The sequence below is a fragment of the Streptomyces sp. T39 genome (assembly GCF_008042045.1).
In the GTDB taxonomy this organism is placed as follows: domain Bacteria; phylum Actinomycetota; class Actinomycetes; order Streptomycetales; family Streptomycetaceae; genus Streptomyces.
Genome location: NZ_RDBP01000037.1, coordinates 256,204 through 313,042 on the forward strand (window position 1 = coordinate 256,204; position 56,839 = coordinate 313,042).

At 73.6% G+C, this 56,839-nt stretch carries 53 protein-coding genes (1 of these 53 cut by a window edge); 36 read left to right on the forward strand and 17 right to left on the reverse strand.

Annotation, left to right across the window (positions count from 1 at the left end):
* Positions 1-68: 68 nt before the first annotated feature.
* The 5 genes from pgeF (at position 69) to EAO77_RS23610 (ending at position 3,796) form a co-directional block, all read left to right on the forward strand.
* Positions 69-818: a peptidoglycan editing factor PgeF gene (pgeF, locus tag EAO77_RS23590; RefSeq protein ID WP_147990987.1), complete on the forward strand. Its 750-nt coding sequence runs from the start codon at positions 69-71 to the stop codon at positions 816-818.
* Entirely contained in the window at positions 815-1,534 is a 720-nt protein-coding gene (locus tag EAO77_RS23595; RefSeq protein ID WP_147990295.1) for a YggS family pyridoxal phosphate-dependent enzyme, read from the forward strand. Before pgeF ends, EAO77_RS23595 begins: the two co-directional genes overlap by 4 nt.
* A gap of 124 nt (positions 1,535-1,658) precedes the next feature.
* The gene (locus EAO77_RS23600; RefSeq protein WP_147990296.1) at positions 1,659-2,264 is read left to right on the forward strand and encodes a cell division protein SepF; all 606 of its coding nucleotides are present in this window, start codon (positions 1,659-1,661) and stop codon (positions 2,262-2,264) included.
* Between the two features lie 70 nt (positions 2,265-2,334).
* Entirely contained in the window at positions 2,335-2,631 is a 297-nt protein-coding gene (locus EAO77_RS23605) for a YggT family protein (RefSeq protein WP_018848748.1), read from the forward strand.
* 49 nt (positions 2,632-2,680) lie between these two features.
* Entirely contained in the window at positions 2,681-3,796 is a 1,116-nt protein-coding gene (locus EAO77_RS23610) for a DivIVA domain-containing protein (protein WP_147990297.1), read from the forward strand.
* Positions 3,797-4,928: 1,132 nt separating this feature from the next.
* Here the strand turns inward: EAO77_RS23610 and ileS are convergent.
* Positions 4,929-8,078: an isoleucine--tRNA ligase gene (gene ileS, locus EAO77_RS23615; RefSeq protein ID WP_147990298.1), complete on the reverse strand. Its 3,150-nt coding sequence runs from the start codon at positions 8,076-8,078 to the stop codon at positions 4,929-4,931.
* Positions 8,079-8,654: 576 nt separating this feature from the next.
* On the opposite strand from ileS, the gene EAO77_RS23625 reads away from it, so the two are divergent.
* From EAO77_RS23625 to EAO77_RS23645, 5 genes are all read left to right on the forward strand, one after another.
* Positions 8,655-9,515 carry a TraR/DksA family transcriptional regulator gene (locus tag EAO77_RS23625; protein WP_147990300.1) on the forward strand — a complete coding sequence of 287 codons (861 nt, stop codon included), beginning with the start codon at positions 8,655-8,657 and terminating at the stop codon, positions 9,513-9,515.
* A gap of 244 nt (positions 9,516-9,759) precedes the next feature.
* Positions 9,760-10,320 (forward strand): signal peptidase II, encoded by a 561-nt coding sequence (gene lspA, locus EAO77_RS23630; protein ID WP_147990301.1) that lies wholly within the window; start codon positions 9,760-9,762, stop codon positions 10,318-10,320.
* A 17-nt stretch (positions 10,321-10,337) separates the two neighbouring features.
* Positions 10,338-11,279 carry an RluA family pseudouridine synthase gene (locus tag EAO77_RS23635; RefSeq protein WP_147990302.1) on the forward strand — a complete coding sequence of 314 codons (942 nt, stop codon included), beginning with the start codon at positions 10,338-10,340 and terminating at the stop codon, positions 11,277-11,279.
* The gene (locus EAO77_RS23640; protein ID WP_147990303.1) at positions 11,276-11,755 is read left to right on the forward strand and encodes a GNAT family N-acetyltransferase; all 480 of its coding nucleotides are present in this window, start codon (positions 11,276-11,278) and stop codon (positions 11,753-11,755) included. Before EAO77_RS23635 ends, EAO77_RS23640 begins: the two co-directional genes overlap by 4 nt.
* A gap of 174 nt (positions 11,756-11,929) precedes the next feature.
* Entirely contained in the window at positions 11,930-13,516 is a 1,587-nt protein-coding gene (locus EAO77_RS23645) for a Na+/H+ antiporter (RefSeq protein WP_147990304.1), read from the forward strand.
* 41 nt (positions 13,517-13,557) lie between these two features.
* Here EAO77_RS23645 and EAO77_RS23650 read toward each other — a convergent pair whose 3' ends face one another.
* Positions 13,558-14,727 (reverse strand): mechanosensitive ion channel family protein, encoded by a 1,170-nt coding sequence (locus tag EAO77_RS23650; protein ID WP_147990305.1) that lies wholly within the window; start codon positions 14,725-14,727, stop codon positions 13,558-13,560.
* A 108-nt stretch (positions 14,728-14,835) separates the two neighbouring features.
* On the opposite strand from EAO77_RS23650, the gene EAO77_RS23655 reads away from it, so the two are divergent.
* On the forward strand, positions 14,836-15,414 hold the full coding sequence (locus EAO77_RS23655; protein ID WP_147990306.1) for a dienelactone hydrolase family protein: 579 nt from the start codon (positions 14,836-14,838) through the stop codon (positions 15,412-15,414).
* A 61-nt stretch (positions 15,415-15,475) separates the two neighbouring features.
* On the opposite strand, the gene EAO77_RS23660 is transcribed toward EAO77_RS23655, so the two are convergent.
* From EAO77_RS23660 to EAO77_RS23675, 4 genes are all read right to left on the reverse strand, one after another.
* The gene (locus EAO77_RS23660; protein WP_147990307.1) at positions 15,476-17,122 is read right to left on the reverse strand and encodes an alkaline phosphatase D family protein; all 1,647 of its coding nucleotides are present in this window, start codon (positions 17,120-17,122) and stop codon (positions 15,476-15,478) included.
* Between the two features lie 123 nt (positions 17,123-17,245).
* Positions 17,246-18,061, reverse strand: a complete 816-nt coding sequence (locus tag EAO77_RS23665) for a DsbA family protein (RefSeq protein WP_147990308.1) — start codon at positions 18,059-18,061, stop codon at positions 17,246-17,248.
* Positions 18,062-18,131: 70 nt separating this feature from the next.
* Positions 18,132-18,824, reverse strand: a complete 693-nt coding sequence (locus tag EAO77_RS23670; RefSeq protein WP_147990988.1) for a hypothetical protein — start codon at positions 18,822-18,824, stop codon at positions 18,132-18,134.
* Positions 18,825-18,861: 37 nt separating this feature from the next.
* Positions 18,862-20,208, reverse strand: a complete 1,347-nt coding sequence (locus EAO77_RS23675) for a DUF2252 domain-containing protein (protein ID WP_147990309.1) — start codon at positions 20,206-20,208, stop codon at positions 18,862-18,864.
* Positions 20,209-20,440: 232 nt separating this feature from the next.
* On the opposite strand from EAO77_RS23675, the gene dnaE reads away from it, so the two are divergent.
* Positions 20,441-23,980 (forward strand): DNA polymerase III subunit alpha, encoded by a 3,540-nt coding sequence (gene dnaE / locus EAO77_RS23680; RefSeq protein ID WP_147990310.1) that lies wholly within the window; start codon positions 20,441-20,443, stop codon positions 23,978-23,980.
* A gap of 81 nt (positions 23,981-24,061) precedes the next feature.
* Here the strand turns inward: dnaE and EAO77_RS38810 are convergent, their stop codons facing one another.
* On the reverse strand, positions 24,062-24,235 hold the full coding sequence (locus EAO77_RS38810) for a hypothetical protein (RefSeq protein WP_187283381.1): 174 nt from the start codon (positions 24,233-24,235) through the stop codon (positions 24,062-24,064).
* A 302-nt stretch (positions 24,236-24,537) separates the two neighbouring features.
* On the opposite strand from EAO77_RS38810, the gene EAO77_RS23685 reads away from it, so the two are divergent.
* The 4 genes from EAO77_RS23685 to EAO77_RS23700 are packed head-to-tail and all read left to right on the forward strand — an operon-like array spanning position 24,538 to position 28,325.
* Complete coding sequence (locus EAO77_RS23685) at positions 24,538-25,818, forward strand: NYN domain-containing protein (protein WP_187283382.1); 1,281 nt, start codon at positions 24,538-24,540, stop codon at positions 25,816-25,818.
* Between the two features lie 20 nt (positions 25,819-25,838).
* Positions 25,839-26,813 carry an ABC transporter ATP-binding protein gene (locus tag EAO77_RS23690; RefSeq protein ID WP_187283423.1) on the forward strand — a complete coding sequence of 325 codons (975 nt, stop codon included), beginning with the start codon at positions 25,839-25,841 and terminating at the stop codon, positions 26,811-26,813.
* On the forward strand, positions 26,810-27,634 hold the full coding sequence (locus tag EAO77_RS23695) for an ABC transporter permease (RefSeq protein ID WP_147990312.1): 825 nt from the start codon (positions 26,810-26,812) through the stop codon (positions 27,632-27,634). The genes EAO77_RS23690 and EAO77_RS23695 overlap by 4 nt, the downstream gene beginning before the upstream one ends.
* A 34-nt stretch (positions 27,635-27,668) precedes the next feature.
* The gene (locus EAO77_RS23700; RefSeq protein ID WP_147990313.1) at positions 27,669-28,325 is read left to right on the forward strand and encodes an ABC transporter permease; all 657 of its coding nucleotides are present in this window, start codon (positions 27,669-27,671) and stop codon (positions 28,323-28,325) included.
* A gap of 109 nt (positions 28,326-28,434) precedes the next feature.
* Here EAO77_RS23700 and ybaK read toward each other — a convergent pair whose 3' ends face one another.
* The 4 genes from ybaK to EAO77_RS23720 form a co-directional block, all read right to left on the reverse strand.
* On the reverse strand, positions 28,435-28,932 hold the full coding sequence (gene ybaK, locus EAO77_RS23705; RefSeq protein WP_147990314.1) for a Cys-tRNA(Pro) deacylase: 498 nt from the start codon (positions 28,930-28,932) through the stop codon (positions 28,435-28,437).
* 17 nt (positions 28,933-28,949) lie between these two features.
* Positions 28,950-29,690, reverse strand: a complete 741-nt coding sequence (locus EAO77_RS23710; RefSeq protein ID WP_147990315.1) for an LON peptidase substrate-binding domain-containing protein — start codon at positions 29,688-29,690, stop codon at positions 28,950-28,952.
* 5 nt (positions 29,691-29,695) lie between these two features.
* Positions 29,696-30,721 (reverse strand): hypothetical protein, encoded by a 1,026-nt coding sequence (locus EAO77_RS23715; protein ID WP_147990316.1) that lies wholly within the window; start codon positions 30,719-30,721, stop codon positions 29,696-29,698.
* A gap of 122 nt (positions 30,722-30,843) precedes the next feature.
* On the reverse strand, positions 30,844-32,442 hold the full coding sequence (locus tag EAO77_RS23720; protein WP_147990317.1) for an oxidoreductase: 1,599 nt from the start codon (positions 32,440-32,442) through the stop codon (positions 30,844-30,846).
* A gap of 202 nt (positions 32,443-32,644) precedes the next feature.
* On the opposite strand from EAO77_RS23720, the gene hisD reads away from it, so the two are divergent.
* The 9 genes from hisD (at position 32,645) to EAO77_RS40315 (ending at position 40,673) form a co-directional block, all read left to right on the forward strand.
* Positions 32,645-33,967, forward strand: coding sequence for a histidinol dehydrogenase (gene hisD, locus EAO77_RS23725; protein ID WP_147990318.1), 1,323 nt, complete (start codon positions 32,645-32,647; stop codon positions 33,965-33,967).
* A 26-nt stretch (positions 33,968-33,993) separates the two neighbouring features.
* A complete protein-coding gene (locus EAO77_RS23730; protein WP_147990990.1) occupies positions 33,994-35,091 on the forward strand; it encodes a histidinol-phosphate transaminase in 1,098 nt (365 codons plus the stop codon).
* Complete coding sequence (hisB, locus tag EAO77_RS23735; protein WP_147990319.1) at positions 35,088-35,690, forward strand: imidazoleglycerol-phosphate dehydratase HisB; 603 nt, start codon at positions 35,088-35,090, stop codon at positions 35,688-35,690. Before EAO77_RS23730 ends, hisB begins: the two co-directional genes overlap by 4 nt.
* 4 nt (positions 35,691-35,694) lie before the next feature.
* Positions 35,695-35,862: a hypothetical protein gene (locus EAO77_RS38815; RefSeq protein WP_187283383.1), complete on the forward strand. Its 168-nt coding sequence runs from the start codon at positions 35,695-35,697 to the stop codon at positions 35,860-35,862.
* Between the two features lie 4 nt (positions 35,863-35,866).
* A complete protein-coding gene (gene hisH / locus EAO77_RS23740; RefSeq protein ID WP_147990320.1) occupies positions 35,867-36,511 on the forward strand; it encodes an imidazole glycerol phosphate synthase subunit HisH in 645 nt (214 codons plus the stop codon).
* Positions 36,508-37,236: a bifunctional 1-(5-phosphoribosyl)-5-((5-phosphoribosylamino)methylideneamino)imidazole-4-carboxamide isomerase/phosphoribosylanthranilate isomerase PriA gene (priA, locus tag EAO77_RS23745; RefSeq protein ID WP_147990321.1), complete on the forward strand. Its 729-nt coding sequence runs from the start codon at positions 36,508-36,510 to the stop codon at positions 37,234-37,236. The genes hisH and priA overlap by 4 nt, the downstream gene beginning before the upstream one ends.
* Entirely contained in the window at positions 37,233-37,637 is a 405-nt protein-coding gene (locus EAO77_RS23750; protein ID WP_147990322.1) for a RidA family protein, read from the forward strand. Before priA ends, EAO77_RS23750 begins: the two co-directional genes overlap by 4 nt.
* A complete protein-coding gene (gene hisF / locus EAO77_RS23755; RefSeq protein ID WP_147990323.1) occupies positions 37,634-38,389 on the forward strand; it encodes an imidazole glycerol phosphate synthase subunit HisF in 756 nt (251 codons plus the stop codon). The genes EAO77_RS23750 and hisF overlap by 4 nt, the downstream gene beginning before the upstream one ends.
* Positions 38,390-39,023: 634 nt before the next feature.
* Positions 39,024-40,673 (forward strand): MFS transporter, encoded by a 1,650-nt coding sequence (locus EAO77_RS40315; RefSeq protein WP_261994119.1) that lies wholly within the window; start codon positions 39,024-39,026, stop codon positions 40,671-40,673.
* A gap of 16 nt (positions 40,674-40,689) precedes the next feature.
* Here the strand turns inward: EAO77_RS40315 and EAO77_RS23770 are convergent, their stop codons facing one another.
* On the reverse strand, positions 40,690-41,322 hold the full coding sequence (locus EAO77_RS23770) for a TIGR03085 family metal-binding protein (RefSeq protein WP_147990324.1): 633 nt from the start codon (positions 41,320-41,322) through the stop codon (positions 40,690-40,692).
* 302 nt (positions 41,323-41,624) lie between these two features.
* On the opposite strand from EAO77_RS23770, the gene hisI reads away from it, so the two are divergent.
* From hisI to lgt, 11 genes are all read left to right on the forward strand, one after another.
* Positions 41,625-41,996 carry a phosphoribosyl-AMP cyclohydrolase gene (gene hisI, locus EAO77_RS23775; protein WP_147990325.1) on the forward strand — a complete coding sequence of 124 codons (372 nt, stop codon included), beginning with the start codon at positions 41,625-41,627 and terminating at the stop codon, positions 41,994-41,996.
* 11 nt (positions 41,997-42,007) lie between these two features.
* On the forward strand, positions 42,008-43,492 hold the full coding sequence (locus tag EAO77_RS23780; RefSeq protein WP_147990326.1) for an anthranilate synthase component I: 1,485 nt from the start codon (positions 42,008-42,010) through the stop codon (positions 43,490-43,492).
* A 17-nt stretch (positions 43,493-43,509) separates the two neighbouring features.
* Positions 43,510-44,163: a TIGR02234 family membrane protein gene (locus tag EAO77_RS23785; RefSeq protein ID WP_147990327.1), complete on the forward strand. Its 654-nt coding sequence runs from the start codon at positions 43,510-43,512 to the stop codon at positions 44,161-44,163.
* A gap of 130 nt (positions 44,164-44,293) precedes the next feature.
* Complete coding sequence (locus EAO77_RS23790; protein ID WP_147990328.1) at positions 44,294-44,548, forward strand: HGxxPAAW family protein; 255 nt, start codon at positions 44,294-44,296, stop codon at positions 44,546-44,548.
* Positions 44,549-45,024: 476 nt separating this feature from the next.
* The gene (locus tag EAO77_RS23795; protein WP_147990329.1) at positions 45,025-45,441 is read left to right on the forward strand and encodes a DUF2752 domain-containing protein; all 417 of its coding nucleotides are present in this window, start codon (positions 45,025-45,027) and stop codon (positions 45,439-45,441) included.
* A gap of 113 nt (positions 45,442-45,554) precedes the next feature.
* A complete protein-coding gene (gene trpC / locus EAO77_RS23800; protein ID WP_147990330.1) occupies positions 45,555-46,364 on the forward strand; it encodes an indole-3-glycerol phosphate synthase TrpC in 810 nt (269 codons plus the stop codon).
* A 49-nt stretch (positions 46,365-46,413) separates the two neighbouring features.
* A complete protein-coding gene (gene trpM / locus EAO77_RS41060; protein ID WP_147990991.1) occupies positions 46,414-46,653 on the forward strand; it encodes a tryptophan biosynthesis modulator TrpM in 240 nt (79 codons plus the stop codon).
* A 274-nt stretch (positions 46,654-46,927) separates the two neighbouring features.
* Positions 46,928-48,220, forward strand: a complete 1,293-nt coding sequence (gene trpB / locus EAO77_RS23810) for a tryptophan synthase subunit beta (RefSeq protein ID WP_147990331.1) — start codon at positions 46,928-46,930, stop codon at positions 48,218-48,220.
* A complete protein-coding gene (gene trpA / locus EAO77_RS23815) occupies positions 48,217-49,032 on the forward strand; it encodes a tryptophan synthase subunit alpha (RefSeq protein ID WP_147990332.1) in 816 nt (271 codons plus the stop codon). The genes trpB and trpA overlap by 4 nt, the downstream gene beginning before the upstream one ends.
* A gap of 64 nt (positions 49,033-49,096) precedes the next feature.
* On the forward strand, positions 49,097-49,945 hold the full coding sequence (locus tag EAO77_RS23820) for a thioredoxin domain-containing protein (protein WP_147990333.1): 849 nt from the start codon (positions 49,097-49,099) through the stop codon (positions 49,943-49,945).
* Between the two features lie 106 nt (positions 49,946-50,051).
* Positions 50,052-51,038: a prolipoprotein diacylglyceryl transferase gene (gene lgt / locus EAO77_RS23825; protein ID WP_147990334.1), complete on the forward strand. Its 987-nt coding sequence runs from the start codon at positions 50,052-50,054 to the stop codon at positions 51,036-51,038.
* A 120-nt stretch (positions 51,039-51,158) separates the two neighbouring features.
* Here the strand turns inward: lgt and EAO77_RS23830 are convergent, their stop codons facing one another.
* The 5 genes in view from EAO77_RS23830 to EAO77_RS23850 are tightly spaced (at most 53 nt apart) and all read right to left on the reverse strand, a layout consistent with a single transcriptional unit that may run on beyond the window.
* Positions 51,159-51,959, reverse strand: a complete 801-nt coding sequence (locus tag EAO77_RS23830) for an HpcH/HpaI aldolase/citrate lyase family protein (RefSeq protein ID WP_147990335.1) — start codon at positions 51,957-51,959, stop codon at positions 51,159-51,161.
* Positions 51,956-53,170, reverse strand: coding sequence for a CaiB/BaiF CoA transferase family protein (locus EAO77_RS23835; RefSeq protein ID WP_147990336.1), 1,215 nt, complete (start codon positions 53,168-53,170; stop codon positions 51,956-51,958). The genes EAO77_RS23830 and EAO77_RS23835 overlap by 4 nt, the downstream gene beginning before the upstream one ends.
* Positions 53,167-54,054 carry a ribokinase gene (gene rbsK, locus EAO77_RS23840; RefSeq protein ID WP_147990337.1) on the reverse strand — a complete coding sequence of 296 codons (888 nt, stop codon included), beginning with the start codon at positions 54,052-54,054 and terminating at the stop codon, positions 53,167-53,169. The genes EAO77_RS23835 and rbsK overlap by 4 nt, the downstream gene beginning before the upstream one ends.
* Positions 54,051-55,643, reverse strand: a complete 1,593-nt coding sequence (locus tag EAO77_RS23845) for an ADP-ribosylglycohydrolase family protein (RefSeq protein ID WP_410088722.1) — start codon at positions 55,641-55,643, stop codon at positions 54,051-54,053. The genes rbsK and EAO77_RS23845 overlap by 4 nt, the downstream gene beginning before the upstream one ends.
* Positions 55,644-55,696: 53 nt before the next feature.
* A protein-coding gene (locus EAO77_RS23850) for an ADP-ribosylglycohydrolase family protein (RefSeq protein WP_147990338.1) crosses the window boundary here: on the reverse strand, positions 55,697-56,839 show its 3' portion. The gene runs 51 nt beyond the window's last position; only the last 1,143 of its 1,194 coding nucleotides appear in the window; its start codon lies beyond the right edge, outside the window; its stop codon occupies positions 55,697-55,699.

Genomic DNA, 56,839 nt, shown 5'->3' on the forward strand with positions numbered 1-56,839 from the left:
CCGCAGGTCCCCTCGGCCCGCCCCTACGACACCCAGGCCGAAGAGCTGGATGTCCCCGACTTCCTGAAGTGACCGTGGAGCACGACGCGATACACGCGAGCGGCGCCCACTTCGCCTTCACCGACAGGTGGGGCGGGGTGAGCGCCGTTCCGTACGAGGAGCTCAACCTCGGCGGCGCGGTCGGCGACGACCCCGGCGCCGTACGGGCCAACCGGGCCGTCGCCGCGCGGGCCCTGGGCATCGACCCGGCCCTGGTCGTCTGGATGAACCAGGTGCACGGCAGGGACGTGGCCGTGGTCGACGGCCCGTGGGGGGACTCGCCCGTCCCGGCGGTCGACGGTGTGGTCACCGCCCGGCGGGGACTGGCGCTCGCGGTGCTGACCGCGGACTGCACCCCCGTCCTGCTGGCCGACCCGGTGGCGGGTGTCGCCGGCGCGGCGCACGCGGGCCGGCCCGGCACGGTCGCCGGCATCGTCCCGGCGACGGTCGAGGCGATGACCGCGCTCGGAGCAGAACCGGAACGCATCATCGCCCGCACCGGACCGGCCGTCTGCGGTCGCTGCTACGAAGTTCCCGAGCAGATGCGGGCAGAAGTCGCCGAAGTGGAACCGGCCGCATGGTCCGAGACCAGCTGGGGCACCCCGGCCGTCGACGTGACCGCGGCGGTGCACGCCCAGCTCGCCGCACTCGGCGTCACGGACCGGCGCGCGTCGGGCGTCTGCACCCTGGAGTCGCGCGACCACTACTCGTACCGCCGCGACCGGACCACCGGGCGGCTCGCCGGATACGTCTGGCTCGAAAGCCGGGAAGAGTCATGACGGACCGCACCACCGAACTCGCCGCCAACCTGGCCCGGGTGGAGGACCGGATCGCCGCCGCCTGCGAGGCCGCGGGCCGTGACCGGGGCGAGGTGACCCTGATCGTGGTCACCAAGACCTACCCCGCGTCCGACGTGAGAATCCTGCACGGACTCGGCGTCCGGCACATGGCGGAGAACCGCGACCAGGACGCGGCCCCGAAGGCGGCGGACTGCGCGGATCTGGACGTCCACTGGCATTTCGTGGGTCAGCTGCAGACCAACAAAGTCCGTTCTGTAGCGAGTTATGCCGATGTCGTGCAGTCCGTCGACCGGCCGAAGCTCGTCTCGGCCCTCTCCGCCGCCGCGGTGCGCGCGGGGCGGGAGATCGACTGCCTGGTCCAGGTCGCGCTCGACGCCGAGTCCGGGCAGCAGGGCGAGCGCGGGGGCGTGGCGCCCGACCGCATCGAGGAGTTGGCCGGCGCGGTGGCCGCCGCGCCGGGACTGCGGCTCGGCGGACTGATGACCGTCGCGCCGCTCGCCGGCCCTTACGCGGGGCGGCAACAGGCGGCGTTCGAGCGGCTGATGGAATTCTCATCCGGCCTGCGCGCGGCTCATCCGGCTGCGAACATGGTGTCAGCAGGGATGAGTGCGGACCTCGAGCAGGCCGTGGCGGCCGGAGCGACACATGTGCGCGTCGGTACCGCGGTACTCGGAGTCCGACCGAGGCTCCGGTAACGTCGCGAAGCAAGTCGGACCACAGTAGAAAATATGGTCATTCCCGCCGCAAGCGGGGCGGACCGAGTGGATACGGGCACTTGGTGACGAATGCCGATCCACCACAGAGCGGAGGACTCAGAGAATGGCCGGCGCTATGCGCAAGATGGCGGTCTACCTCGGCCTCGTGGAGGACGATGGGTACGACGGCCGGGGCTTCGACCCCGATGACGACTTCGAACCCGAGCCCGAGCCGGAGCGCGACCACCGGCGGCACGCGCCCCCGCACCAGATCGAGCGGGAGGAGCCGGTCAGGGTGGCCGCCCCGCCCGCACCGCGCGAGCCCATCGCCCTGCCGGTCGAGAGCCCGCGCCCGGCGCGTATCGCCCCCGTGGCATCCATCACACCTGAACGCCCGAGCCTGGAGAAGAACGCACCGGTGATCATGCCCAAGGCCGTGTCCGAGCGGGAGCCCTACCGCATCACCACGCTGCACCCCCGGACCTACAACGAGGCCCGTACCATCGGGGAACACTTCCGTGAGGGCACCCCGGTGATCATGAACCTCACGGAGATGGACGACACCGATGCGAAGCGACTTGTCGACTTTGCCGCGGGACTCGTCTTCGGCCTGCATGGCAGCATTGAGCGAGTGACGCAGAAGGTGTTCCTGTTGTCGCCTGCTAACGTCGATGTCACGGCTGAGGACAAGGCCCGCATCGCAGAGGGCGGATTCTTCAACCAGAGCTGAGGAAAGACACCGGGAACGACCCGGCCGCACGGCCGGCAACACGAGAGACCAGGGGAGAGGGAAGCGCGGGATGGGCGTCGCACTACAAGTGATCTACATCGCGCTGATGTGCTTCCTGGTCGTGTTGATCTTCCGGCTGGTCATGGACTACGTCTTCCAGTTCGCACGTTCATGGCAACCCGGCAAGGCGATGGTGGTCGTTCTGGAGGCCACCTACACTGTCACCGATCCACCGCTCAAGCTTCTGCGGCGATTCATCCCGCCGTTGCGTCTCGGGGGCGTGGCACTCGACCTGTCCTTCTTCGTTCTGATGATCATCGTCTACATCCTGATCTCCGTCGTCCGCGGCGTGGGGAGCTCGATGTGAGCGATACGGTCCTGCCGACTGCCGACGACTACGTAGAGGTGAAGAAGAGATGCCGCTGACCCCCGAGGACGTGCGGAACAAGCAGTTCACGACCGTCCGCCTCCGAGAAGGCTATGACGAGGACGAGGTCGATGCCTTCCTCGACGAGGTCGAAGCAGAGCTGACCCGTCTGCTCCGCGAGAACGAGGACCTGCGCGCCAAGCTGGCCGCAGCGACCCGTGCCGCCGCGCAGAACCAGCAGCAACAGGGCATGCGCAAACCGCCGGAGCCGCAGGACGGCCGCGGTCCCGGCGCACCCGTGCCCGCCGCCATATCCGGACCGCCGGTCCAGCAGCAGCCCCCGCAGATGGGTCCGCCCCAGCTGCCCGGTGGTGCTCCCCAGCTGCCGGCCGGTCCCAGCCACGGCGGCCCGCAGGGCCCCGGCGGCCCCATGGGCCCCGGCCCGATGCAGGGCGGCCCCATGGGCGGTCCGATGGGTGGCCCCATGGGTCACGGCGGCCCGCAGGGTCCCGGTCCGATGGGCCAGGGTCCGATGGGTCAGGGCCCGATGGGTCAGGGTCCCGGCGGCGACAGTGCCGCGCGCGTGCTCTCGCTGGCCCAGCAGACCGCCGACCAGGCGATCGCCGAGGCCCGCTCCGAGGCCAACAAGATCGTCGGCGAGGCGCGTTCGCGCGCCGAGGGCCTGGAGCGCGACGCCCGCGCCAAGGCCGACGCCCTCGAGCGGGACGCCCAGGAGAAGCACCGCGTCGCCATGGGCTCCCTCGAGTCCGCGCGCGCGACGCTGGAGCGCAAGGTCGAGGACCTGCGCGGCTTCGAGCGCGAGTACCGCACCCGCCTGAAGTCCTACCTGGAGTCGCAGCTGCGCCAGCTGGAGACCCAGGCCGACGACTCGCTGGCCCCGCCGCGCGCCCCCGCGGCGGCGTCGCTCCCGCCGTCCCCGGCGCCCTCCATGGCACCGGCCGGCGCGAGCGCCCCGTCCTACGGCGGCAACCAGACGATGGGCGGCCACGGCCCCTCGCCGTCCGGCCCTTCGTACGGCGGCCAGCAGCAGATGTCCCCGGCGATGACCCAGCCGATGGCACCGGTGCGGCCGCAGGCGCCGCAGCCGATGCAGCAGGCGCCGTCGCCGATGCGGGGCTTTCTGATCGACGAGGACGACAACTGACGGCCCGCGCGTGACGGTCGGCAGACCCAGGGCCGGGCCCGGAAGCACACCAGTGCTCCGGGCCCGGCCCTTTTTGCGTGCGGGGGTGCGCGTTCCTGGGCGGGGGCGGGGCCGCTGCGCGGGGCTCTCCCCTCCCCGCCCCTTCCCGAACCGGGCTCGGCCCGGACCCGCACCGCGCTGCGTGCGGACCGAACGGGGCTCCGCGCGGACCTGCACCGGGCTGCGTGCGGACCTGCACCGGGCTGCGTGCGGACCGAACGGGGCTGCGTGCGGACCTGCACCGGGCTGCGTGCGGACCCGCACCGGGCTCCGCCCGGACCTGCACCGCGCTGCGCGCGGACCCGCACCGGGCTCCGCCCGGACCCGCACCGCGCTGCGCGCGGACCCGCACCGGGCTCCGCCCGGACCCGCACCGCGCTGCGCGCGGACCCGCACCGGGCTCCGCCCGGACCTGCACCGCGCTGCGCGCGGTCGCCTCAATCGCCGGCGGGGCTGGGGTGGTGGAGAGTGTCCGGCCGTGAGCACGGTTCCGCCGAAGTGGTCCGTCTCACGCGCCCATGGTCTCCGCCCGGGCCCGTGCAGCGCCGCGCACGCGGTGCCCTCAAGCGCCGGGCGGGCCCGGGTGATGGTGTGGGCCGGGAGCTGTCGGCCGTCGCTGGGGCGGTCGCGCCGGCCTATCGGCTTCTGCGCGCGCCCAGTCCGCGGGCGCTGCGCCCGTACTGCGCCGCGCACGCGGTGCCCTCAAGCGCCGGGCGGGCCGGGGGCTCGGGAGCTGTGGCCGTCGCTGGGGCAGGGCGGTCTCGCGGGCGGATCGCTCTCCGCCCGGGCCCGTTCCGCGCTGCACGCGGGTGCTCAAGCGCCGGGCGGGCCGGGTGGGTCGGTGTTCGCCGGAGACGGAGATGGCGGCCGGTCCGCCGGGAAGCGGGGCGACAGCCGAGCGGGGACCGGTATGGGGGGCGTCACCCCCGCCCCGGCGGCGGCTGGGGCGGCTTGTCGGCCTCGCCGGCGATTGAGGCGCGGGGGTGCGGGGGCAGCGCCCCCGTGAAGCGGAAGGGCCCGGCGGTGCCGGGCCCTTCCGAAGCGTCGTGCCCGTGCAGCGGGAGGGCCCGGCGGTGCCGGGCCCTCCCGGGGGTCACGCCTTGCGGAGGCGGAACGTCAGGGACAGGCCCTCGTCGGTGAAGGCCGGGCCGAAGGACCCGTCCCCGTCCCCGGCGGCGAAGTCCGTCGCCAGCACCTCGTCCGCGATCAGGGTCGCGTGGTCGGCCAGGGCGGAGTCGACCTCGGGGTCGGAGGACGACCAGCGCAGCGCGATCCGGTCCGCGACGTCCAGGCCGCTGTTCTTGCGGGCCTCCTGGATGAGGCGGATCGCGTCACGCGCCAGACCCGCGCGCCGCAGTTCCGGCGTGATCTCCAGGTCGAGGGCGACCGTCGCGCCCGAGTCCGAGGCGACGGACCAGCCCTCGCGCGGGGTCTCGGTGATGATGACCTCCTCCGGCGAGAGGGCGATCGTCTCGCCGCCGACCTCCAGCGTCGCCTCGCCCGAGCGCAGTGCCAGCGAGAGCGCGGCGGCGTCCGCCGCCGCGACCGCCTTGGCCACGTCCTGGACGCCCTTGCCGAAACGCTTGCCCAGCGCCCGGAAGTTGGCCTTCGCCGTGGTGTCGACGAGCGAGCCGCCCACCTCGGAGAGCGACGCGAGCGAGGAGACGTTCAGCTCCTCGGTGATCTGCGCGTGCAGCTCGGGGGAGAGCGTCTCGAAGCCGGAGACGGCCACCAGGGCGCGCGACAGCGGCTGGCGGGTCTTGACGCCGGACTCCGCGCGCGTCGCCCGTCCCAGCTCCACCAGGCGCCGCACCAGCACCATCTGCTGCGACAGCGCCGGGTCGATCGCGTCCAGGTCGGCGACCGGCCACGAGGACAGGTGCACCGACTCGGGGGCGTCCGGGGTGACCGGGACGACGAGGTCCTGCCACACCCGCTCGGTGATGAACGGCGTGAGCGGGGCCATCAGCCGCGTCACGGTCTCCACGACGTCGTGCAGGGTGCGCAGGGCCGCCGCGTCGCCCTGCCAGAAGCGGCGGCGGGAGCGGCGCACGTACCAGTTGGACAGGTCGTCGACGAAGGCCGACAGCAGCTTCCCGGCCCGCTGGGTGTCGTAGGCCTCCAGCGCCTGGGTCACCTGGTCGACCAGGGCGTGCAGTTCGCTCAGCAGCCACCGGTCGAGGACCGTGCGGTCGGCGGGCGCCGGGTCGGCCGCGGAGGGCGCCCAGTTCGACGTGCGGGCGTACAGCGCCTGGAAGGCGACGGTGTTCCAGTACGTCAGCAGGGTCTTGCGCACGACCTCCTGGATCGTGCCGTGACCCACGCGCCGCGCCGCCCACGGCGATCCGCCGGCCGCCATGAACCAGCGCACCGCGTCCGCGCCGTGCTGGTCCATCAGCGGGATGGGCTGGAGGATGTTGCCCAGGTGCTTGGACATCTTGCGGCCGTCCTCGGCCAGGATGTGCCCGAGGCAGACCACGTTCTCGTACGAGGACTTGTCGAAGACCAGCGTGCCGACGGCCATCAGCGTGTAGAACCAGCCGCGGGTCTGGTCGATGGCCTCCGAGATGAACTGCGCCGGGTAGCGCTTCTCGAAGACGTCCTTGTTCTTGTACGGGTAGCCCCACTGCGCGAAGGGCATCGAACCGGAGTCGTACCAGGCGTCGATGACCTCCGGCACGCGCGTCGCCGTGGCGGAGCACTGCGGGCAGTCGAAGGTGACGTCGTCGATGTACGGGCGGTGCGGGTCGAGGCCCGACTGGTCCGTGCCGGTCAGCTCCGAGAGCTCGGCGAGCGAGCCGACGCAGGTGAGGTGGTCGTCCTCGCAGCGCCAGATCGGCAGCGGCGTGCCCCAGTAGCGGTTCCGGGAGAGCGCCCAGTCGATGTTGTTGTTCAGCCAGTCGCCGTACCGGCCCTGCTTGACCGAGTCGGGGAACCAGTTGGTCGCCTCGTTCTCCGCGAGCAGGCGGTCCTTGATCGCCGTGGTGCGGATGTACCAGGACGGCTGCGCGTAGTAGAGCAGCGCCGTGTGGCAGCGCCAGCAGTGCGGGTAGCTGTGCTCGTACGGGATGTGCCGGAACAGCAGCCCGCGCGTCAGGAGGTCCTCGGTCAGCGCCTCGTCGGCCTTCTTGAAGAAGACACCGCCGACGAGCGGCACGTCCTCCTCGAAGGTGCCGTCCGGGCGTACGGGGTTCACCACGGGCAGGCCGTACGCACGGCAGACCTTGAGGTCGTCCTCACCGAACGCGGGTGACTGGTGGACCAGACCCGTACCGTCCTCGGTCGTGACGTACTCGGCGTTGACGACGTAGTGGGCGGGGGCCGGGAACTCCACCAGCTCGAACGGCCGCCGGTACGTCCAGCGCTCCATCTCGGCGCCGGTGAACGTGGTGCCGGTGGCCTCCCAGCCCTCGCCGAGCGCCTTCTCCAGCAGCGGCTCGGCGACGACGAGCTGCTCGGAGTCCTCGTCGCCGGTGCGGCGTGCCACCGTGTAGGTGACCTCGGGGTGGGCGGCGACCGCCGTGTTGGACACCAGCGTCCAGGGGGTGGTCGTCCACACGACCAGGGAGGCCCGGCCCGCCAGCGGGCCGGAGGTCAGCGGGAAGCGCACGTAGACCGACGGGTCCACGACCGTCTCGTAGCCCTGCGCCAGCTCGTGGTCGGACAGGCCGGTGCCGCAGCGCGGACACCAGGGGGCGACCCGGTGGTCCTGGACGAGCAGGTCCTTGTCGAAGATCTGCTTGAGCGACCACCACACGGACTGGATGTAGTCCGGGTCCATCGTGCGGTAGGGGTCGTCCATGTCGGTCCAGTAGCCCATGCGCGTCGTCAGCTCGGCGAACGCGTCCGTGTGCCGGGTCACCGACTCGCGGCAGCGGGCGTTGAACTCGGCGATGCCGTACGCCTCGATGTCCTTCTTGCCGGAGAAGCCGAGCTCCTTCTCGACGGCGAGCTCGACCGGCAGGCCGTGGCAGTCCCAGCCGGCCTTGCGGGCGACGTGGTAGCCGCGCATGGTGCGGAAGCGGGGGAAGACGTCCTTGAAGACGCGGGCCTCGATGTGGTGCGCGCCGGGCATGCCGTTGGCCGTGGGCGGGCCCTCGTAGAAGACCCACTCGGGGCGTCCCTCGGACTGTTCCAGGGACTTGGCGAAGATCTTGCTCTCGCGCCAGAAGTCGAGCACGGCGTGCTCGAGCGCGGGCAGGTCTACCTGGGCGGGCACCTGGCGGTACTGCGGCGGCGTCATCGGTCTCCTCCGGCGGACTGTCGCTCGTTCCGTCGGAGGGACGAGAGCCGACACGCTGCGCTCCCGCGGTACCACCCTCCTTGGCCCCGGGCCCGCAGACCCAGGACCCCCTCATTGGGGTCGCGATGCCGGTTCTACTCGCCTGGGCGGCTTTCTTCCGGCGGCTCCGGGGTGATGCTTCGCCTCGCGCTCGCCCCCGGGCTCTCACCGTCCCCGGGTCGCTCATGGCTGCGTACGACGCTACTGGTCCCCATCCATGCCTTTCGCTGCGCCCAGTGTAAAGGCCCGGCGCCCCCGTCGCGGACCGCATTTCCGGGCACGGGGCGAGGGCGGGCGCGGGCCGCGGCCGGAGCCGGAGGGTTGGGCCGAATGCCGCATGGGAGGCGCGGGGGCGTGCCCCGCGCGCCGGGGGCGGATTACGGGGCGGGGAGCTGGGCACAACCGATGCAGACCCGGCCTCCCGCAGCCGTGACCGGGCCGAAGCGGCGGCGTGCCCCGTTGCCGCCGGGCTGGTGTCGATTTATCGTCCCAGCACGATTCGCGAGCAAGATCACAAAATGTGAAGGGGCCGCGGCCATGGTGGCGAAGAAGACCGCCGACACATCGGCGCACTCCCGTTCCGCCGCCGCGTCCGCGCCGGCGGGGGACCACGCGAAGAAGACCGCGAAGAAGGCACCGGCGAAGGCCGCCGCCAAGAAGACGGCCGCACGGAAGACGGCCGCGAAGAAGAGCACGGAGAAGGCGCCGGCCAAGGCAGCGGCGAAGAAGGCCGCGAAGAAGACGGCGCCGGGCGGGACCGCGGCGGCGGAGGCCGCGGCCGCGACGACCACCGCGGGCACGGTGCCCGCGGACACGGCGTCCGGGGCCGGAGGTCCGGGCCCCCGGACGGCGGGGGGACCGGCCGCCGCTTCGGCGGCCGGCGAGCAGGCCGCGAACGCGGCCGCGACGCAGACAGGAGCCAGGACGGTGGGAACGAAGAAGACCGCGGCCGAGAGCGCCGCAGGTGTGCCCACGGCCCGTACGGCGGCCGCCACGCCGCCCGGTGAGCTGGCGGTGCGCCCGGGGGAGGACCCCTGGACCGCCGCGGAGGTGGACGAGGCGCGCACGGACCTGGAGGGCGAGGCGGCCCGGCTCACCGCCGAGATCACCTCCTCGGAGAGCGCGCTCGCTGGGCTCATGCGGGATTCCGGCGACGGCGCCGGCGACGACGAGGCGGACACCGGCACCAAGAACATCACCCGCGAGCACGAGATGGCCCTCGCCGCGAACGCCCGCGAGATGCTGGAGCAGACCGAGCGGGCGCTGGAACGGCTGGACGCCGGGACCTACGGACTCTGCGAGAGCTGCGGAAACCCGATCGGCAAGGCCCGGATGCAGGCGTTCCCCCGCGCGACGCTGTGCGTCGAGTGCAAGCAGAAGCAGGAACGCCGGGGCTGATGCCGCACGTGTGTGCCGTACCCTCGTGCGCAGGGACCCCGTCCGGCTGGTGTCACGCCGGACCGTGACGCCCGCACGACACGTCGCCGCGCCGCCGGCGGCCCCGCGGCCCTGCCGCCGGGCCACCGGGGCGCGGTGCGGCGCGTCGTCGGCGCCTCGCGGGGCCCGGGCCGTGCGGGACCTCGTCCCGGCGGCCCGGTCCGCCGGACGGCCCGCTGTCAGGCACCTAGGTTGAGGGACTCACGTGGCAGAGGCGGAGCGCATCATCGGTACGCCGGATGGTGACGACGAGGCGGCGGAGCCGGCCGAGCAGCCCAAGGGCAGGCGCAGGATCGTCGCGCTGTTCGTGGTGGCGGTCGTGGCCTATCTGTTCGACCTGATCAGCAAGATCATCGTGGTCGAGAAGCTGGAGCACCACGAGCCGATCGAGATCATCGGCGACCTGCTCAGGTTCGAGGCGGTGCGCAACCCGGGCGCCGCGTTCGGCATGGGCGAGGCCTTCACCGTCATCTTCACCTTCATCGCCGCGTCCGTGATCGTCGTGATCATCCGGCTCGCGCGCAAGCTGTACAGCCTGCCCTGGGCCATCGCCCTCGGTCTGCTGCTCGGCGGGGCGCTCGGCAACCTCACGGACCGCGTCTTCCGGTCGCCCGGCGTCTTCGAGGGCGCGGTCGTGGACTTCATCGCGCCCGCGCACTTCGCGGTCTTCAACCTCGCCGACTCGGCGATCGTCTGCGGCGGCATCCTCATCGTGCTGCTGTCGTTCAGGGGCCTGGACCCCGACGGGACGGTCCACAAGGACTGACAAGGCATACTCGACGGGTGAGTACCCTTCCCGAGATCCGCACCCTGCCCGTACCCGACGGCCTGGAGGGCGAGCGCGTCGACGCCGCCATCTCCCGGATGTTCGGCTTCTCCCGTACCAAGGCGGCCGAGCTGGCCGCGGCCGGGAAGGTGCAGGTCGACGGCTCCGTCGTCGGGAAGTCCGAGCGGGTGCACGGCGGTGCCTGGCTCGAGGTCGAGATGCCGCAGGCGCCCGCGCCCGTGCAGATCGTGGCCGAGCCCGTCGAGGGCATGGAGATCGTGCACGACGACGACGACATCGTGGTGATCGTCAAGCCGGTCGGAGTCGCCGCCCACCCGAGCCCCGGCTGGACCGGGACGACCGTGATCGGCGGCCTGGCCGCCGCCGGGTACCGCATCTCCACCTCCGGCGCCGCCGAGCGCCAGGGCATCGTCCACCGGCTCGACGTCGGCACCTCCGGGCTCATGGTGGTCGCGAAGTCGGAGCGCGCGTACACCCTGCTCAAGCAGCAGTTCCGGGAGCGGACGGTCGACAAGCGCTACCACGCGCTGGTGCAGGGCCACCCGGACCCGCTCAGCGGCACCATCGACGCGCCCATCGGCCGGCACCCCAACCTCGACTACAAGTGGGCGGTCACGGCCGAGGGCAAGCCCTCGGTCACCCACTACGACCTCATCGAGGCGTTCCGCGCGGCCTCGCTCCTCGACATCAAGCTGGAGACCGGCCGCACCCATCAGATCCGGGTGCACATGGCCGCCCACCGGCACCCCTGCGTGGGGGACCTCACCTACGGCGCCGACCCCACGATGGCCAAGCGGCTCGGACTGACCCGGCAGTGGCTGCACGCCGTGCGCCTCGGCTTCGAGCACCCCGCCGACGGGCAGTGGGTCGAATTCGCCAGCGACTACCCGGACGACCTCCAGCAGGCCCTCGACAAGATCGCGGCAGAGAGCGCGTGAGCGGCTGGAGCATCCGGGTCGCCGTCGGCCCGGCCGACCGCGAGGCGTGCTTCGCGGTCCGCAAGGAGGTCTTCGTCGCCGAGCAGCGGGTGCCCGAGGACATCGAGTACGACGCCTTCGACGCCGAGGGCTCCGGCACCGTCCACGTCCTCGCCGTCCGGGACGACGGCGTGCCGCTGGGCACGGGCCGGCTGCTGCACGGACATGCGGCCGCCGGCCGGACCGGCGGCGACCTTTCCGTCGGATCGCTCGGCCGGCTCGCGGTGTCCCGGGCCGTCCGCGGGCTGGGCATCGGCAAGGCGCTGGTCGGCGCGATCGAGGATGCGGCCCGCGAGCGGGGGCTCGCCGCCGTCGACCTGCACGCGCAGTCGCACGCGCTGGGCTTCTACGAGCGTCTCGGCTACGTGGCGTACGGCGAGGAGTACCAGGACGCGGGCATCCCGCACCGCTCGATGCGGCGCTCGCTGAGCGGCTGAGGCAGGGACGGCCGGGTCCGCGGGCGGACGCGGAAGCCTGCGCGGCGGGTGACCGCGGGGCGGGGCGCCGGCGCTTCGGCGGCAGCCGCGGTGGCGTCGCGCCGGGTTCGGCCGGGCCCCGTGGCAGGGTTGGGACCTCGATCGCCGAGGTCTTGATCCGCCGGAGGACGCACCGTGGACCAACTGGCGCTGCTGTTCGCGCTGTTGTTCGGAGCGGTGGTGACCGTGCCGCTGGGCCGGCGGCTGGGGCTGCCGCCGCCGGTGCTGATGACCCTGGCCGGCATCGTGCTGGCCTTCCTCCCGTTCGTGCCGAACATCGAGGTGCCGCCCGATCTGATCCTGCCGCTGCTGCTGCCGCCGTTGCTCTACGCGGCAGTCCAGCGCACCTCCTGGCGCCAGTTCGCCGCCAACGCCCGGCCGATCCTGCTGCTCGCCGTCGCGCTGGTCTTCGTGACCACCGCCGCGGTCGCCGCCGCCGCCCACGCCGTGGTGCCCGGTCTCCCGGTGGCCGCCGCCGTCGCGCTCGGCGCGCTCGTCGCGCCGCCCGATCCGGTCGCCGCCACCGCGGTCGCCGGTTCGCTCGGGCTGCCGCGGCGGCTGGTGTCGATCATGGAAGGGGAGGGGCTCTTCAACGACGTGACCGCCATCGTGCTCTACCACGTGGCGATCGCTGCGGCCGTGAGCGGCGAGTTCTCCGTCGGACGGGCAGCGGGCGAGCTGGTGCTGTCGGCGGTCGTCGCCGTCGCGGTCGGTCTCGCGCTCGGCTGGGTCTCCAACAAGGTCATGGGCCTGCTCGGCGACCCGACCCTGCAGACCGGCCTCACCGTGATGGTGCCGTTCGCCGCCTACGTGCTGGCCGAGGAACTCCTGGGCTCCGGGGTGCTGGCGGTGCTGACCTGCGCCCTGTACCTCGCCGAGCACACGGCCGACGCCGACGACGTGATGGGCCGGCTGGCCGGGAACACCTTCTGGGAGATCCTCGACACCCTGATCACCGGGATCGCCTTCGGGCTCATCGGCCTCGAACTGCACAACGTGTTCGGCACCGCGGAAGGGCACCTGGGCGAACTGCTCGGCTGGAGCGCCGTGGTGGTCGCCGTCGTCGTCGGCGTACGGCTGCTGTGGCTGCTGCCCGCCGCCTGGCTCGCCAAGCGCCTGCACCGCAAGCGCGACTACGACGAGGACGTGCCGACCAGCTGGCGGGAGACCGTCGTGCTGTGGTGGGCGGGGATGCGGGGCGTCGCCTCCGTCGCGCTGGCCCTCGCGATCCCCCTCACGACGGACGCGGGCGACGAGTTCCCCCTGCGGGGCGAGATCGTCTTCATCGCGTTCGCCGTGATCATGGCCACCCTGGTGTGCCAGGGCATCAGCCTGCCGTGGCTGGTGAGACGCCTGGGCGTGCGGGCCGACGCCGGGGCCGAACGGGAACTGGAACGCAGCCTCGCCCTGCGCGCCGCGAAGGCGGCGAAGCGCCGGCTCAAGGAGATCGAGGAGACGGAGGAACTGCCCGAGGAGGCCAGCGAGCGGCTGCTGCGCGGCGCCTTCGACATCGGGGCGCGGATCAGCCCGGACATCGTCGACGACGAGCGCCGGGAGTGGTTCGCCAAGCGCGTCGAGCGGTTCGCGACCGTGCAGCGCATCCAGCGGGAGATGCTGTCGGCCGCCCGCCACGAGGTGCTCGCGGCGCGCAGCGAACCCGGCGTCGACCCGGAGGTCGTCGACCGGGTGCTGCACCACCTCGACGTGCGCAGCCTGCGCTGACGCCGCCGGGCGGCCCGCCGGTGTGCGGGCCGCCCGACGCCTCAGCCGCGGCCCGTGCGGGGAGCTTCGCCGTTCGCGGAGGCGCCGTCGGGCCGCAGGTACTCCTGGGAGTTGTCGCTGTGCACCTCGGAGGCGCGGGGCGCCCCGACGCGGCCCGTCGCGCCGCCCGCGGGCCGTTCCGCGGCCGGGGAGGTGATCACCCGCGGCAGCGCGTACGGGTGCTTCTCGCAGAGCCAGGCGAGCAGTTGCTCGCGCACCGTGCAGCGGGCCGTCCAGATGTCGTCGGCGTCCTTGGCGGTGACGACGGCGCGCACCTGGATGGTGCTCGGGGTGGTGTCGGTGACCGCGAGGCTCCAGTCGCGGCGGTCCCACGCGGTGCAGTCCTCCAGGATCTCGCGCAGCTTCTCCCGTATCAGCGGCACCGGCGCCGAGTGGTCCAGGTGGAAGTAGACGGTGCCCGTCATCTGGGCACCGCCGCGCGACCAGTTCTCGAACGGCTTGCTCGTGAAGTACGACACCGGCATGGTGATCCGGCGCTCGTCCCAGGTGCGGACCGCGAGGAAGGTGAGCGTGACCTCCTCGACCACACCCCACTCGCCGTCGACCACGACCGTGTCCCCGATGCGCACCATGTCGCCGAAGGCGATCTGGAAGCCGGCGAAGAGATTGCCCAGCGTGGACTGCGCCGCGACACCGGCGACGATGCCGATGATGCCCGCGGAGGCCAGCATCGAGGTGCCGATCTTCTCCATGCCGGGGAAGGTCAGCAGCATCGAGGCGGCCGCCACCACGGCCACCACCGCCGTGACGATCCTCATGATGAGTGTCACCTGGGTGCGCACCCGGCGGACCCGGGCGGCGTCCCTGGTGGCGGACGCGTAGCGTGCGTAGGTCGACTCCACGGCGGCCGAGGCGATGTGGACGATCAGCCAGGCGCTGGCCGCGATCAGCACCAGGGACAGGACGTGGCCGATCCCCGCCCGGTAGTCCATGACGAGGGGGTGGCGGATCTCGCCGTACGCGGCGCGCAGCAGCGCTCCGAGCAGCACCACCTGCAGGGGGAACCGGCAGCGGCGCAACAGGCCCCACAGCGGCGTCTCCGGGTGGCGGGCGTCGGCGCGGCGCAGCACCAGATCGACGGCCCAGCCGACGCAGAGCGTCAGCAACACCGAGCCGCCGACGACGATCAGCGGGCGCAGTACGTTCTCCATGTCTCCCTGACTCCGTGACGGGAAGGCTCCTCGCGCGAGGCGCCGCGGTGCGCGGCAGCCCCGCGGCCGGAGCCGCGGTCGTGCCGGACGCCCTGGCAGGATGGCCGGATGAACATCGTTCTCCTCCACTCCAGCTACGGCCTGCGGCCTGCGGTGCACGCCGCCGCCGACCGTTTGCGGGCCGCCGGGCACGAAGTGCGCGTGCCCGACCTGTACGACGGGCAAACGACCGACTCCGGCGAGGAGGGCCGGGAGATCACGGAGCGGATCGGTCACGAGGAACTGCTGCGCCGGGCCGTCGCGGCCGCTGCGCCGCACTCGGAGGAGGGTCTCGTCTACGCGGGATTCTCGCTCGGCGGCGCCATCGCGCAGAACCTCGCCCTCGGCGACGAGAAGGCACGTGGTCTGCTGCTCCTGCACGGCACCTCGGACCTCCCGGAGGACGCGCGCGCGGACGGGCTGCCCGTCCAGCTGCATGTCGCCGATCCGGACCCCTCGGAGTCGGACGACTGGCTGAACACCTGGTACCTGGGGATGCAGCGGGCGGGCGCCGACGTGGAGATCCACCGCTACGCGGGCGCCGGGCACCTGTACACCGACCCGGGGCTGGACGACTTCGACGAGCAGGCGGCGGAGCAGACCTGGCGGATCGCCCTCGCCTTCCTCGACTCGCTGGCCGAGGTCTGACGCCACGCGCCGGAGCCCGGCGCGGCCCCGCCGCCGCGGCGGGCGGCGGGGCGGCGGCGGGTCAGCGCACCGGCTGCTGCACCCGCTCGACCTTCTGGGTGCCGCTCAGCGTGCGGTACGAGCGGGTCCAGGCGGCCGTCGCGTCCCGCTTCGTCTTGTCCGAGACGGTGTAGTAGTCCATCTGCGTGCGCTCCGGCGTCACGTCGAGCACCCCGTAGCCGTGCCCGTCCATGTCCACCCACTTCACATGGCGGTTGGCGGCCCGGACCGCGGTCTGGGCGACCAGCGAGACCGTGCCCGGTGCGACGTTCAGCACGTCGTCGAGGTTGTCGGAGGTCACCGACGTGACCACGAACTCGGTGGCGGCCGACCGCGACAGCGGATAGGTGGCGGCCTGCACCGGGACGTCGTTCGCCCACGCCATGTGGATGTCGCCGGTGAGGAAGACGGTGTTGCGGATGTTGTGGGCGGTGAGGTGGCCGAGCAGTTCCCGGCGGTCGTCGGTGTACCCGTCCCACTGGTCCACGTTGACCGCCAGGCCCTCCTTGGGCAGGCCCAGCAACTCCACGAGCGGCCCGAGGAGATAAGCCGGCAGCGACCCGAAGGCGACGGGCGAGATCATCACCGAGGTGCCCACCAGGCGCCAGGCCGCGTCCGAGCCGGCGAGGCCCGCCTTCAGCCAGTCGAGCTGCGCCCGCCCGGTGATGGTGCGCTCCGGGTCGTCGGCGTCGCCGTCACCGATGCCGGTCTGCTGGGAGCGGAAGGTGCGCAGGTCCAGCAGGTGCAGGTCGGCCAGTCTGCCGAAGCGCAGCCTGCGGTAGACGGTCCCCTCGGTGGAGGCGCGGACCGGCATCCACTCGAAGTACGCCTGCCGGGCCGCCGCGGCGCGGGCCGCCCAGTCTCCCTCCGTGCCGGGCGTGTGGTTCTCCGCCCCGCCCGCCCAGGCGTCGTTCGCGATCTCGTGGTCGTCCCAGATCGCGATGACCGGGTGGGCGGCGTGCAGCGCCTGGAGGTCGGGGTCCGTCTTGTAGGTGGCGTGCCGGGTGCGGTAGTCGGCGAGCGTGACGATCTCGTGCGCCGGCGCGTGCGCCCGGACGCCGTTCTCCCCGGCCGGGTAGCCGCCGGCCGCGTACTCGTAGATGTAGTCGCCGAGGTGCAGGACCGCGTCCAGGTCCGCGCGCGCGGCCAGGTGCCGGTACGCGGAGAACCAGCCCGCCTCCCAGTTGGCGCAGGACACCACGCCGAACCGGATGCCCGGGGCGGTCGCGTCGGCCGCCGGGGCGGTGCGGGTGCGCCCGGCGGGGGAGACGGTGCCGCCTGCCGTGAAGCGGAAGTGGTAGACGGTGGCGGGGCGCAGACCGCGCACGTCGGCCTTGACGGTGTGGTCGCCCGCGGCGCGGGCGGTGACGTCGCCGCGGGCGACGACGCGGGTGAAGTCCCTGTCCTCGGCCACCTCCCACCGCACCGGGGTGTCGGCGCCCCGGCCGGAACCGGGGACGGCCCCGGGGTCGGGGGTGACCCGGGTCCACAGCAGGATGCCGTCGGGCAGCGGGTCGCCCGAGGCGACGCCGTGGAGGAAGGCGGGTGCCAGGTCCGCGGCGGTGGCCGGGACGGCGTGGGCCAGCGCGACGGGCGCGGCGGCTGCGGTGGCGGCGACGGCCTTGACGACCGTGCGGCGACGGGGAGTTGAGGAAAATCGACTGGTCACGGCCGATCAGACTACTGATCGGTAGGTCGAATGGGCGGGCGAACGGAAAAAGTTCGCCCGCCCATGGCGCGGAGGTGCCGGTGCGTTCGCCCGCCGGTCCCCGGGGGCGCCGGCGAGAGGCCGTCAGCCCTGCAGTGCCTTGCCGATCGCGGCGTCGAACTGCTCGGCCGTCATGGGTGCGGTGTCGCTGCCCTCGGCGGTCACCTTCTTGCCGTCCATCATCAGCGTCGGCGTGCCGCCCACGCCGCTGGCGTCGAACTTCTGGGACATCTTCATCGCCCAGGCGTCGAAGGTCCCCTCCTCGACGTTCTTGCGGAACTCCGCGTTGTTCTTCAGCGCGGGAACCGTGTCCGCGACCTCCAGCAGATAGGAGTCCTTGGCGAACGAGTCCTCGTTCTCCTCGGGGTGCCACTTCTCCGAGTAGAGGGCCGTCTTGTAGGCGGTGAACGCCTCCGGGCTCACGTCCAGCGCGGCGCCCAGCGCGCTCAGCGCGTTCTTGGAGCCCTCGCCGCCCGCGGCGTCGTCGATGAACGTGGCGCCGATGTAGGCGACCTTGTACGAGCCCGACGCGACGCCCTTCTCCACCGACGCCCCGACCTCCTGCTCGAACACGGCGCAGACCGGGCAGCGGGAGTCCTCGTACAGCTCCAGGGTCTTCTCGGCGTCCGCCTTGCCGATGACGACGGTCGTGCCGTTCTCGCCCTCGGTGTTCTTCGGGGCGGTCACCGAGGACGCCTTCGCCGCCGACTCCCAGTGGGACGGCTTGTTGGCCTGCATGATGCCGTAGCCGATACCGCCGGCGAGGGCGAGGACCAGGACGCCGCTGCCGGCGACGATCAGCTGCCGGCGGGTCCGCTCCTTCCTGGCCTGGTGCTCGCGCTCCAGACGCAGCCGCTCGCGTGCGGCCGCCTTGTTGGCCTGGTTGTTGCGCTTGCTCATGATCGATCACTCCGTACGGGGACGTGGAAAACTGCGGAAGGGGAGACTCCGGAAGGTGGTGTGCCTGCGCTCACGCGCAGAGCGCCACCGGACGCGGAGGTCCCCTCCGTCCCACGGAGTGCACCAGCAGCCGGGCGCGGCTCGGGCGCGGTGCACGGTGCCCGGCACGGTGCGGGAGCCGCCGGGCGGGTGTGCCGCCCGACACGGCGGCCACCGCCAGCAGCAGCGGCCGGAACGCGAGGGCGCCCGCCGCCCGCAGCAGGGACGCCAGCGCCGCCTCGCCCCGGCGCAGCCAGGCGGCGGCGAGGAGGCCGACGCCGATGTGCGCGGCCAGCAGCAGCAGGGGCACGGACGGGTCGGGGGAGGCGAGCAGTGCGCCGGGCCCCGCGGCGCCCGCGGGATCGGCCACCCCCGGCAGCGCCGTGCCGAGGCCGCCGCCGCAGAGCACGTCGAGCCCGAGGGTGCGCAGCGATCCGGCGACCGGGCCGCCGGTGGCGCCGTAACAGGTGTGCTGGCCGAAGGTGAAGACGGTGTCCGCCGCCAGTTCGAGCGGGACCAGCAGCGCGGCTATCCGCCGGAAACCGCGCTCCCGGCCCGACAGGGCGTAGGCGGCCGCGAAGACGGCCGCGGCGAGCAGCACGACGGTCGGCAGCGGCAGCGGGGCCCGGGACAGCAGCACATGGGACGCGGCGGACAGCGTCACGGCCAGTGCCGTGAAGACCGCTGCCCGCAGCGCCCTGAGCTGCGTCCCCGATATGTCCATCGCCGGTGAGTGTGCCATGCCTTCCTGTAAGGACTCCCTAAACGGCCGCCGGGCCGCCTTCGAGGCCCGGGATCCTGCCGTTGCGGAACAGGTCCACGAAGATCTGGTGGTCACGGCGGGCGCGGGCGCCGTACTCGTGGGCGAAGCCCGTCAGCAGGTCGCCGAAACCGTCCTCGTCGGCCGCGATCGCCGCGTCGATGGCACGCTCGGTGGAGAACGGCACCAGCGAGTGGCCGCTCTCGTCGTCCGCCGCCGCGTGCATCGTGGCCGCCGCCCGGCCGAGGTCCGCGACGACCGCCGCGATCTCGGCCGGGTCGTCGAGGTCCGACCAGTCCAGGTCCACCGCGTACGGCGACACCTCGGCGACCAGCTGGCCGGTGCCGTCCAGCTCCGTCCAGCCGAGCCACGGGTCGGCGTGGTCCTGGAGGGCGCGCTGGGAGATCACCGTGCGGTGCCCCTCGTGCCGGAAGTAGCCGCGGATCGCCGGGTCGGTGATGTGCCGGGAGACCGCCGGGGTCTGCGCCTGCTTCATGTAGATCACGACGTCGTTCTCCAGGGCGTCGCTGTTGCCCTCCAGGAGGATGTTGTACGACGGGAGGCCGGCGGATCCGATGCCGATGCCCCGCCGGCCCACCACGTCCTTCACCCGGTAGGAGTCGGGCCGGGTGAGGCTCGACTCCGGCAGCGTCTCCAGATAGCCGTCGAAGGCCGCCAGCACCTTGTACCGCATGGCCGCGTCCAGCTCGACCGCCCCGCCGCCCCCGGCGAAGCGGCGCTCGTAGTCGCGGATCTCGGTCATCGAGTCCAGCAGCGAGAACCGGGTCAGCGACCGGGCCGTGCGCAGCGCCCCGAGCAGCGGGCCCTCCGCCGTGTCCAGCGTGAAGGGCGGCAGCTCGTCCGTCCGGGCACCCGCCGCCAGGGCGTGGATGCGCTCGCGGTAGGCCGCGGCGAAGATCCGCACCAGGTCCGTGATCTGGTCGTCGCCGAGCGCCTTGGTGTAGCCGATCAGGGCGAGCGAGGCGGCGAGCCGCTTCAGGTCCCAGGTGAAGGGGCCGACGTACGCCTCGTCGAAGTCGTTGACGTTGAAGATCAGGCGGCCGTTGGCGTCCATGTAGGTGCCGAAGTTCTCGGCGTGGAGATCGCCGTGGATCCACACCCGGCCGGTGCGCTCGTCCAGGAACGGGCCGCCGTGGCGCTCGGCCTCCAGGTCGCTGTAGAAGAGGCAGGCCGTGCCGCGGTAGAAGGCGAAGGCGGAGGCGGCCATCTTGCGGAACTTGACCCGGAAAGCGGCCGGATCGGCGGCCAGGAGCTCGCCGAAGGCGGTGTCGAACACGGCGAGGATCTCCTCGCCGCGCTGCTCGGCGGTGGGCTGCGGGACCGGCATCGCGGGGTGCCTCCTGGTGCATGGCGTACGGGACTGCGTTTCCGTCCCGTACCAACGCGCGGCGCCGCGCCCGAGTGCCCGCCGGCGCCGCGCCCGGGGTGCCGCGCCGGCCGGCGCCGGCCCCGGTCCGAGGTCCGGCTGTCGGCCCGGGCACGTAGACTTCCACGCTGTTCCCCCAGAGCGGGGGGCCGGGGGCTGCCCCCGGAAATCTGCAGCCCGGAGGCGCACCGCCGTGACCAAGCCGCCCTTCACGCACCTGCACGTCCACACCCAGTACTCGCTGCTGGACGGTGCCGCGCGGCTCAAGGACATGTTCGACGCGTGCAACGAGATGGGCATGACCCATATCGCCATGTCGGACCACGGCAATCTGCACGGGGCGTACGACTTCTTCCACTCCGCGAAGAAGGCCGGCGTCACCCCGATCATCGGCATCGAGGCCTATGTCGCCCCCGAGTCCCGGCGGAACAAGCGCAAGGTCCTGTGGGGCCAGCCGCACCAGAAGCGCGACGACGTCTCCGGTTCCGGCGGTTACACCCACAAGACCATCTGGGCGGCGAACGCCAAGGGTCTGCACAACCTCTTCCGGCTCTCCTCCGACGCCTACGCCGAGGGCTGGCTCCAGAAGTGGCCGCGGATGGACAAGGAGACCATCTCCCAGTGGTCCGAGGGTCTCATCGCCTCCACCGGCTGCCCCTCAGGCGAGCTCCAGACCCGGCTGCGGCTCGGCCAGTTCGACGAGGCGCTGAAGGCCGCCTCGGAGTACCAGGACATCTTCGGCAAGGACCGGTACTTCCTGGAGCTGATGGACCACGGCATCGAGATCGAGCGCCGGGTCCGCGACGGCCTGCTGGAGATCGGCCGAAAGCTCGGCATCCCGCCCCTGGTCACCAACGACTCGCACTACACCTACGCGCACGAGGCGCAGGCGCACGACGCCCTGCTGTGCATCCAGACCGGCAAGAACCTCTCGGACCCCGACCGCTTCAAGTTCGACGGCACCGGCTACTACCTGAAGTCGACCGAGGAGATGTACGCGATCGACTCCTCCGACGCCTGGCAGGAGGGGTGCGCCAACACCCTGCTCGTCGCCGAGCAGGTCGACACCGAGGGCATGTTCGTCGCCAAGAACCTGATGCCCAGGTTCGACATCCCCGAGGGGTACACCGAGGTCTCCTGGTTCCGTGAGGAGACCATGCGCGGCATGGCCCGCCGCTTCCCGGACGGCATCCCGGACGACCGCATGAAGCAGGTCGAGTACGAGATGGACACCATCATCTCGATGGGTTTCCCGGGATACTTCCTCGTCGTCGCCGACTTCATCATGTGGGCCAAGAAGCAGGGCATCGCGGTCGGCCCGGGCCGTGGTTCCGCGGCCGGCTCGATCGTCGCCTACGCCATGGGCATCACCGACCTCGACCCGATCCCGCACGGCCTGATCTTCGAGCGCTTCCTCAACCCCGAGCGCATCTCCATGCCCGACGTCGACATCGACTTCGACGAGCGCAGGCGCGTGGAGGTGATCCGGTACGTCACCGAGAAGTACGGCGCCGACAAGGTCGCCATGATCGGCACGTACGGCAAGATCAAGGCGAAGAACGCCATCAAGGACTCCGCGCGCGTCCTCGGCTACCCGTACGCCATGGGCGACCGTCTCACCAAGGCGATGCCCGCCGACGTCCTCGGCAAGGGCATCGACCTCAACGGCATCACCGACCCGTCCCACCCGCGGTACAGCGAGGCGGGCGAGATCCGGGCGATGTACGAGAACGAGCCCGACGTGAAGAAGGTGATCGACACCGCCAAGGGCGTCGAGGGCCTGGTCCGGCAGATGGGTGTGCACGCGGCCGGCGTGATCATGTCCAGCGAGCCGATCGTCGACCACGCCCCGATCTGGGTGCGCCACACCGACAACGTCACCATCACGCAGTGGGACTACCCGCAGTGCGAGTCGCTCGGCCTGCTGAAGATGGACTTCCTCGGCCTGCGCAACCTCACGATCATGGACGACGCCGTCAAGATGGTGAAGTCCAACAAGGGCATCGACATCGACCTGCTGGCGCTGCCGCTGGACGATCCGGCCACCTTCGAACTGCTCCAGCGCGGTGACACCCTCGGCGTCTTCCAGTTCGACGGCGGCCCGATGCGTTCGCTGCTGCGGCTGATGAAGCCCGACAACTTCGAAGACATCTCCGCCGTGTCCGCGCTCTACCGGCCGGGCCCGATGGGCATGAACTCCCACACGAACTACGCGCTGCGCAAGAACAAGCAGCAGGAGATCACGCCGATCCACCCGGAGCTGGAGGAGCCGCTCCGGGAGGTCCTGGACGTCACCTACGGCCTGATCGTCTACCAGGAGCAGGTGCAGAAGGCCGCCCAGATCATCGCCGGGTACTCGCTGGGCGAGGCCGACATCCTCCGCCGCGTGATGGGCAAGAAGAAGCCCGAGGAACTGGCGAAGAACTTCGTCCTCTTCCAGAAGGGCGCCCGGGACAAGGGGTACAGCGACGAGGCGATCCAGGCGCTCTGGGACGTGCTGGTCCCGTTCGCCGGCTACGCGTTCAACAAGGCGCACTCCGCCGCGTACGGCCTGGTCTCCTACTGGACGGCGTACCTCAAGGCCAACCATCCCGCCGAGTACATGGCGGGCCTGCTCACCTCGGTCAAGGACGACAAGGACAAGTCGGCCGTCTATCTGAACGAGTGCCGGCGCATGGGCATCAAGGTCCTGCCGCCCAACGTCAACGAGTCCATGTCGAACTTCGCCGCCCAGGGCGACGACGTGATCCTCTTCGGCCTCACCGCCGTCCGCAACGTCGGCCAGAACGTCGTCGAGTCGATCATCAAGTCGCGCAAGGCGAAGGGGAAGTACAGCTCGTTCCCCGACTTCCTCGACAAGGTCGAGGCCGTCGTCTGCAACAAGCGCACCGTCGAGTCGCTGATCAAGGCCGGCGCCTTCGACGAGATGGGCCACACCCGCAAGGGGCTCGTCGCCCACCACGAGCCGATGATCGACAACGTGGTCGCGGTCAAGCGCAAGGAGGCCGAGGGGCAGTTCGACCTCTTCGGCGGCATGGGCGAGGAGGAGTCCAGCGAGCCGGGCTTCGGCCTCGACGTGGAGTTCTCCGACGTCGAGTGGGAGAAGTCATACCTCCTCGCGCAGGAGCGCGAGATGCTCGGCCTCTACGTCTCCGACCACCCGCTCTTCGGCATCGAGCACGTCCTGTCCGACAAGACGGACGCCGCGATCGCCCAGCTCACCGGCGGGGAGCACGCCGACGGCGCGGTCGTCACCATCGGCGGCATCATCTCCGGGCTCCAGCGCAAGATGACCAAGCAGGGCAACGCCTGGGCCATCGCCACCGTCGAGGACCTCGCGGGCTCCATCGAGTGCATGTTCTTCCCGGCGACGTACCAGCTCGTCTCCACCCAGCTCGTCGAGGACACCGTGGTCTTCGTCAAGGGCCGCCTCGACAAGCGCGAGGACGTGCCCCGGCTGGTCGCCATGGAGCTGATGGTCCCGGACCTGTCGTCCGCCGGGACCAACGCCCCGGTGGTGGTGACCATCCCGACGGTCAAGGTCACCCCGCCCATGGTCAGCCGCCTCGGCGAGATCCTCAGCCACCACAAGGGCAACACCGAGGTGCGGATCAAGCTCCAGGGCCCCCGCAAGACCACCGTCCTGCGCCTCGACCGGCACCGGGTCCAGCCGGACCCCGCCCTCTTCGGCGACCTCAAGGTGCTGCTGGGACCGTCCTGCCTCGCCGGCTGATCACGGGTCGCCGGACGGCAGAAGGGGCGCGCCCGTGGTCACGGGCGCGCCCCTTCTGCCGATCGGACCTGTCGCGAGGCCTCAGTTGTGGCCGAAGCGCTTCTGCCGGCCCTTGTGCGCGATGTCCGAGGGCGTGACCTGCGACATGCGCTGCTCGGCCTGCGCCTCCATCGAGGACTTCTCCGCCTCCTGCCGGCCGCGCTCGGCCGGGGACGACTTCTGCTGACTGCGTTCGCGGTTCTTGTTCTTGGCCATGGTGGTGCCTCCGTGAGGGTCTAGGGGCCAGGGCCGGGACCAGACTCACATATGCGTATTTACAGCGCATTTTGGATCATTGCGGACGGTAGTCGGCGAAAGGGAAGGCCGTCGGGCCGGATCCGCCACGCCGATGATCGAGTTCCGGCCGTTAACCCACCCGTGGTCGGGCAGACTCGAGGGAAACCCGGAACAATCCCCGATCCGGACCTTTGCCGACCCCGCGTTCCCCGGAGCGCGGGGGGTTCAGGCGACCACCGCCGAGGGCCCCGGAAGAGTTCCCGACGAAGTCCCGAAAGAGGGTGGAACGCGTGGACCGCTGCGTCGTCCTGGTGGACGCCGGTTACCTGCTGGGTGCCGCCGCGAGCCTTCTCGCGGGAGAACCGGCGCGCTCACGGATCACCGTCGACCACGCCTCCCTCATCCAGGGCCTGCGTGAACTCGCCGAGGCCGACACCGGACGTCCGCTGCTGCGCATCTACTGGTTCGACGGGGCGCCCGACCGGGTGCCCCAGCCCGAACACCGCAGACTGCGCGTGATGCCCCGGGTCACCGTCCGCCTCGGCGCCCTGACCCGCAGCGACGGCCGCTGGGCCCAGAAGGGCGTCGACGCGGCCATGCACGCCGAGCTCACCGAACTGGCCAGAAATCGCGCCTGCTCCGACGTCGTTCTCGTCACCGGCGACGGCGATCTGCTCCCCGGGCTGATGTCCGCCAAGGAACACGGCGTCGCCGTCCACCTCTGGGCCGTCCAGGCCGCCGACGGCGACTACAACCAGTCCGAGGACCTGGTCGCCGAGGCCGACGAACGCCGGGTGCTCGACCGGGTCTGGATCACCCGCGCCGTCCGCGCCAAGGACCTCACCGGCATCTGCGCACCGCAGCCCGCCACCCGCCCCGACATCGCCGCGATCCTGTCCGCGCCGCTCCCCGAGTCCGCGCTCGCCTCCGCCGCCGGGCAGCGCGCCGAGGCCGCGGGACGCAACGGCGCCGCGGCCGCGCCGGCCGAGGACCACACCGACAGCGCCCCGCCGCCCGCCAGCAAGGGGGTGCCCACCCCCAAGGACCTCGCGTCCCTCCGCTCCCACGGGCAGCACCCCGCGCCGCCCCACACGGCGGGCGCCACGCTCCGCTGGTCCTCCGACCGGGGCTGGATCGAGCGGTCCGGCGGCGCCCTCGGGGAGCCGCCGGAGAGCGCCTCGCTGCCCACCCTCGCCCAGCTCACCAGCGCCGAGCAGCGCTGGGCCGACCGCGAGGAGGACATCACCACCGTGGGCGGCGACCCCTTCGAGGTGGGCCAGGTGTTCGCCCGGCGGTGGATGGAGCGGCTGCCGGAGAGCGGCCATGTGCAGAAGCTGTCCAGCATGTACCCGCGCATCCCGCACCGCATCGACGGCGAACTGCTGCGCTACGCCGCCCGCTTCGGCCTCCTGGCCCACAAGGACGACCAGATCGACGAGCACGACCGCTATGCGATCCGGGCGGGATTCTGGCGCGAGATCGACGTCTGCACGGCCGCCGAGCACCCCGCCGCGGCGGACCAGCCGGGGCCCGAGGGCATCCGGGGCGGGCGGACCCCGTAGTCTCGTACCTCGTGAGTACGGTGTGTGTGGTGCGGGATCTGGTGAAGACGTACCCGGCCGCACGGGGACGAAGGGGTACGCCGGGGACACCCGAGGTGCGGGCCACCGACGGGATCAGCCTCGACGTCGGGCACGGCGAGATCTTCGGGCTGCTCGGACCCAACGGCGCCGGCAAGTCGACCCTGGTGCGTCAGCTCACCGGGCTGATGCGCCCCGACTCCGGCAGCGTGGAACTCCTCGGCCACGATCTCGTACGCCACCCAGAACGGGCCGCGCGGCTGATCGGCTACCTCGGCCAGGAGTCCACCGCCCTCGACGAGATGACGGTCTCCCTCGCCGCCGAGACGACCGGCCGGCTGCGCGGACTGAGCGCGAAGCTGGCCCGCCGCGAGCGGGACGGCGTCCTCGACGAGCTCGGGCTCGGCGCCCTCGCCGCCCGCCCCATCCGCAAGCTCTCCGGCGGACAGCGCCGCCTCGCCTGCTTCGCCGCGGCGCTCGTGGGCCACCGGCCCGTGCTCGTCCTCGACGAGCCGACCACCGGCATGGACCCCGTCGCCCGCCGTGCCGTGTGGGCGGCGGTCGACCGGCGACGCGAGGAGCACGGCGTGACCGTGCTGCTCGTCACCCACAACGTCATCGAGGCCGAGTCGGTCCTCGACCGGGTGGCCGTGCTCGACCGCGGCCGGGTCATCGCCTGCGACACCCCCTCCGGCCTGAAGGAACGTGTCGCCGGGGAGGTGCGCGTCGAGCTGGTGTGGCGCGAGCGCCCCCCGCTCGACGTGCCGGAGGTCGCCGCGCTCCGCGACGCCGCGCAGGAGTCCGGCCGGCGCTGGACGCTGCGGCTCGCCCCCGAGGAGGCCCGGGCGGCCGTCGCCGCCGTGACCGGAGGCGAGGCCTTCGCGGCCCTCGACGATTTCACCCTGGCCACCCCCAGCCTGGAGGATGTCTACTTGGCACTCGGCGGGAACGCGACGAAGGGGCTGGTCAAGGCGTGAGCACGGTGTCCGCTGAGTCCACCGGGACGACGAGAGCACCACACGGCACGCCCGAGCGCGCCGCCCCGGCACCGCTGGCCCCGGCCGCGCGGCTGCTGCCCGCGCTCGGGGCCGTCTACCGGGCGCAGCTGTCCCGGGCCAGGGTGGCCCGGATACCGCTCCTGTTCGTCGCCACCTTCCAGTCCGTCGGGATCATGGTGCTGATGCGCGGGGTCGTCGACGGCGGCAGCGAGGCACGCGCGGTCGTCGCGGGGGCCAGCGTGCTCGTCGTCGCGTTCGTCGCGCTGAACCTGCTCGCCCAGTACTTCGGGCAGCTGCGGGCACAGGGCGGCCTCGACCACTACGCCACGCTGCCCGTGCCGCCCGCGGCGGTCGTCCTCGGCGCGGCCGGCGCGTACGCCTCCTTCACCGTGCCCGGCACGATCGTGACCGCCGTGATCGGATCCGTCCTCTTCGGACTGCCGCTGACGCACCTGTGGGTCCTCGTGGCCGTGATCCCCCTCGCCGGAGCCGCCCTGGCCGGTCTGGGCGCGGCCCTCGGGCTCCTCGCCCCCCGCCAGGAACTCGCCACCCTCCTCGGCCAGCTCGGCATGTCCGCGGCACTCCTGCTCGGCGTGCTGCCCGCCGAGCGCATGCCGGGGCCCATCGTCTGGGCCCGCGATCTGCTGCCCTCGACCTACGGGGTCGAGGCCATGGCCCGGACCTTCGACGCCCACCCCGACTGGCCGGCCGTCGCCCTCGACCTCGCGGTCTGCGCCGGTGTCGGCGTGGTCTCCCTGGCCGTCGCGACCTGGGCCTACCGGCGGGCAGCGGTCCGGTGAGGCGTCGCCCCACCCGGCCTGGCACGATGGCGGTGTGACCGCACCTCTGACACCGCCCCACCAGCCGGACCGGCCGTCGTCCTCGTCGGGTCCGCCGGCCTCGTACGCCTCGGCCTGGACGGACGACGCGCACCTGGCGAAGCAGGCGGAGCTACGGCGCGACCTGCGGGACAGCGCCGTGGTGCTCGCCGCGGTGACGGTGCTCGGTGTGGCGCTCGGCCTGCTGTGGCTGTGGCTGGCACCCCGGGTGCCGCTGATCTCCGACGGGGACGCGGTCTTCCTGGAGAACACCGAGGGCGAGGAGGCCATCGCGGCGGACGGAACGTTCGTCCTGCTCGCGGTCGGGCTCGGCGCGCTGAGTGCGGCCGGGGCCTTCCTCTTCCGCCGCCGCGGGGGCATCGCCCTGGTGATCGCGCTCGCGGTGGGCGGCCTGCTCGCCTCCCTCCTCGGGTGGGGCATGGGCGTGTGGCTCGGTCCGTCCCAGGACGTGGCGGAACACGCCCGCCAGGTCGGCGAGGGCGTCACCTTCGACGCCTATCTCCAGCTGCGGGCGAAGGGGGCGCTGCTGGCCTGGCCGCTCGCGGCCATGGCGGTGCACCTGGGGCTGACCGCGCTCTTCGCCCCGCGCGACCCGGAGCCGGTCCACGACCCGTACGACGCCGCCCCCGCGTGGCCCCCGCGCGCTCCCTGAGCACGCGCCCCGGGCGGAACGGGGTCGCTCCGCCCGGGGCGCTGACACGTGTCCACGCGGGATGCCCGGCAGGCGGGGAAGCCCGGAGGCGGGGGAGGCGGGGCGCCGGCTACGCGCGGGCGATCGGCGCGCGGACGGCGGAGGTGAGGGTGCGCAGCGCCTCGGCGGCGAGTTCGACCTCCAGGCCGCGCCGCCCCGCCGAGACGCAGATCGTCTCGTGGTCCCAGGCCGAGGCGTCCAGCACCGTCGGAAGACGCTTGCGCTGGCCGAGGGGCGAGATGCCGCCGCGGACGTAGCCCGTGGTGCGCTCGGCCGCCGCCGGGTCCGCCATCGTGGCGCGCTTGCCGCCGACCGCCGAGGCGAGGGCCTTGAGGTCGAGCTGGCCCGCGACCGGGACGACGGCCACCGTCAGGGCGCCGTCGACGTCGGCGACGAGGGTCTTGAAGACCCGGGCGGGCGACACCCCGAGGGCCTCGGCGGCCTCCTCGCCGTACGACGGCGAGGCCGGGTCGTGCTCGTAGGCGTGCACGGTGAAGGGGGTGCCGGCCGCGGTCAGGGCGACCGTCGCCGGGGTGCCCCCGGCCTGCTTCTTCGGCTTCTTCGCCACCGCTGGGGATCCTCGCGTCAGTTGGGGTTCGTCGGCTGCCGGGTCAGCTCCACCGCCGGCAGCGACGGCAGGTGCCGCAGCACCGCCGTCTCGGCGCGCAGCAGCTTCAGCTCCTCGCGCAGCCGCGTCGCGGTGTCCGGCGCCTGGAGCAGCCGCTGCTTGGCCGGGGTGTCCAGGATCGCCGCGGCGGCGACGAGATAGGACACCACCGAGGGCTCGTCCGGCAGGTCGGCGCCGGTCGCCGTCGACCGCTCCCTGGCGCCCGCCAGCCGCTGCTGGTAGGCGCGGAACGCGCGCAGCACGCCCTCCGCGAGTGCCGCCGCGCCGTCGCCGGGCTCCTCGGGCAGCTCCTCCAGCTCGGCGGTGAGGAACGGGCCGCTCGCGTCCACGGACAGCAGCCTGACGCGGGTGGTGCCGGTGGCCAGGACCTCGAAACCGCCGTCGGGGCGCTCCCGGACCGTCGCGGCGTCGGCGATGCAGCCCACCCGGTGGAACGCCTGGACGGGGTCGGCCCCGAAGCCCGCCGCCGGGCCGCGGGCCACCACCGCCGTCGGGTCCGGCATGCCCGGCGCGGTCGGGGCGACCTCCCGTCCGTCGCGGATGGCGACGACGGCGAAGCGCCTCGGCTCCTCGCCCTCCGTCTTGAGCAGCTCGCGCATCATGGCGCGATACCGCTCCTCGAAGACGTTCAGGGGCAGCACGAGCCCGGGGAACAGCACCGAGTTCAGCGGGAAGAGCGGCAGGCGAGCGGTGGTCACAGCGGTCAAGCGTAATGGGCGGCGGAGCGGCCCCCGACCCCCCGCAGGGGCATCGTGGACGCGACCTCCATGCGCACCCCGTCACGGGCGCGCAGGAACTGGCCCAGCGGGTCGTCCGTCACCGAGGTCCACGGGAAGGACGTGGCGTACGGGCCGATCCGCCGGAACTGCTCCAGCGCGTCGGCCCAGCGCCCGCGGGCGACCAGCACATGGGTGAGCACATTGCGCACCTCGGCGGGCCAGGGGTCGCCCCGCTCGTAGCCGGCGGACAGCTCCACGGCGAGGTCGGCCGCCCGGTCGATGCGGTCGTTCTGCACGGAGGTGACCGGCTCGCCGGTCAGCAGCTGCGCGAACGCGGCCCGTACGGGCAGCGCGCGGACCAGGGAGCCCGGCAGCGCGTCCTCGGCCGCGTCCTCCGCGAAGTCGAAGCACTCTCGGTGCGATCCGTACCACTGCGCGGACAGGTACTGGAGCGCCGCCACATGGCAGCCGTAGTGGTGGGAGGAGCGCCGCACCGCCTGCGCCCACAGCCGCTCGAACGCGGTGTGGGTGGCGTGCGTCCCGCGCGCGTGGTCGAGCGCGAGGCGCCAGGGCACCGGGTCGCCGGCCTCCGCCTCGGCCGCGGCGTCGATCAGCGGACCGACCTCGCGCAGCCGCTCCGCGCGGGCGGGCGACTCCCAGGCCCGGTCGACGGCGAGCTGAGCCTTCACCAGGAGGGCGTCGGCGTCCCGCGGTGAGGCGGCGAGCCAGCCGGTGAGCCATTCGTCCCGGTTGCGGGCGAAGGCCGCGAGCCGTGTCACATAGCGGTCGCGGTTCTCCCATTCGGCTGATTCCCGTGTGGTCGCCAGCAGCTCGGCCGCCGTGCCGTACTCACCGGCTGCGGCCGCGACGAGCGCGGGACCGAGGCGCTCGTCGGGGGCGTCGAGCAGTACCGCGTCGTCGGGCACGAGGCTCTCGGACAGCCGGGGGGTATGCCGGATCATGCGCGCGAGGCGCATCGCGGCGTGCAGCATTGACATGGTGCGGACCATTGAAAACCGCAGGTGAACGAGTGCGCCAGAGGCTCCGCTGTGAAGCTTTGGTGGGGGTGGAAAGGTTGCCCGCCGCTTGGTCAAGGGCGGGCAAAGAAGCGTGCGGTTCCGCCCCCGCGGCCTCAGCCGCGCCGCAGCAGACGGGACGCCCCGGCCGCCACCGTGGTCGCCAGGATCCACCCGAGGAGCACCAGCACGGCGGCGGCCCACTGCCACCGTCCGTCGAGCCGCCAGTAGCCGTCCTGGCCGAGATTGATCACCGGGACGAGCAGATCGAGGGCGTAGAGGGCCGGATTCCAGACAGGGTGCTCCTCCTTCTTCATCGGCGCGGGCTCGACCTGGGCGAACGCGAAGGTCCCCGCCGCCCACAGCACCGCCATCCACAGCGCGGCCCGCCCCGGCCGGTACCCGTAGGCCACGGTCCAGTCCTGGAGGTACCCCCAGAGCTTGGCCGCCAGCGGCAGCGTCTCGCGTCTGCGGCGCTGCTTGGCGAGCAGCACCTCGCGCGCGTCGGCGTCCTCGCCGCTGTTGCGCAGCACGGTGGCGAGCCGCTCGTACGGCTCGGGCGAGTACTCCGGCGTCGCCGACGCCACCCATTCCAGACGGCGCGAGAGCGGGAACTCCTCGTAGGGCACGAGGTTCTCGTAGACGAAACCGCCCATCGCCAGCCCGCCGGGCCCCGGCCAGCTCGCCGCCAGGTCGATCAGCGTCACCACCTTGGCGCCGTTCAGCACGACCCGGCCCTCCTCGGGCCGCTCGGCGTTGAAGCGCAGCTCGGGGGCGGTGATCCGGCGCAGCGACAGCTCCTCGCGCGGGCCGAGGACGAACCGGGCGCCGTTCAGGTCGACCGCGTCGCCGAACCGGCCGTCGTCCAGGCGCACCCCGCCGTGGCACTCGAACTGCTGGAGCCGCGACCCCCGCGCCATGCCGCCGGTGTTGATGCCGAACGGGGGAGTGGCGCCCTGGTTGCCGGTCGCCTCGCTCACCCACGCGCCGGTCAGGTAGAGCGTCCGCTCCACGCTCAGCTGCGGCGCGTTGAGCGCGCGCCGGTCGCCGGCCGCGCGCAGCCGCGAGCCCCGCAGGCTCAGCGACACGCCGACCTTCGCGCCCCGCATGCTGAACTCGCCGTACGTCTCGATCAGCTCCGCCTGGAGGTCCTGGGCGACCGACAGGCCGTCCGCCGTGATGGCCCGGCCCCTGCGGTCGGGCCGCACATGGATCTGGTTGATCAGCAGGTCCGTGCCGATCTGCGCGTCGGTCAGACGGATGCCGTGCTCCACCCGGCAGCGCGGCAGATGCAGATCGCCCTCGGTGCGCAGCCGCGCCGCCTCGATCCGCGGCACGGCGCAGCTGATCAGCCGCAGGGTGGCGAAGTGCGCCTCCGGCATCAGCAGTTCGCTCTCGAAGCGGCAGCCGTTCAGCTCCACGTACGGGGCGATGCTGCCGCCGGCGAGCTTGAGCGTGCCGGTGATCTGCAGGCCGCGCAGCTTGAGCGCCGCGACCCGGCCCGGTCTCGCCTCCGGCCCGTTGAGCAGGAGCCGCGCCACCACCCAGGCGCGGACGATTCGTTCGGGACCCCAGGGGAAAGGCGAGAAGGGATTGTTCTGCAAGGGGTCGGTGTCGCTGAGGTCGAATGTGCTGCCGTCCCGGAACGCGTTCCACATGGCTGCTTCGGCAGGGCTCACTCCGTCCGGAGGCCCGCCGTCCAGCGGCTCGGTCACTGCCGCCCTCCGCTTCCTTGGCTCGTACAGCTGTTCTTCCCGCTGAGTGACGGCCTGAACGCTAGTGGTGATGGTCGTCCCGCGGGAAACGGGGTGACTCGATCGAGCCGCTGTGAAGGACGGTGCGCCCGGGACGGGCGGTTTCGTATCAGCCACTGATACGGAAAACGACCGCCCGCCCCGGTCTGCGAGAATTGACCCCGTGATCTCGCGAATCGACCTGCGCGGCGACGCCCTCCCCGAGGGTGGCGCACTGCGCGACCTGCTGCCCCGTGCCGACTTCGACGTGCAGGCCGCCCTGGAGAAGGTGCGGCCGATCTGCGAGGACGTGCATCATCGGGGCGACGCGGCGCTGATCGAGTACGCGAAGCGGTTCGACGGCGTCGAGCTGGACCGGGTCAGGGTCCCGGCCGCCGCCCTGACCAGGGCGCTCGCCGAGCTCGACCCGGAGGTGCGGGCCGCCCTGGAGGAGTCGGTGCGGCGCGCCAGGATCGTCCACCGCGCCCAGCGCCGCAAGGACCACACCACCCAGGTCGTGCCCGGCGGCACCGTCACCGAGAAGTGGGTCCCGGTCGACCGCGTCGGGCTGTACGCGCCCGGCGGCCGCTCCGTCTACCCCTCGTCCGTGATCATGAACGTGGTCCCGGCGCAGGAGGCCGGCGTCCCGTCCCTCGCGCTCGCCTCCCCGGCGCAGCAGGAGTTCGGCGGACTGCCGCACCCCACCATCCTCGCCGCCTGCGCCCTGCTCGGCGTCGACGAGGTGTACGCGGCCGGCGGCGCCACCGCCGTCGCGATGTTCGCGTACGGCACCGAGTCCTGCGCCCCGGCGAACATGGTGACGGGGCCCGGCAACATCTGGGTCGCCGCCGCCAAGCGCTACTTCACGGGCCGCATCGGGATCGACGCCGAGGCGGGCCCCACGGAGATCGCCGTCCTCGCCGACGCCACCGCCGACCCCGTGCACGTCGCCGCCGACCTCATCAGCCAGGCCGAGCACGACCCGCTCGCCGCCGCCGTGCTGGTCACCGACTCCGAGGAGCTCGCCGCGGCCGTCGAGCGCGAGCTGGAGCCGCAGGTCGCCGCCACCAAGCACGTCGAGGACCGGATCAAGCCCGCCCTCGCCGGCCGCCAGTCCGCGATCGTGCTCGTCTCCTCCGTGGAGGACGGCCTGAAGGTCGTCGACGCGTACGGCGCCGAGCACCTGGAGATCCAGACCGCCGACGCCGCCGGGCTCGCCGCCCGGGTGCGCAACGCCGGCGCGGTCTTCGTCGGGCCGTGGTCCCCCGTCTCCCTGGGCGACTACGCGGCCGGGTCCAACCACGTCCTGCCGACCGGCGGCTGCGCCTGCCACTCGTCGGGCCTGTCCGTGCAGTCGTTCCTGCGCGGCATCCACATCGTCGACTACACCCGCGACGCGCTCGCCGACGTCACCCACCACGTGGTCACCCTCGCCGAGGCGGAGGACCTGCCGGCGCACGGCGCGGCCCTGAAGGCCCGGTTCGGCTGGAAGGTGCCGGGCCGGTGACCGACCAGGCATCCGCCGGCATCGGCATGGACGACCTGCCGATCCGCGACGAACTGCGCGGCAAGTCGCCCTACGGCGCCCCGCAGCTCGACGTCCCCGTCCGGCTGAACACCAACGAGAACCCCTACCCGCTGCCGGAGCCGCTCGTCGAGCGGATCGCCGAGCGGGTGCGCGAGGCCGCCCGCGGGCTCAACCGCTACCCCGACCGGGACGCGGTCGAGCTCCGCACCGGCCTGGCCGCCTATCTCACCCGCACCACCGGCCACCCGGTCACCCGGGAGATGGTCTGGGCGGCCAACGGCTCCAACGAGGTCCTCCAGCAGCTGCTCCAGGCCTTCGCGGGCCCGGGCAGGCTCGCCATCGGCTTCGAGCCCTCGTACTCCATGCACGGACTCATCGCCCGCGGCACCGGCACCGGCTGGATCTCCGGCCCGCGGCGCGACGACTTCACCGTCGACACCGACGCCGCCCGCGCCGCGATCGCCGAGCACCGCCCGCACGTCGTCTTCGTCACCTCGCCCAACAACCCGACCGGGACGGCCGTCGACGCGGACACCGTGGTCGCGCTGTACGACGCGGCCCAGGCTGCCCGGCCCTCACTGGTCGTCGTCGACGAGGCGTACGTGGAGTTCAGTCACCGCCCCTCGCTGCTGTCGCTGACCGAGGGCCGGCCGAACCTCGTGATCTCCCGCACCATGTCCAAGGCGTTCGGCGCCGCCGGACTGCGCCTCGGCTACCTGGCCGCCCACCCCGCCGTGGTGGACGCCGTCCAGCTGGTGCGCCTGCCGTACCACCTCAGCGCGGTCACCCAGGCCACCGCCCTCGCCGCGCTGGAGCACACCGATACGCTGCTCGGGTACGTGGAGCAGCTGAAGACCGAGCGCGACCGGCTGGTCGCCGAACTGCGCGCCACCGGCTACGAGGTCACCGACTCCGACGCCAACTTCGTGCAGTTCGGCCTCTTCGAGGACGCGCACGCGGTCTGGCAGCGGATCCTGGACCGGGGCGTCCTCGTCCGGGACAACGGCGTACCGGGCTGGCTGCGGGTCACCGCAGGCACCCCCGAAGAGAACGACGCGTTCCTCGACGCGGTTCGTGAGTTGAAGAAGGAGCAGAGCGCATGACGCGCGAGGGTCGCATCGGAAGGGTCGAGCGGACCACCAAGGAGACCTCGGTCGTCGTCGAGATCGATCTCGACGGCACCGGCAAGGTCGACGTCGCCACCGGCGTCGGCTTCTACGACCACATGCTCGACCAGCTCGGCAGGCACGGCCTGTTCGACCTCACCGTCAAGACCGACGGCGACCTGCACATCGACACCCACCACACCATCGAGGACACCGCCCTCGCCCTCGGCGCGGCGTTCCGGCAGGCCCTCGGCGACAAGGTCGGCATCTACCGCTTCGGCAACTGCACCGTGCCGCTCGACGAGTCCCTCGCCCAGGTCACCGTCGACCTCTCCGGCCGCCCGTACCTCGTGCACACCGAGCCGGAGAACATGGCGCCCATGATCGGCGCCTACGACACGACGATGACCCGCCACATCTTCGAGTCCTTCGTCGCCCAGGCGCAGATCGCGCTGCACATCCACGTCCCGTACGGCCGCAACGCCCACCACATCGTCGAGTGCCAGTTCAAGGCCCTCGCGCGGGCCCTGCGGTACGCGTCGGAGCGCGACCCCCGCGCCGCCGGCATCCTTCCCTCCACGAAGGGCGCGCTGTAATCCGATGACGGGTCTGTCCACCATCCTCATCGTCGTCGGGCTGTTCCTCGCCGGCGGTGTGTACTCCTTCTCCAAGCAGGGCATGCCGAAGGGCGTCATCGTGCTGCTCGCCGGCGCCTCGTTCATGTGCCTGCTCGCCGGCGTCCTGCGGATCCAGGGAATCTGGGGGTAGCACGATGAGCGCAGCAGCCAGGAAGGTCGTCGTCTTCGACTACGGCTTCGGCAACGTCCGCTCCGCCGAGCGGGCCCTCGCCCGGGTCGGCGCAGACGTCGAGATCACCCGCGACTACGACACGGCCATGAACGCCGACGGACTGCTGGTCCCCGGCGTCGGCGCGTTCTCCGCCTGCATGGACGGACTGCGCAGGGCCCGCGGCGAATGGGTCGTCGGGCGCAGGCTGGCCGGCGGCCGTCCCGTCATGGGCATCTGCGTCGGCATGCAGATCCTCTTCGCCCGCGGCATCGAGCACGGCGTGGAGACCGAGGGCCTCGACGAATGGCCGGGCACCGTCGGCCCGCTGAAGGCCCCCGTCGTGCCCCACATGGGCTGGAACACGGTCGAGGCACCCGCGGACAGCGCCCTGTTCGCCGGGGTGGGCGCCGACGAGCGCTTCTACTTCGTGCACTCCTACGCGGTGCACGACTGGGAGCTCGAGATCACCAATCCCGCCATCCGCGCACCCCAAGTCACCTGGGCCACGCACGGCGAGCCCTTCGTCGCCGCCGTCGAGAACGGCGCGCTGTGGGCCACCCAGTTCCACCCCGAGAAGTCCGGCGACGCCGGAGCCCAGCTCCTCACCAACTGGATCGGAACACTGTGAGCAGCACGCTTGAACTCCTCCCCGCCGTCGACGTCCGCGACGGCCAGGCCGTCCGTCTGGTGCACGGCGAGTCGGGCACCGAGACCTCCTACGGCTCCCCGCTGGAGGCCGCACTCGCCTGGCAGCGGTCCGGCGCGGAGTGGCTGCACCTGGTCGACCTCGACGCCGCCTTCGGCACCGGCGACAACCGGGAGCTGATCGCCGAGGTGGCCGCCGCGATGGACATCAAGGTCGAGCTCTCCGGCGGCATCCGCGACGACGCCTCGCTCGCCGCCGCCCTCGCCACCGGCTGCCGCCGCGTCAACCTCGGCACCGCCGCACTGGAGACCCCCGAGTGGGTCGCCAAGGTCATCGCCGAGCACGGCGACCGGATCGCCGTCGGCCTCGACGTCCGCGGCACCACGCTGCGCGGACGCGGCTGGACCCGCGACGGCGGCGACCTCTACGAGACCCTCGCCCGGCTCGACTCCGAGGGCTGCGCCCGCTACGTCGTCACCGACATCGCCAAGGACGGCACCCTCCAGGGACCCAACCTGGAACTGCTGAAGAACGTCTGCGCGGCCACCGACAAGCCCGTCGTGGCCTCCGGCGGCGTCTCCTCCCTCGACGACCTGCGCGCGCTCGCGGGCCTGGTCCCCGTGGGCGTCGAGGGCGCCATCGTGGGCAAGGCCCTGTACGCGAAGGCGTTCACCCTGGAGGAGGCACTCGCGGCGGTGGCGGCATGACCGGACCCGTACGCCGCGTCGCCTCGGGCGGCCCGTGGGAGGAGTCCTTCGGCTACTCCCGTGCCGTCGAACTCCCCAACGGGCTGGTCCTCGTCTCCGGCTGCACCTCCGTCGTCGGCGGCGAGATCTCGGCCGGCAGCCCGTACGAGCAGACCCTCACCGCGTTCGGGGTCGCCGTCGACGCGCTCAAGCAGCTCGGCCTCGGCGCGGCCGATGTCGTGCGCACCCGGATGTACATCACCCACGCCCGCGACATAGACGACGTGGGCCGGGCCCACAAGGAACTCTTCGGCGACGTGCGGCCGGCCGCCTCGATGCTCATCGTCTCCGGTTTCGTCGACCCCTCCCTCGTCGTCGAGGTCGAGGTCGAGGCGTACCGGCCCGCGGGAGGTGCCGCATGACCGTCGCGGTACGCGTCATCCCCTGCCTGGACGTCGACGCCGGACGGGTCGTCAAGGGCGTCAACTTCCAGAACCTGCGCGACGCCGGCGACCCCGTCGAGATGGCCAAGCTCTACGACGCCGAGGGCGCCGACGAGCTGACCTTCCTCGACATCACCGCATCCTCGGGGAACCGGGAGACCACCTACGACGTGGTGCGCCGCACCGCGGAGCAGGTCTTCATCCCGCTCACGGTGGGCGGCGGCGTGCGCTCCGCCGACGACGTGGACCGGCTGCTGCGGGCAGGCGCCGACAAGGTCGGCGTCAACACCGCGGCGATCGCCCGCCCGGAGCTGATCCGCGAGATCGCCGAGCGCTTCGGCCGGCAGGTCCTGGTGCTCTCCGTCGACGCCCGGCGCACCCCCGCCGGCACCTTCGAGGTCACCACCCACGGCGGCCGCAAGGGCACCGGCATCGACGCCGTCGAGTGGGCGCACCGCGCCGCCGAACTGGGCGCCGGCGAGATCCTGCTCAACTCGATGGACGCCGACGGCACCAAGGACGGCTACGACACCGAGATGATCGCGGCCGTGCGCGCGCAGGTCTCGGTCCCCGTGATCGCGTCCGGCGGCGCCGGCCGGCTCGCCGACTTCCCGCCCGCGGTCGCCGCGGGTGCGGACGCGGTCCTCGCCGCGTCCGTGTTCCACTTCGGCGACCTGCGCATCGGTCAGGTCAAGGACGCCCTGCGCGAATCGGGCCACCCGGTCCGCTGACGCCCGCACCGGGGGCCTCCGGGACAGCCTCCCGGGGGCCCTCGGCACGTCCCGCGCCGGGGGCCTCCGGGACAGCCTCCCGGGAGCCCTCGGCACGTCCCGCGCCGGGGGCGGGGTTGTTTCGCCCGGGCTCGTGCCGGGGGGCCGGGCGGGCCTGGTGGCCGCGCCCGGGCGCCGAGCGCCCTGCCCGCGGCGTGTGCGTCGCGGAGGCGGCGTCCGGTGCCGGCCGTGGCCGGTGGTGCGTGCGCGGCGGCTGGTGGTCGTGCTCGGGTCCGGCGGTGCGGGTCCGCGCCGGGTGCCCGGCCCGGGGGCGGGCGCCTGGCCGGTGTTCGGTGGCCCGCCCCGTGCGGGGACGCCCCCTCCCGGGTCCGTGGCCGGTGGCCGGCGCGTGGGTGGCGGCCGGGGCTCGTGCTGCTCTCCCGTACCGGCCGGCCGGCCGCCCCGCCCCGGGTCCGTGGCCGGTGGGGCCGTGCGTGCCAGGGGTTCGTGCCGGGGGCCCGTGACCCGTGGCCTAGGCTTGCCGACCTGTGGGCGGACGCCTCACCCGGTGCCCCTGGCCCGTGGCGTGTGCGCAGGGCCCCGCATCCTCCCGCGCCCCGCGCGGCCCCGTCCCCGTTCGAGAGGTTCCACCGCCGTGCCCGCCGACGCGGGGCTTCCCGCCCACCGCGACCCCCATGTCCTGCGCTGGCTCGGCGCCTACGCCCTGTCGGCCACCGGCGACAGCGTCTACCACGTCGCCCTGACCTGGGCGGCCACCCGCGGCGGCAGCGCCGCCGAGGCGGGCGCCGTCCTGGCCGCCGGCGCCGTCCCGCGTGCCCTGCTCATGCTCGGCGGCGGCGTCCTCGCCGACCGCGTCGGGCCGCGCACGGTGGTGCTCGTCAGCGACACCGCCCGCTGCCTGGTCGTGCTGGGCCTCGCCGTCCTGCTGTGGCTGGCCACGCCGGGGCTGTGGGTGCTGGCCGCGGTCGCCGTCGTCTTCGGGATCCTCGACGCCGTCTTCATGCCGGCCGTCGGTGCGCTGCCGCCCCGCATCGCGCCCCGCGGCCAGCTCGCCCGGGTCCAGGGCCTGCGCGGTCTCGCCGGCCGCGCGGCGACCGTCGCCGGAGCCCCGCTCGGCGGCGCGGCCACCGCCCTGTCCGGCGCACCCGCGGCGTTCGCCGCGGCGGCGGCGCTGTTCGCGCTCTCCCTCCCCCTCCTCATGACCCTCCGCATCGCCCCGCTGCCGGCCCGGACCGCCGACGACGGGCCCGCCACCCCGTCGGAGAACGGCCACGGAGAGGACGCGCTCGGGGATGCGCGGGCGGCCGTCGCGGGCGTGGCCCGGGGCCGCGAGGCGGGTTCGTCCGCGGTGCCGGGAACGAACCGCTCCGGGCCCGCGCCGCGGGCACCGGGCGCAGCCGTCCTCGGCGGGACCCGCCGCGACGCCGCGGCCTCGCCCGGCGCGCCCGAGGTCTCCCGGCTGCCGGAGGCCCGCCGCGCGCCGGGCGCCGAACCCACCCCGGAACCGGAGCCCGCGCGCGCCGACGGCCCCGAGGGTGCTGCCGAGGCCGGGACGCCGACCGGGCCGGACACGTCACGGCCGGCGGAGCCCGCTCGTCCGCGCCCGTCGGGAGCGCGGGTTCCGGCCGCAGCGGCGCGAGTCGCCGCGGCCGCGCGCGCCGGCGGGGCGTGGCGGCGGCTGGGGGGAGACCTGCGCGACGGGGTGCGCTACGCGCGCCGGCACGACGTGCTCGGGCCGCTGATCGTGGTCGTCGCCGTCAGCGACCTCGGCTTCGTCGGCCCGCTCGGCGTGGGCGTCGCGCTGCTCGCCGAGGCCAGGGGGTGGGGCGCCCCGGGGCTCGGCTGGCTGCTCGCCGGCTTCGCCGCCGGATCGGCCGCCGCCTCCCTGCTGCTGGCCGTCCGCGGCCGGATACCGCGGGCCGGTCTCGTCATGGGCCTCGCGCTGGTCGGCGGCTCGGCGGCGATCGCCGCGCTCGCCCTCGTGCCCGCCCTCGCCGCCGCCGTGGCCGTCGCGGCCCTCGTCGGCGTGCTGACCGGTGTCAGCGGGTCCCTCTGCGGGGCGCTGCTCCAGACCGCGTCGGACCCCGCCCACCTGGGCCGCGTCACCTCGCTCGCCACCTTCGTCAGCCTCGGCCTCGCGCCGCTGAGCTTCCCGCTCACCGGCGCGGCCCTCGGTCTGTGGGGCGCCGCGCCCGTCTTCGCCGTCAGCGCCCTGGTGTGCGCCGCGGGCGCCGTGTACGGCCTCTGCTCGGCACACCTGCGCCGGGCGGAGCTCCCGCACTGACCGGAAGGCGAAGGGCCTACACCCCGAGCCGCGCCGTGCGCACCCGTGCGATGGCGTCCTGCTCGCCCTCCAGGTCCACCCGGGCCGCGTCCTGCCGGCCGAACGCGAACAGCGTCAGCTCGCCGGGCTGGCCCGTCACCGTCACCACCGGCGTCCCCCGGTGCGCCACCACCGTCTGACCGTCGGGCCTGCGCAGCACCACGCCCAGCGGAGCCCGCCGGCCCAGCAGCCGCGCGCCCTTCTCCAGACGCGACCACAGCACGTTCTCGAAGACGGGGTCCAGGTCGCGAGGCGTCCAGTCCGGCTGCGCCCGGCGCACGTCCTCGGCGTGCACGAAGAACTCGATCGTGTTGGCCGCCTCGTCGATCTGCTTGAGGGAGTACGGCGACATCCGGGGCGGCCCGGTGCGGATCATCCGCAGGAGCTCTTCGTACGGCTGGGCCGCGAACTCGGCCCGGATCCGTTCCGTCCGGTCCGCGAGGGCCTTCAGGAGCACCCCGCCCGCCGCGTCGGGCCGCCGCTCCCGCATCACGACATGCGCGGCGAGGTCACGCGCCGTCCAGCCGTGGCACAGGGTCGCGGCATCCGGGCCCGCCGCCTCCAACAGGTCGGCGAGCAGAAGTCGTTCACGCTTGGCATGGGTCGACATGCCCGCCAGCGTACGGGGGCGGGGGCCGGGGCGCCCGGCGGACGGGGTCCCCGGCCCCGGAGGCCACCCACGCGCCGGCCACCGGCCACGGACCCGGGAGGGGGCGTCCCCGCACGGGGCGGGCCACCGAACACCGGCCAGGCGCCCGCCCCCGGGCCGGGCACCCGGCGCGGACCCGCACCGCCGGACCCGAGCACGACCACCAGCCGCCGCGCACCGGCCCCCGGGCCGCCCCGGCGGCCCGCGCGCCCGCGGGTCCGGCCCGTGGACCGACGCCCGCCGGGCCGGTGCGACACGGCACAATGGCCACCATGACCAGCAGCGTCCCGCCGAGCTCCCTCGACCCCGCCGTAGCAGCCCGCCTCAAGCGCAGCGCCGACGGCCTCGTGCCCGCCATCGCCCAGCAGTACGACACCGGCGAGGTGCTCATGCTCGGGTGGATGGACGACGAGGCGCTGCATCGCACCCTGACCACCGGCCGCTGCACCTACTGGTCCCGCAGCCGCGGGGAGTACTGGGTGAAGGGCGACACCTCCGGCCACGTCCAGCACGTGAAGTCGGTGGCCCTGGACTGCGACGCCGACACCCTCCTCGTGAAGGTGGACCAGGTGGGCGCGGCCTGCCACACGGGCGCCCGCACCTGTTTCGACGCCGACGTGCTCCTGGCCGAGTAGGGTCTGCCGCCATGGATCTCGAGACCTTCCGCAAGCTGTCGGCGGACCGCCGCGTCATCCCCGTCAGCCGCCGGCTGCTCGCGGACGGCGACACCCCCGTCGGCCTGTACCGCAAGCTCGCCGCCGAACGGCCCGGCACCTTCCTCCTCGAATCCGCGGAGAACGGGCGCTCCTGGTCGCGCTACTCCTTCGTCGGCGTACGGTCCGACGCCACGCTGACCGCCCGCGACGGCGAGGCCCACTGGATCGGCACGCCGCCGGTCGGCGTCCCGACCGCGGGCGACCCGCTGGTCGCGCTGCGGGAGACCGTCGAGACCCTCCACACCCCGCGCGACCTGGCCTCCGGCATGCCGCCGTTCACCGGCGGCATGGTCGGCTACCTCGGCTACGACATCGTGCGCCGCCTGGAGCGCATCGGCCCCGGCGAGCGCGACGACCTGCGCCTGCCCGAGCTGACCATGCTGCTCACCTCGGACCTCGCGGTGCTCGACCACTGGGACGGCACCGTCCTGCTGATCGCCAACGCGATCAACCACAACGACCTCGACACCGGCGTCGACGAGGCCTACGCGGGCGCCGTCGCCCGCCTCGACGCCATGGAGGCCGACCTCTCCCGGCCGCTCGCCTCCGCGCCCGCCGTGCTGCCGCCCTCCGAACTGCCCGCGTTCTCCGCGCTGTGGGGCGGCGAGGACTACCAGGCGGCGGTCGAGGACATCAAGGAGCGCATCCGGGCCGGCGAGGCCTTCCAGGTCGTCCCCTCGCAGCGCTTCGAGACGCCGTGCGCCGCGAGCGCGCTGGACGTCTACCGCGTGCTGCGGGCCACCAACCCCTCGCCGTACATGTACCTCTTCCGCTTCGACGGCTTCGACGTCGTCGGATCCAGCCCGGAGGCGCTGGTCAAGGTCGAGGACGGGCGGGCCATGGTCCACCCCATCGCCGGCACCCGGCCGCGCGGCGCGAGCCCGCAGGAGGACCACGACCTCGCGGAGGAACTGCTGGCCGACCCCAAGGAGCGCGCCGAGCACCTGATGCTCGTCGACCTCGGCCGCAACGACCTGGGCCGCGTCTGCGCCCCCGGCTCCGTCGAGGTGGTCGACTTCATGTCGATCGAGCGCTACTCCCACGTGATGCACATCGTCTCCACCGTCACCGGCCGGATCGCCGAGGGCCGCACCGCCTTCGACGTGCTCACGGCCTGCTTCCCCGCGGGCACGCTCTCGGGCGCCCCCAAGCCGCGGGCCATGCAGATCATCGACGAGCTCGAACCCTCGCGTCGCGGGCTCTACGGCGGGGCCGTCGGCTACCTGGACTTCGCGGGCGACTCCGACACGGCCATCGCCATCCGCACCGCGGTGCTCCGCGACGGCACGGCCTACGTCCAGGCGGGCGCCGGCGTGGTGGCCGACTCCGACCCGGTCGCCGAGGACACCGAGTGCCGGAACAAGGCGGCGGCGGTCCTCCGGGCCGTCCACACGGCCAACCGGCTGAACGGATGACGGACCGGTAGGGGATAGTGGGGCAGGTGAGTGCTGTTCCCGTACCCCAGCCCCGAGCCTCGGCCGCCACCCCTGCGGCGGCGAGCGGCAGCCGCCGCAGTCTCGCCGCGGCGCTGCTCCTCGGCGCCGTCGGCGCCACCGTCGTCCTGCTCGCCGCCGGCCGGACCTGGGCCGAGGGCACCGCGTCCGTCGGCGGCGGGACCGTCGCGCTGGACGCCAAGGGCGGCGACGTCACCGGCGTCCCGACCGCCCTGGCCATCGTCGGCCTCGCCGCGCTCGTGGCGGTCCTCGCGGCCCGCCGCGGCGGCCGGCTGCTCGTCTCCGGCCTGCTGGCGCTCAGCGGCGCCGGCGCGACGGCCGCCGCGCTGCTCGGCGCCTCCGACACCGAAGCCCTCGACGCGAAGGCCGCCCGCACCACGGGTGACGCGGCCGCTGCGGTCGACGCGCTCACCCACACCGCCTGGCCCTACGTCACGGCCGCCGGCGGACTGCTGATCCTGCTGGCCGGCGTGCTGGCACTGCGGTACGGCAGGCTCTGGCCCACCATGTCGGGCCGCTACGAGCGCGACGGCACCCCCCGCCCCCGGCGGGCCGCCGCGGTGGATCCCGACCGCCCCGAGGATCTGTGGAAGGCACTGGACCGCGGCGAGGACCCGACGCGCGAAGGGTGACCCCAGCTCATCCGCCGTGCCGGCGTACGGGACAATGACACCGGGCCCCCGGCCCGACCCACGAGCACCGGGCCTCAGCGGCCCGAGGGCATCAGCTCACGACAGCGCACCAGAAACGAGGAGCACACTCATGGCGGGCAGCAGCCACGGACACACCCCGGCCGCCTGGACCGGCGTCATCATCGCCTTCATCGGCTTCTGTGTCGCAGGCGTCTTCATGGTCGCGAACAACCCGGTCGGTTTCTGGGCCGGTTCGGCCCTCATCCTGCTCGGCGGGGTCGTCGGTGGAGCGATGAAGGTCGCGGGCATGGGCACGCCGAAGGAGCCGGAGGCCGTCGTCGAGGCGCGCGCCCGCGCCGCCGCGCGGGAGAGCGCCTCGGCCTGACGCGGTGACCGTGTGACCACGACGGCGGCGCAGCCCGGCCCCCGCGTGACGCGCACGACACCTCCCCGCCGGGCGCGGGCGGCGTGCCCCGCGCGCCCGGAGCGGTCCCGCAGCTGCCCGGCGGGCGTCCCGTGGCCGGGGCGGTCCCCGCACGCGCCGTGTCCGGCACGGCGGCCGGCGAACGCTCCGCGACCGGCGCGCTCCCCGAGCCCCCGTCGCCCGGCGCATCGGGCGGGCCCTCGGGCGCGGGAGCGGTCGAACCGGCCCCGCCGGGTGCGGGCGACACGACCCGTGCGACGGGTGGGCACTCGGCCGCGGGTGCTGTCCACGAGCCCCCGGCGTCCGGCGCGCACCCGGCCGCGGGAGCGGTCGAACCGGCCCCGCCCGGCACATCGGGCCGGCATCCGGCCGCGGGAGCGTCCCACGAGCCCGCGCACCCCGGGCACGGCGGGTGGGCGCCGGGCGGCGGGCTTGCCGTGCGCGTCGCCGCTCCGCCGACGACGGCGCGGCGGCTCGTCGGGCCGCTGGCCACGTTCGCGGGCGTCGCGGCCGCCTTCGCGTACGTCGGGAGCGTCGACCCCAACGAACCCGGCCACTACCCCGTCTGCCCGCTGTACGGCATCACCGGCGTGCTCTGCCCCGGCTGCGGCGGGCTGCGCAGCGCGCACGCCTTCATCCACGGTGACCTGCCGACCGCGCTGGGTGCCAACGCCGCCGCGGTCGCCGGCTATCTCGTCTTCGCCGTGGTGTGGGTGATGTGGCTGGTTCACGCCGTCCGTGGCAGGCCGTTCCGCCTGCGCGTCGCCCCCGTCGCGGGCTGGACCGTCAGCGCCCTCCTGGTGATCTTCGCGGTGGTGCGGAACCTGCCGTTCGGGGCCGCGCTCGCTCCATAAGAGTCCCAGCTGGTGGGACGGCGGCCATCCGGATGCGAGGCCTCGGCCCCGGTGCGGATACCATCGAGGTGGCTGATCCCGAACTGTCACCGTCCCGGAAGGGGGCCGCTCGCGTGAGTGTGCTCGACGAGATCATCGAAGGTGTGCGCGCCGACCTGGCAGAGCGGCAGGCGCGTGTCAGCCTCGACGAGCTCAAGGAGCGCGCCGCCAAGGCCCCCGCCGCCAAGGACGGGGTCGCCGCACTGCGCGGTGACGGCGTCAAGGTGATCTGCGAGGTGAAGCGCTCCAGCCCGTCCAAGGGCGCCCTCGCCGCCATCGCCGACCCGGCCGCACTGGCCGCGGACTACGAGGCGGGCGGCGCGGCGGTCATCTCCGTGCTGACCGAGCAGCGCCGCTTCGGCGGCTCCCTCGCCGACCTCGAGGCCGTCCGCGCCCGGGTCGACGTCCCCGTGCTGCGCAAGGACTTCATCGTCACCGCGTACCAGCTCTGGGAGGCCCGCGCCTACGGGGCCGACGTGGTGCTGCTGATCGTCGCCGGACTGGAGCAGGAGGCGCTGGTCTCGCTGATCGAGCGCGCCGAGTCCATCGGGCTCACCCCTCTCGTCGAGGTCCACGACGAGGACGAGGTCGAGCGCGCCGTCGACGCCGGAGCGAGGATCATCGGCGTGAACGCGCGCAACCTCAAGACCCTCAAGGTCGACCGGTCCACCTTCGAGCGCGTGGCCCCCGAGATCCCGTCGCACATCGTCAAGATCGCCGAGTCCGGTGTGCGCGGCCCCCACGACCTGATCGCCTACGCGAACGCCGGCGCCGACGCCGTGCTCGTGGGCGAATCCCTCGTCACCGGCCGTGACCCCAAGTCGGCCGTGGCCGACCTGGTCGCCGCCGGCGCCCACCCGGCACTGCGCCACGGGCGGAGCTGACCCCTCCGTGACCGCCGCACGCCGCCGCCTCCGCCGACCCGCCCAGGGCGTGTGCCCGGGCCGGGCCGGTGTGCCCGCGGCGCCCGGCGACGCCTACGCCCGGCTGGCCCGCGGCTGCCGTCCGCGGGGCTGCCGCGCACCGGCACGCCGGGTCCACGGCCGGCGCGTGCGGTACGTGATCGGCGACGAACCGGGCCAGGTCAACGGCATGCGATGGCGCCGCGCGCCCGAGGCCTGCCGACAGGCCGTGCGGAGCGGGGTCCCCACCCCGCCCCGGCTCCTTTCCTGACCGGGCCCGGCCCGGCACCCCGCCGCGTGCACGCGGCGTCCCCGCACGACCCGGCGGCCCGACCGGCCGCCGGCACCGGCATCCCGGACGGCACGTGGCCCCGCCACGGCGACCGGCCGCGCCGGTGAACGGGGGCAGCGGGGCGGCGGCGTAGCCTCCGTACGGGAAGGGCGCGGGCGCGGCGGGCTCCGGCCGCGGGCGCGACGCACCCGTACCCATCACCCGACACGTCCCGGAGCGGCACACCCGCCCGGATACGAGGAGTTCCGTCGCCATGTCCAGCGACTTCTTCATTCCCGACCCCGACGGTCATGTCCCCAGCCCCGAGGGCTACTTCGGAGCCTTCGGCGGCAAGTTCATCCCCGAGGCACTCGTCGCCGCCGTCGACGAGGTCGCCGTCGAGTACGAGAAGGCCAAGGCCGATCCGGAGTTCGTCGCCGAACTCGGCGAGCTGCTCGCCGACTACACCGGCCGCCCCAGCGCCCTCACGGAGGTGCCCCGCTTCGCGGAGCACGCCGGCGGCGCACGCGTCTTCCTCAAGCGCGAGGACCTGAACCACACCGGCTCGCACAAGATCAACAACGTGCTGGGCCAGGCGCTGCTCACCCGGCGCATGGGCAAGACCCGCGTCATCGCCGAGACGGGCGCGGGCCAGCACGGTGTCGCCACCGCCACCGCCTGCGCGCTGTTCGGTCTCGAATGCACCATCTACATGGGCGAGATCGACACGCAGCGCCAGGCGCTCAACGTCGCCCGGATGCGCATGCTGGGCGCCGAGGTCGTCGCCGTGAAGTCCGGCAGCCGCACCCTCAAGGACGCCATCAACGAGGCGTTCCGCGACTGGGTCGCCAACGTGGACCGCACCCACTACCTCTTCGGCACGGTCGCGGGCCCCCACCCCTTCCCCGCCATGGTGCGCGACTTCCACCGGGTCATCGGCGTCGAGGCCAGGCGCCAGCTGCTGGAGCGGGCCGGACGGCTCCCCGACGCCGCCGTCGCCTGCGTCGGCGGCGGGTCGAACGCCATCGGCCTCTTCCACGCCTTCATCCCCGACACCGGCGTCCGCCTGATCGGCTGCGAGCCCGCGGGCCACGGCATCGGCACCGGTGAGCACGCGGCCACCCTGACCGCGGGCGAACCGGGCATCCTGCACGGCTCCCGGTCCTACGTGCTCCAGGACGACGAGGGCCAGATCACGGAGCCCTACTCGATCTCCGCCGGCCTCGACTACCCGGGCATCGGCCCCGAGCACTCCTACCTCAAGGACTCGGGTCGCGGCGAGTACCGCGCGGTCACCGACGACGACGCGATGCAGGCACTGCGCCTGCTCTCGCGCACCGAGGGCATCATCCCGGCCATCGAGTCGGCGCACGCGCTGGCCGGTGCGCTGGAGGTCGGCAGGGAACTCGGCAAGGACGGGCTGATCGTGGTCAACCTGTCCGGCCGCGGCGACAAGGACATGGACACCGCCGCCCGTTACTTCGGGCTCTACGACACCGACGCCCGGGTCGAGGCCGACGCCTCGGCGGACAACGGCGCCGCCGAGATCCAGGGGGACGCCTCGTGAGCGGCAATCTCGACCTGCTGAACACCACCCTCGCCGCGGCCCGCGAGGAGAACCGGGCCGCGCTCATCGCCTACCTCCCGGCGGGCTTCCCGAACGTCGACACCGGCATCGAGGCGGTCAAGGCCGCCTTCGACGGCGGCGCCGACGTCGTCGAGGTCGGGCTGCCGCACAGCGACCCCGTCCTCGACGGGCCGGTGATCCAGACCGCCGACGACATCGCCCTGCGCGGCGGTGTGCGCATCGCCGACGTGATGCGCACGGTGCGCGAGGCGCACGCGGCGACCGGCAAGCCGGTCCTGGTGATGACCTACTGGAACCCGATCGACCGGTACGGCGTCGAGCGGTTCACCGCCGAACTCGCCGAAGCCGGCGGCGCCGGGTGCATCCTGCCCGACCTGCCGGTCCAGGAGTCCGGCCCGTGGCGGGAGCACGCCGAGAAGCACGGTCTGGCCACCGTCTTCGTCGTCGCCCCCAGCAGCAAGGACGCGCGGCTCGCCACCATCACGGCGGCCGGCAGCGGCTTCGTGTACGCCGCCTCCCTGATGGGCGTCACCGGCACCCGGGCGTCCGTCGGCGCCCAGGCGGAGGACCTGGTGCGGCGCACCCGCGCCACCACCGACCTCCCGGTCTGCGTGGGCCTCGGGGTCTCCGACCCCGCCCAGGCCGCCGAGGTGGCCGCCTTCGCGGACGGGGTGATCGTCGGCTCCGCGTTCGTCAAGCGCATGCTCGAGGCGGACGACGACACCGCGGCCGTCGCGGCCGTACGGGAACTGGCGGGCGATCTCGCCCGGGGCGTACGCGGCACCGCGTAGCTCGAACGGGTGGAAACGGGACCGGGGAGGCGTGCAGACGCCTCCCCGGTTCGTTTGCGGTGGTGTGAGCGACAACCAAGAACGGAAGCGGACCGCCCGCGAGCGGATCCAGCGGGAACGGCAGTTGGACAAGGCCCGTGAGCGGCGCCGCAGGACCTTGATCGTGGCGTCCGCCGTGGTCGGCGTCCTCGGTCTGGCCGCCGTCGTCGGCCTCGTCGCCGCGAACAGCGGCAAGGACGAGGACGGCTCGTCGGAGGCCGGTCCCCTCAGCGCACCCAGCGGCGTGCAGGGGGAGGAGCAGCTCGCCATCCCCGTCGGAGCGAGCGACGCGCCCTCCACCCTGACCGTGTGGGAGGACTTCCGCTGCCCCGCCTGCGCCCAGTTCGAGAACGCGCTGCGCTCGACCGTCCACGACCTCGTCGCGGCCGGGAAGATCAAGGTCGAGTACCACCTCGCCACCATCATCGACGGCAACATGGGCGGCAGCGGCTCCCTGCGCGCGGCGAACGCGGCGGCCTGCGCCCAGGACGCCGGCAAGTTCGCCGAGTACCACGACGTGCTCTACATGAACCAGCCCCCGGAGCCGGACGACGCCTTCGCCGACAACGGCAAGCTGATCGAGCTCGCCGGGAAGGTCGAGGGCCTCGACACCCCCGCCTTCCGCACCTGCGTCAACGACGGCACGCACGACAGCTGGGTCGAGAAGTCCAACACCGCCTTCCAGAACGGCGGCTTCCGCGGCACGCCGACGGTGCTGCTCAACGGTGAGTCGATCTTCCCCACCAAGGGCGAGGAGCAGATCTCGGTGCCCAACTTCAAGAAGTGGGTGGAGGAGGCCAACAAGGGCAAGCAGCCCGGCACGCGGCAGCCCTCGCCCGCCGGCAGCGCCCCCGCGGACACCCCGGCGTCCTGACGCGCGGGGCCCGTGAGGCGATGCGCGGTGCCGGGGCCCTCGTTATGCAGACGTTGCCGGGTGGGTTGCCGCACGCCCCGCCCGGCAGGGTAGCGTCAGTGCTGCCATGGACATCGCTTACATCCCGAGCCCGTCGACCGGAGTGATCCACCTCGGACCGCTCCCGCTGCGCGGCTATGCCTTCTGCATCATCATCGGCGTCTTCGTCGCCGTCTGGTTCGGCAACAAGCGCTGGGTCGCCAGGGGCGGCAAGGCCGGCACGGTGGCCGACATCGCCGTGTGGGCCGTGCCCTTCGGCCTGGTCGGCGGCCGGCTCTACCACGTGATCACCGACTACCAGCTGTACTTCAGCGACGGTGAGAACTGGGTCGACGCCTTCAAGATCTGGGAGGGCGGCCTCGGTATCTGGGGCGCCATCGCACTCGGCGCGGTCGGCGCCTGGATCGGCTGCCGTCGCCGGGGCATCCCGCTGCCCGCCTGGGCGGACGCCCTCGCGCCGGCGATCGCCCTCGCGCAGGCGATCGGCCGCTGGGGCAACTGGTTCAACCAGGAGCTGTACGGCAAGGCGACCGACCTGCCGTGGGCCGTCGAGATCACCGAGGGCGCAAACCGCGAGGCCGGCTACTACCACCCGACGTTCCTCTACGAGTCGCTGTGGTGCATCGGCGTCGCCCTCCTCGTGATCTGGGCCGACCGCCGCTTCACGCTGGGCCACGGCCGGGCCTTCGCCCTGTACGTCGCCGCGTACTGCGCGGGCCGCGGCTGGATCGAGTACATGCGGGTCGACGAGGCGCACCACGTCCTCGGCCTCCGGCTGAACGTGTGGACGTCGATCCTGGTCTTCGTCCTCGCCGTCGCCTACATCGTGATCTCGTCCCGGCTGCGCCCGGGCCGCGAGGAGACCGTCGAACCGGCCGCCGTCACCCTGACGAAGTCCTCCTCCGACGGGGACGCGGACGAGGACAAGGCCGAGGGCACGGCCGACGCCGGCGCGGAGGCCACCGACGGGGACGCCGACGCGGAGCCGGACGACACCTCCGCCGAGGACACGTCCGCCGACGCCCGCGCGAAGCCGGCCGGAGGCAAGGGCTAGAGACCCGGCGCCCACCCAGGTCCGGCGCCGGGCCCCGCACATGAGAGGACCGCCACGGGCAGCTGCCCGTGGCGGTCCTCTCATGTGCGGGGCCCTCCGTCGACGGGCCGGGCGCTGTCGTCAGGGGATCTCGCGGGCCGCGATCGCGAGGGTGCGCTCCGCCGCCGCGACGACCGCCGCGTCCACGAAGCGGCCGTCCGGAAGGGCCATCGCCCCCGTGTCCGACGCCGCCGCCTTGACGATCTCCTCCGCCGCGTCGATCTCCTCGGGCGTCGGCCGGTAGGCGCGTTCGATCACCGGCAGCTGGCGGGGGTGGATGGCCGCCCGGCCGAGGAAGCCGATCGAGCGGCCGTGCGCGCAGGACGCGTGCAGTCCGTCCAGGTCGACGATGTCGGGGAAGACGGACTGCGCGGGCGGCGCGAGCCCCGCCGCGCGCGCCGCGACCACGATGCGGGTGCGCGGCCAGTCCAGTCCCGTGTCGCCGCGCACTCCCAGGTCCGCCCGCAGGTCGGACTCCCCGAGCGCGATGCCGCGCAGAGCCTCGTGGGCGGTGGCGATGGCGTAGGCGTGCTCCACCGCCAGCGCCGACTCCAGCAGCGCGTACAGCGGGACGCCCGGGGCCTCGGCGGCGATCCGCTGGACATCGGTGGCATAGGCCACCTTGGGCAGGCGCAGCGCGGCCAGACCGGGCAGCCCGGCCAGCGTCGCGACGTCCCGGGGGGAGTCGATCCGCACATGGACGGGGAGCGGCAGGTGCTGCGACAGCAGCTCCGCCGTGGCCGCGAGGGCGTACTCCTTGCGGTGTCCGGCCACCGCGTCCTCGAGGTCGACGATGACGACGTCCGGGCGGGCGGCGATGGCCTTGTGCACCACCTCGGGACGGTCTCCCGGGGCGTACAGCCAGGTCAGCGGGATGGTCATAGCGCTCCTTCCGTGCGCAGCGCGGTGATGTCGGCGGGGGAGAGCCCGAGTTCGGCCAGCACCTCGTCGGTGTCCGCGCCGTGCGGACGCCCGGCCCAGCGGATCGCCCCGGGCGTCTCGGAGAGCCGGAAGAGGACGTTCTGCATGCGCAGCGGGCCGAGCTCGGGGTCGGGAACCTCGGTGATCGTCCCCAGAGCCTGGTACTGGGGGTCGGCGTAGACGTCACGGATGTCGTAGACGGGCGCGATGGCCGCCTCGGCCTTCTCGAAGGCGGCGATCGCGTCGGTGCAGCTCTGCCGCGCGATCCAGCTCCCGACGGCCCCGTCGAGCTCGTCGGCGTGGTCGGCCCGGCCGCTGCCGGTGGCGAACCAGTCCTCGTCGACCAGCTCCGGCCGGCCGACCAGGTGCATCACCCGCTCGGCGACGGACTGGGCGGACGTGGAGACGGCCACCCAGCCGCCGTCCGCCGTGCGGTAGATGTTGCGGGGCGCGTTGTTCCGTGAGCGGTTGCCGGTGCGGGGCTGCACATAACCGAGCTGGTCGTACCAGAGCGCCTGCGGGCCGAGCACGGCCAGGATCGGCTCGATGATCGCCAGGTCGACGACCTGGCCGCGGCCGGTGACGGTGCGGGCGGCGAGCGCGGTCATCACGGCGTAGGCGGTGGCGAGCGCGGCGACGGAGTCGGCGAGACCGAACGGCGGCAGCGTGGGCGGCCCCTCGGGCTCCCCGGTCGCCGCCGCGAAACCGCTCATCGCCTCCGCGAGCGTCCCGAAGCCGGGCCGGTGGGAGTAGGGGCCGAACTGCCCGAAGCCGGTGACACGGGCCAGGACGAGCCGCGGGTTGGCCGCGCCGAGCTCCTCCCAGCCGAGCCCCCACCGCTCCAGGGTGCCGGGGCGGAAGTTCTCGACGACCACGTCCGCCGTGGCCGCCAGACGCAGCAGGGTCTCCCGGCCGCCGGGGGTGGAGAGGTCCAGCGTGATGGTGCGCTTGTTGCGGCCGAGGACCTTCCACCACAGGCCGACGCCGTCCTTGGCGGGCCCGTGCCCGCGGGAGGGGTCGGGCCGGGTCGGGTGCTCGACCTTGACGACCTCGGCCCCGTAGTCGCCGAGCAGCGTGGCGCACATCGGGCCGGCGAACAGGGTGGCCAGGTCGAGGACGCGCAGGCCCTCCAGCGGCGGCGCACCGCTCGAAGCGGCGCTCGGCGGGGTCATGACGCGGAGTCGATCTCGGGGCGGTACGGCATGGAAGTGGACGCTCCCGGGCGTTGGACGGACAGGGCTGCGGCGGCGCACGCCCAGACGAGGGCCTGCTCCACGGGCCGCCCTTCACCGAGGGCGACGGCGAGCGCGCCGACGAAGGTGTCACCGGCGGCGGTGGTGTCGACGGCGGTGACCTGCGGGGCGGGCACGGCGAGCGGGGCGGCGTCCCGGGCCGCGTGGAGGACGCCCGCGGAGCCGAGGGTGATGACGACCTCGGGCACCCTGCGCAGCAGGGCGGCGGCGGCCTCGTGGGGGTCGCCGAGGCCGGTGAGTTCGGCGGCCTCGTGTTCGTTGGGGACCAGCAGGTCGACCGCGGCGAGCAGTTCCGGCTGAAGCGGCTGCACCGGGGAGGGGGTGAGCACGGTGCGCACCCCGTGCCTGCGTCCGGCCAGGGCGCCGTCGAGCACGGCGGTGAGGGGCAGTTCGAGCTGGAGGAGCAGCAGGTCGGCCGCGGCGATGACGGCCTCGTCGCCCGGTGCGAGCGAGGTGACGGTGCCGTTCGCGCCGGGGACGACGACGATCGAGTTCCCGCCGTCGTCGTCGACGACGATGTGCGCGGTGCCGGACGGGCCGTCGGCCGTGCGCAGCAGGTCGGTGTCGACCCCGGAGGCGACCAGGGTGTGCCGCAGCCGGTCGCCGAACTCGTCCGCCCCGACGGCCCCGATCATGGTGACGTCACCGCCCGCGCGGGCGGCGGCGAGGGCCTGGTTGGCTCCCTTGCCGCCGGGGACGGTGGTGAACTCCCTTCCGGTGACGGTCTCCCCGCGTCCGGGGGGCCGCGCCACATAGGCGACGAGGTCCATGTTGGTGCTGCCGAGCACCACGATGCCGGTCATGGGCGCAGTGCCTCCTCCACGGTCAGACGGGCGAGGGTGTCGAATCCGACGCCGTCGAAGCCGGCGACGGACGTGGCGAGCCGGTTCTTCAGCGGCGTCGTCCAGCGTGCGGGCAGGGCGTCGGGGCTGCCGGCCAGCAGCCCGGCGACCGATCCGGCGGTGGCGCCGTTGGAGTCGGTGTCCAGACCGCCCGACACCGCGCGGCAGACGGATCCCGCGAAGTCGCCGTCCGCGTGGGTCAGCGCGGCCGCGAGCAGCGCGGCGTTGGGGACGGAGTGCACCCAGTGCAGTGCGCCGTAGGCGTGGTGGATCCGGTCGACGGCCCGGTCGAAGTCCACCTCCTCGCGGGCGGCGGCGATGCCGAACCGGACGGCCCCGGCCAGCCGCGAGCGGGGCGGCACCACCGCGAGCCCGGCGGCCAGCGCCTCGTGCACCCCGGCCGCGCCGCCGGCCGCCGCGGCCACGGTGGCGGCGACGAACATGGCGCTGTAGGCGCCGTTCGCGGTGTGGCTCAGCGCGGCGTCGCGGAAGGCCTGCGCCGCGGCCGTGGCCGGGGCCCCGGGGTTGGTCCAGCCGTGCACGTCGGCCCGGATCGCGGCGCCGATCCACTCCCGGAACGGATTGCGCCGGACGGCCGTGTGCGGTGGCTCGACCCCGCACAGCAGATTGCGGTAGGCGACGCGTTCGGCGGTGAAGGTCCGCCCGGCGGGCAGTTCGTCCAGCCAGAGCGCGCCGACGTCGGCGGTGGTGAAACGCCGGCCGTGACGCCGCAGCAGCACCAGCCCGAGCAGCGGGTAGTTGAGGTCGTCGTCCTCCGGCATGCCGTCGATGTTCTCGGCCAGGCTGGTGGCCGCGCTGCGCCGGTTCCAGGGATGGGCGGCGGCCAGTTCGGCGGGCACCCCGCGGGCGGTGAACCAGTCGGCGAGCGGCCAGTTGCCGGTCGCCCGGGCCAGGGCCCGGATGGCGTCCAGCGGCAGCTTCTCCACCGGCTTGCCCAGCAGACAGCCGGCGGCCCGCCCGAGCCACGCGGCGTGCAGGGCGTCCTCACCGGGCGCGGTACGGGGGGCGTGGGGTGCGTCCTGGCCGTGCTCGGCCCCGGACGCCTGCCCGTGCCGGGCGGCGCGCGAGGCGTCCTCGCCCGCCGCGACCCCGTCCGCGGTCGGGGGTGCCTGCCCGTGCCGGGCGGCGCGCGAGGCGTCCTCGCCCGCCGCGACCCCGTCCGCCGCGCGGGGCGGGGTACGGTCCGGGGCCGGCCCGTGGGGCCGCGCGGCCTCGCCGGCGGGTCCGGACGCGAGCGCGCGGTGCGGCCCGGGGGCTCCGCGGTGCACCGGTCCGGGGCCGGCGGCGGGCCGGTGCCCCAGGGCCGGGCAGGCCGCCACGATCGACGGCCAGTCCACCGGCTCGTCGGCGGCCAAGGGGGAGGGGAGCGCGGCGAGTTCGTCGAGGAGCCGCTCCGCGAGCGCACGCAGGCGGGGCGGCGCCGGCTCGCCGGACGCGCCCGCCCGCACGGGCGCGGGGGCGCCGCCCGCCGCCAGCCAGCGGTCGCGGATCGCGGACGCGTCGCGCCCGTCCTCGTCCGCCTGCCGCAGCTCGTGCCCGACGAGGTCCTCGGGCTGGACCCAGGTCAGGCGCAGGGTGGCGGTCACCGGGCGTCCGCCAGTGCGGCGAACGCCGCCTCGTGGGCGCGGCGGCGCGCCAGGTCGCGCGCGTGGATCTCGCGGGCCACCGCCACGAGTTCCGCCGCGGGGGCGCACAGGTCGACCCGGCTGGCCCGGGCCACCTGGTCCGCCCAGTCGCCGGGCACCGCAGCCCGGCCGTGCATCGCGCCCACCAGCGCGCCCGCCATCGTGGCGATCGAGTCGCAGTCCCGCCCGTAGTTGACGCAGGCGAGCACGGTCCGCCGGAAGTCGCCCGCGCCGACCAGCAGCATGCCCAGGGCGATGGGCAGTTCCTCGATGGAGTGCAGCCGTGAGGGCCGCCGGGCGCCCAGCGAGGGGGTGCGGTAGTCGGGGCCGACCGTGTCGAAGGGCGCCACCGCCGCGCGCAGCGGCGCGAGCGCCGACTCGGCGTCCGTGTGGCGGACGGCGGTCTCCGCGACGGCCTCGATCGCGGCCTGGGTGCCGTCCTTGGCCAGCGCGAGCGCCGTCTCCACGACGGCCGCCGGGGTCGCGCCCGGCGAGGCCGCCGCGGCGACGGCGGCCGCGAAGACGCCCGCCGCCTCCCGTCCGTAGGAGGACTGGTGCGCCCCCGCGATGTCGAGCGCCTCCTGGTAGGCGGCCTCCGGGCAGGCGGCGTTGACCAGGCCGACCGGCGCCATGTACATCGCCGCTCCGCAGTTGACGATGTTTCCGACCCCGGCCTCACGGGGGTCGTTGTGGCCGTAGTGCAGGCGGTGCACCATCCACTTCTCGGCCAGGAAGATCCGCTGGAGGGGAAGGGCCTCCGCCTCCAGTTCGGGGATCCATCGGGGGGTGGTGATCAGGTCGGGCACGAGATGGTCGGCGACGGCATAGGCGTCCAGGTGGTCGCGGACGGCCGCGTAGACGCGCACCAGCGCGTGGGTGAGGAGGGTGTCGTCGGTGATGTGGCCGTTGCCCTTGTGGTACGGGGCGATCGGGCGCGCGGTGCGCCACGCGTCGCCGTTCCAGGGGCCGACGATGCCCTCGACGCGGCCGCCGTGGCGCTCGACGATCTGCTCCGGCGTGTAGCCCTCGACCGGTCCGCCGAGCGCGTCGCCCACGGCGGCTCCGACCAGGCTGCCCGTGAACCTGTCGTCGAGAGAGAG

What these genes read in the sequence shown, in the direction of transcription:
- EAO77_RS23595 (WP_147990295.1), top strand. Translation starts at nt 815, where the DNA reads ATGACGGACCGCACCACCGAACTCGCCGCCAACCTGGCCCGGGTGGAG.
- EAO77_RS23600 (WP_147990296.1), top strand. Translation starts at nt 1,659, where the DNA reads ATGGCCGGCGCTATGCGCAAGATGGCGGTCTACCTCGGCCTCGTGGAG.
- EAO77_RS23605 (WP_018848748.1), top strand. Translation starts at nt 2,335, where the DNA reads ATGGGCGTCGCACTACAAGTGATCTACATCGCGCTGATGTGCTTCCTG.
- EAO77_RS23610 (WP_147990297.1), top strand. Translation starts at nt 2,681, where the DNA reads ATGCCGCTGACCCCCGAGGACGTGCGGAACAAGCAGTTCACGACCGTC.
- ileS (WP_147990298.1), bottom strand. Translation starts at nt 8,078, where the DNA reads ATGACGCCGCCGCAGTACCGCCAGGTGCCCGCCCAGGTAGACCTGCCC.
- EAO77_RS23625 (WP_147990300.1), top strand. Translation starts at nt 8,655, where the DNA reads ATGGTGGCGAAGAAGACCGCCGACACATCGGCGCACTCCCGTTCCGCC.
- EAO77_RS23650 (WP_147990305.1), bottom strand. Translation starts at nt 14,727, where the DNA reads ATGGAGAACGTACTGCGCCCGCTGATCGTCGTCGGCGGCTCGGTGTTG.
- EAO77_RS23655 (WP_147990306.1), top strand. Translation starts at nt 14,836, where the DNA reads ATGAACATCGTTCTCCTCCACTCCAGCTACGGCCTGCGGCCTGCGGTG.
- EAO77_RS23665 (WP_147990308.1), bottom strand. Translation starts at nt 18,061, where the DNA reads ATGAGCAAGCGCAACAACCAGGCCAACAAGGCGGCCGCACGCGAGCGG.
- EAO77_RS23670 (WP_147990988.1), bottom strand. Translation starts at nt 18,824, where the DNA reads ATGGACATATCGGGGACGCAGCTCAGGGCGCTGCGGGCAGCGGTCTTC.
- EAO77_RS23675 (WP_147990309.1), bottom strand. Translation starts at nt 20,208, where the DNA reads ATGCCGGTCCCGCAGCCCACCGCCGAGCAGCGCGGCGAGGAGATCCTC.
- EAO77_RS38810 (WP_187283381.1), bottom strand. Translation starts at nt 24,235, where the DNA reads ATGGCCAAGAACAAGAACCGCGAACGCAGTCAGCAGAAGTCGTCCCCG.
- EAO77_RS23715 (WP_147990316.1), bottom strand. Translation starts at nt 30,721, where the DNA reads ATGGTCCGCACCATGTCAATGCTGCACGCCGCGATGCGCCTCGCGCGC.
- EAO77_RS23730 (WP_147990990.1), top strand. Translation starts at nt 33,994, where the DNA reads ATGGACGACCTGCCGATCCGCGACGAACTGCGCGGCAAGTCGCCCTAC.
- hisB (WP_147990319.1), top strand. Translation starts at nt 35,088, where the DNA reads ATGACGCGCGAGGGTCGCATCGGAAGGGTCGAGCGGACCACCAAGGAG.
- EAO77_RS38815 (WP_187283383.1), top strand. Translation starts at nt 35,695, where the DNA reads ATGACGGGTCTGTCCACCATCCTCATCGTCGTCGGGCTGTTCCTCGCC.
- hisH (WP_147990320.1), top strand. Translation starts at nt 35,867, where the DNA reads ATGAGCGCAGCAGCCAGGAAGGTCGTCGTCTTCGACTACGGCTTCGGC.
- EAO77_RS23750 (WP_147990322.1), top strand. Translation starts at nt 37,233, where the DNA reads ATGACCGGACCCGTACGCCGCGTCGCCTCGGGCGGCCCGTGGGAGGAG.
- hisF (WP_147990323.1), top strand. Translation starts at nt 37,634, where the DNA reads ATGACCGTCGCGGTACGCGTCATCCCCTGCCTGGACGTCGACGCCGGA.
- EAO77_RS23770 (WP_147990324.1), bottom strand. Translation starts at nt 41,322, where the DNA reads ATGTCGACCCATGCCAAGCGTGAACGACTTCTGCTCGCCGACCTGTTG.
- hisI (WP_147990325.1), top strand. Translation starts at nt 41,625, where the DNA reads ATGGCCACCATGACCAGCAGCGTCCCGCCGAGCTCCCTCGACCCCGCC.
- EAO77_RS23780 (WP_147990326.1), top strand. Translation starts at nt 42,008, where the DNA reads ATGGATCTCGAGACCTTCCGCAAGCTGTCGGCGGACCGCCGCGTCATC.
- EAO77_RS23790 (WP_147990328.1), top strand. Translation starts at nt 44,294, where the DNA reads ATGGCGGGCAGCAGCCACGGACACACCCCGGCCGCCTGGACCGGCGTC.
- trpB (WP_147990331.1), top strand. Translation starts at nt 46,928, where the DNA reads ATGTCCAGCGACTTCTTCATTCCCGACCCCGACGGTCATGTCCCCAGC.
- lgt (WP_147990334.1), top strand. Translation starts at nt 50,052, where the DNA reads ATGGACATCGCTTACATCCCGAGCCCGTCGACCGGAGTGATCCACCTC.
- EAO77_RS23830 (WP_147990335.1), bottom strand. Translation starts at nt 51,959, where the DNA reads ATGACCATCCCGCTGACCTGGCTGTACGCCCCGGGAGACCGTCCCGAG.
- EAO77_RS23835 (WP_147990336.1), bottom strand. Translation starts at nt 53,170, where the DNA reads ATGACCCCGCCGAGCGCCGCTTCGAGCGGTGCGCCGCCGCTGGAGGGC.
- rbsK (WP_147990337.1), bottom strand. Translation starts at nt 54,054, where the DNA reads ATGACCGGCATCGTGGTGCTCGGCAGCACCAACATGGACCTCGTCGCC.